The organism is Thioclava kandeliae (assembly GCF_040297545.1).
GTDB lineage: Bacteria > Pseudomonadota > Alphaproteobacteria > Rhodobacterales > Rhodobacteraceae > Thioclava > Thioclava kandeliae.
This window is the reverse complement of the sequence record NZ_JAYWLC010000009.1, coordinates 57,370-114,204: the sequence shown is the minus strand read 5'-3', so window position 1 is coordinate 114,204 and position 56,835 is coordinate 57,370. Positions and strand designations below refer to the sequence as shown.

The following is a 56,835-nucleotide window of genomic DNA, read 5'->3' as shown; positions in this document are numbered from 1 at the left end:
ATCCGGCCCCTGCGGATCGGGCTCCTGAACCTGATGCCCAAGAAGATCCAGACCGAGAACCAGTTCGCGCGTCTGATCGGTGCGACGCCCCTGCAGATCGATTTCCAGCTGATCCGCATGAGCGAGCACCAGACCAAGAATACGGCGGCCGAACATATGGAGGCCTTCTACCGCCCCTTCGCCGAGGTCGAGGCCGCGGACGAGCGCTTTGACGGGCTGTTGATCACCGGTGCCCCGATAGAACATCTGCCCTTCGAGGAGGTCACCTATTGGGACGAGCTCCGCCGCGTCTTCGACTGGGCGCGGACCCATGTGTTTTCCACCTTCGGCGTCTGCTGGGGCGGCATGGCGATGGCCTATCACAACAACGGTGTTCCCAAACATATCCTGCCCAAGAAACAGTTCGGACTCTACCGCCACGACAATTGTGACCCGACCTCGGTATTCCTGCGCGGATTTTCCGATGACTGTCTGGTGCCCGTCTCGCGCTGGACCGAGATGCGCCGATCGGAGATGGAGGCCGCGGGGCTCAAGATGCTGCTCGACAGCCATGAAACCGGCCCTTGTCTTGTCGAGGACAGCGCTTCGCGCGCACTCTATGTGTTCAACCACTTCGAATATGACAGCACAACGCTGAAAGAAGAATATGATCGTGATCTGGCATCGGGGAAACCGGTTGCCCTTCCCGTGAATTATTATCCTGAGAACGACCCCAGCCGGATGCCTAAAAACCGTTGGCGCAGCCATGCCCATCTTCTTTACGGCAACTGGATCAACCAGATTTATCAGGATACCCCTTATGACCTTCGCGATATCGGCGCTTAAATATCCGCTTTTACTGGCGCTTTGCGCGGGGGTGGTGTCGGGCTGCACCGTGCTGAGGGCTGAACATCGCGAGGCGCGCGCAGAGGCCCGCTATCCGCCTACCGGCACGATGGTGACGCTGGCGGATGGCCCGCATGCCGGCCAGATCGTGCATGTGAAGGTCGAAGGTCCGGAAGATGCGCCCCAGATCGTGCTGATCCACGGCGCATCGGGCAGCCTGCGCGACATGACCTTCCGGCTGGCTCCCGCGCTTGTCGAGGACCACCGTCTCTTCATCGTCGACCGCCCCGGTTTCGGTTATTCGCAGCCGATGGAAGATGACAGCATTTTCCAGCAAGCCGCCGTGCTGCGACAGGCAGTGGACCAACTGGGCGCAAAGACCCCGATGGTTCTGGGCCATTCCTATGGCGGGGCCGTGGCGCTGGCATGGGCCACGCAAGCGCCCGACAGCCTCAGCTCTCTGGTGCTTCTGTCAGCGGCGTCCCAGACATGGGAGGGCGATCTGCCATGGCTTTACAAGCTGACAGCGCCGCCATTGGGCCAGACGCTTGCCGTGCCGCTGATCACCGCCTGGGCCCCCGAGAGCGCTGTGACATCCGCAGTCGAAGAGGTCTTCGAGCCCGAAGCGATGCCCGAAGGCTATATCGCGCATTTCGGCCCCGATATGACCCTGCGCCGCGTCACGATGCGGGCCAATGCACGCCAGCGAGCGCATCTGAAGGCCGAGATTGCGCAGATGGTCCCCGATTATGGCAAGGTGAGCGTGCCGGTCGAGCTGTTGCATGGCGATCAGGACACCACCGTGGGGCTAGAGATCCATTCGCGCCCTACGGCCCGCGCCCTGCCCCATGCGCGTCTGACTGTGCTCAAAGGTGCGGGCCATATGATCGAGCAGACCCGCGTGCCTGATGTGCTAGAGGCCATCAAGCGGCTCGAAAATTGACCCGCTGCTGCGCGGGTCAGGAAAACCTCGAGTTTTCATGATCTTCTTTGCGGCCTCTTGCTCCGTCTGCGCCGCTTTTGCATAGTAGGGTAACCCAGAGGAGAGCCCATGAGCGAGATCCCGCAGCCCGGAACGCAGCCAGTGCCCTTTATCGGCCAGATTACCGATTATCTCGAGAATGGCGCACCGCAGGAGATCCGTGACGCGATACGGTGGTGTGGCCCCAAGGATATGCTCAGCCCTTCCTACCCCTATAGGGTGGCGATGAAGGGCAAGGACTATGACAGGCATATGCAGGCGCTGCAGATCGAGCTCGTGAAAATGCATTACGGGCTGAAAGCCTCGGGCAAGCGGATGATAGTGCTTTTCGAGGGCCGCGATGCCGCCGGAAAAGGCAGCACGATCAAACGGGTTCAGGAAAACCTCAACCCGCGCTCGGCCTATGTCGTGGCGCTGCCCAAAGCCAATGACCGCGAGGCCTCGCAATGGTATTTCCAGCGCTATGTCGAGCGCATTCCCGCCAAGGGCGAGATCGCGCTTTTCGACCGCAGCTGGTATAACCGTGGCGTAGTCGAGAAGGTTTTCGATTTCTGCACACAGGCACAGCGCGAACATTTCTTCTACCAGCTTCCCGAATTCGAGAAGATGCTGGTCGATGACGGGATCATCCTTGTGAAGCTCTGGCTCAACGTGGACCGCGCCGAGCAGCTGCGCCGGTTCCTCGACCGCGAGAAAGACCCGCTGAAACAGTGGAAACTGAGCTGGATCGATGTCGAGGGCCTGCGTAAATGGGAGGCCTACTCGCAAGCGATCACCGAAACCCTGACACGCTCGGACAATCTGCATGCGCCCTGGACGATCATCCGCTCCGACGACAAGAAACGCGCGCGTATTGCCGCGATCCAGACGATTCTCAACGCGATCAGCTATCCCGGCAAGGATCGCGATGCTATAGGCGGGATCGATCCAACAATTTGCGGCGGGCTCGACATCCTGAATGTCTAAACAAGGCTATCATCACGGCGATCTGCGCCGAGCACTGGTGGAGGCGGCCCTACGCCTGATCGAGGAAAAAGGCCCCACGGGCTTTACGCTTTCGGAGGCGGCAAAGACCGCAGGTGTGACGCCTGCCGCCGTCTATCGCCATTTCGCCGGACGCGAGGATTTGATCACCGAATGCGCCCGTCAGGGGTTCCTGATTTTCGGCGATCTACTGGAACATGCCTGGAATCGCGGCAAACCATCGGCGCTGACCGCCTTCAGCGCGGTCGGCCGCGCCTATCTGGCTTTCGCCAAGCGCTACCCCGGCCATTATATGGCAATGTTCGAGAGCGGGCTCTCGCCGCAAACCTCCGATGTCGTGGGGCAAGTGGCGCTGAAGGCGCGTCAGGTAATGGATCAGGCAACCGAAGCCCTTTTGGCGCATATACCTGCCGAGCGCCGCCCGCCGGTTGCAATGGTCTCGGCCCATATCGCAGCGATGTCACACGGGGTTATCGAGCTGCATGCCCGTCCGCCCGCTGGCTCTTCAAGCCCCTACAGCCCCGAGGATCTCTTGGAAAGCGGCGTGGGGATCTACCTGCGCGGCTTGGGAATTCTGCCTCCCGACCGCTAACTGCCTCACCGCAAGAGAAAAGGCGCGCCTATGGCGCGCCTCCCAAGTCCGATTTCCGGAAAAAATCAGAACTTGTAGGATGCTTTCAGAGCAACCGTGGTGTTGTTGAAGTCTTGATCGGTACCGTCGAAATCGTCGGTATCGGCGTAGGAGACTTCGCCACCCACAACCCAGTTGTCGTTATACATGTAGTCGACGCCTGCGCTGATGGACGGTGCCCAGTCAGAATTGTCGTCTGCGTCGTAATAGGCGCCACCCAGGGTGCCGTAGTACAGCCACTGGCCATTTTTCACACCGGCGAGGGCTTTGATATGGCCCATGTTGTCATAGGTGTTCGCGTCGAGCGCGGAATAGTCGACTTCGCCACCAACGACATATTTGCCGAGGTCGTATTTGTAGCCAGCTTGAACGCCGAGTGAACCGCCACGGTCATCCGAGAAGTCGCCTTCCATGTTATTGTAGCCAACTTGTGCACCAGCATAGAAGCCGGTCCAGTTTGCTGCCGGCACAACGACCGGAGCGGGGGCTGCAACCGGAGCTGCTTCCACGACGGGTTGCGAATAGCCGCCAGCCATTGCTGCGCCGGCGCCTGCGATAAGTGCGGTCGAAACCAGAACCAGAGTTTTCATCGTAACTCTCCTTTATTGTTATCCTGAGGGCTGTCCCTCTCAAGCTCACCCGCCTCACATATACCTGCTGTCCAGAATTGCGAGAGGGGTCGCGTTCACAAGAAACGGCGCAACACGTGAGCGTGAATAGTTCCCGAAGATTACGCAAGGTAAGGAAATATATAAGTATTTTCTTAGAGATCCAGAAGTGAACTCATTCGTTCAGATGCTATTTCAGCCTCTTGCTTGATCACAAACGGCATTTTCCGAACGCCGGAAAAAAATTTGGAAAAAGCTGAAAAAAGCTGTTGCGCTCCCTCCGGCTTCTGGGTACATCCCCGCTACCCGATCGAAAGATGATCCAGTGCGGAGAGGTGCCGGAGCGGTCGAACGGGGCGGTCTCGAAAACCGTTGTGGGTGAAAGCCTACCCAGGGTTCGAATCCCTGTCTCTCCGCCATTTATCTCTGTTTTCATTGTATAATTTTAATGAAAACAGAGTTGGCTCAATAACCGACACATCAAAAGCCGAAGTGCTAGACGTGCTTGCTGTTTCCTTGCTGAGACCTTTTCTCGATACGCATACCAAGGCGTGCGCTTGGCGAGGGCGATAACGGCTTCACCCTTCAGCGCCTTTCGTCCCGTAGCTAGCGCGCCGTGAGGCACCCAGCGGTTCTTTCACACGACCGCCAGAGTTTGCCACGGTTCGCCTTTCCGGGTCTTAGGCCACATGTGATGCGAGCTTTTTTGACCACCGTCTTTTCAAACGTTTCAGTCTTCCGCAGCATCACCCCCATGCCACGCGCTTACGGGGCATCGGCAATAGAGCAGAACGAGCCGCATCCGCCCTATTGCCCATGCCCTGCCATCTCTCACGGGCTTACATTTCAAATGGCTAACAGGGTGACACCCGATACCAGCCAATCGGACCAGCGCCGTTTGGCTTGGGCCTGTTAGCTTGCGCGGCGCGTCAGGCTAGGCGACCGTGTCCCAGCCAATGGTGTAGTTCCGTGTGATCATCGGATGCCCTGATAAGGTCGCCCTGCGCCTCAACCTTGCGCAAGATGACCGGCTTGGCCGCCGAGCAGCTGATGGGACCGGCGGCTGGTGTCAGGACCGGCACGGACCGTGGCGAGAAGAGAACCGAGTGACTGGCGCAGCGAAATGGCTTCAGGGAAGGCGCTGGCAGACACGCGCAGGCGCCGGTCAGTTGCGCATAGCCCCCCTCCATGGATCCCCTCGAGCTCGCGGCATGTTTCATTTGACATGAATGTGGCCGAAGCCGCGTCTCTTTAGACGGGTTGCGCTTTGCGGGATATCTTCGCGGCGTCCCAAGCTTAGGCATATGTCGGTTCCAAAAAGTGCAGACCAGCCTCAGGCTCGGCGCTAGCACTTCGAACGCGACAAGGTTCTGCTTGACCTCGTCTTCGCTCCCCCATCAGCAAACTGTCGCGCCCCAGCGTCCCCCTTCCGGCTCTCGTCTATCAACTGTCATCGCCTTCGCACGGCCACATCAGCTCCCTGACCCGTTCCGGCATTCCCACAGCCAGTCCTCTCTCTTCCGAAAAAGAAATCTGCCAGACGGCCAAGGTCACACGGTGCGTTTTACCCCATGCTCAAGAGCAGAAATCCAATAATCTCCCGCAAAACGTTTTGATTCCATGATGAATTTCATCAAGAGCCGAAAGCCCGGAACCGCAGTCCGGTTTTCTGGTCCTACGGGCTCGTATCTGCTTGCACAGCCGAGCTGGCCAGGTCTTTGGCGCGCGTATTGCTCCGTCCCAATCCACTGGAAAACATAACACCCGTAACTTTTCCAGTTTTCGGGATGCGCCCCGTTTCAGCCACAATTGCGCCGCCAAGTTTCCTTTGACGCTCCGTAAGCCATAACGGACACAGAGCCAGAACGGTCTCGCGAAAGCTGAAGAACTCAGCCCCTTTTCGAGCGGAGTCTGTCCCATGCGTCTTGCGTCCACCCTTATCGGCACCACTGCGACCACTCTGCTGGCCGCCCTGCCCTTCAGTCTTCTCGGCGCGCCGCAAGAATCCGCTGACCGCGCAGCGATCCTTCTCTATAGCGATCCCGCGCTACCGACTGTCTTCCGCGAGGCACTGGGATCGGCCCTGAGCCAGCTTGCCAAAGGCGAGAAGGTTCTTTCCGTTCCCATGCAGGACGCGCCGCTCGACGGCGGCCAGATCCTCGTGCGTTACTCCTCGACCACTTTCAACAGCACTGTGATCAGCGGCTTTCTCAGCTGGGAAGACGCAACCGGCCATGGGGCAACCGGCCCGACGATCGGGCTCTCGGCAATGGACCGCGAAATCGGCGATGATTTGCTGCGCGATTTCGCAGCGGATCTTACGCAGAATTTCGACCTGCCTCTCTGAGGTCCATCCCTGACAGGGCCATCACTGGTCCCGCATCATCATGATCGGCTCCCCTGCTGGAGCCCGACCCTTTCCAACCCAGATCCCGCCAGAACATTCGCCCGAGATCGCCAGACCCTGCCAGTGAGGACCAGCCGATGTGTCTCCTTTGCCAATCCCTCAATCCTGCCGTAACCGGATATGACAGCCACGGGCTGACCAATCTCGAGAGCGGCACCGGCAGCTCCATGACCTCAGCCTCGCTGCCGACCTATACGCTTGATCAGGCCGCCAAACAGCTGACCAATGATTTCTGGACCTCGGTGGGGGCGCAGCAGCGCAGCTTCAGTGTCACGACAGGCGGCCAGCTGACGGTCAACCTGACCAAGCTCAGCGGCTTGGCCAAGACGACCGCGCTCGAGGCGCTCGAGGCCTGGGAACAGGTGACGGGGCTGACGTTCGTGCAAACCACAGGCACGGCCAGCATCACCTTCCAGACCTCGGCCTCGGGCGCCTATGCCACCTCCTCGACCAGCGGCAACACGATCCTCAGCTCGGTCGTGAACGTCAATAACAGCTGGCAGAATTACGGCGATTACTACCTTCAGACCTATATCCACGAGATCGGCCACGCGCTGGGTCTGGGCCATGCGGGCAGCTATAACGGCTCGGCCAATTTCGGCACCGATGCGGTCTTTGCCAATGACAGCTGGGCGATCTCGGTGATGTCCTATTTCGACCAGCTCGAAAACCCCAACAGCACCTTCAGCTATGCTTTCGTAGCCACCCCGATGCTGGCCGATATCGTGGCCATCCAGACCCTTTACGGCAGCTCGACCACGGTCAATACCGGCAATACGGTCTATGGCGACAGCACCTCGCTCAGCCAGACGGGGATGGATCTGAAAGATGGCTGGGCGGTCTGCCTCTATGACAATGGTGGCACCGACACGATCAACCTCTCCTCGCGCAGCGCCAACCAGCGCATCGACCTCAATGCAGAGACCTATTCCGATATCGAGGGCAAGACCGGAAACCTGTCCATCGCGCGCGGCACCATCATCGAGAATGCGGTCACGGGTTCGGGCAATGACACGGTAACCGGAAATACGGCCGATAACCTGATCATCACCGGCGCGGGCAATGACGCGATCTATGCCGGAGCGGGCAATGATACGCTGGTAGGTGGCGCGGGCAGCGACACGCTGGTGGGCGGCAGCGGTGCCGATGTGTTTTCCTACACCGCGGTGACGGATGCAGGCGACCGGATCGCAGATTTCTCCGGCACGGATGGCGACCGGATCGATGTCTCCGCCCTTCTTGATTCCGTAGGCTATACCGGCAGCGATGCCGTGGCCGACGGTTTGCTCTATCTTAGCGCGACCTCCGGCGGCTCGAACCTGATCTTCGACCCTTATGGCACAGGCGCGGGCGGCACCGTGACCCTGGCGTTCCTCGCAGGCGTCTCGGCCAGCACCCCTGTTTCGGGCATTCTCGACGGCACTGCAGGCGGTGCGGGCGGCAGCGGGTCGGGGCTCGATACGGTCTATAGCTATACCAATGCCGATGTTCTGGGATGGGCGCGCACCGGCTACACGATCACCGATCTCGATGGCGGTTCCGACACGCTCGATTTCAGCGCCTATACCGGCATAATCAAACTCGACCTCGCCAGCGGTGCCGTCAGCAAGATCGGCGCACGCAGCCTGACGCTGGATGCCAGCGCCCAGATCGAGAATGCGGTTCTCGGCGCAGGACGCGATCAGGCCTATGGAAATGAGGCAGACAACACCATCGACGGGCGTGCGGGCAATGACAAGATCTACGGTATGAGCGGCGATGACAGCCTGCTTGGCGGGGCTGGCAATGACATGCTCTATGGCGGCGAGGGCACGGATTCGCTTCTGGGCGAGACGGGCAACGACCAGCTCTATGGCGAGGCCGGTGATGACCTGATCGATGGCGGCGAGGGCAACAACCGGCTTTATGCAGGGATCGGCAATGACGTGGTCTATGCCGGTGCAGGAAATGATCTCGCCTATGGCGATGCGGGCGACGACTATATCGACGCGGGCGACGGCACTAACCGCCTCTATGCGGGCGACGGCAATGATACCGTCTATGCCGGTGCTGGGGCCGACAAGATCTATGCCGATCTCGGTGATGACCTGATTGACGCAGGCGATGGCAATAACATGATCTATGCCGGTGCTGGCAATGACATCGTGACCGCAGGCGATGGCAATGACCGTATCGATGCCGGTGCGGGAGATGACGTGATCAATGCCGGTGACGGTCGTAACAACATTGCGGGTGGCGCAGGGATCGACATCATCTTCTCGGGCAGCGGCAAGGACCAGCTGAAAGGCGATGCCGGTGACGATCTCCTCGATAGCGGCGCGGAGAGCGATATGCTCAAGGGCGGCAATGGCAATGACATCCTTTTTGCCGGTGACGGCGATGACCGCGCCTATGGCGATAATGATGATGACCAGATCGATGGCGGCGCAGGGAATGACCTGCTCAGCGGCGGCAACGGGCATGACACATTGGCGGGCGGCGAAGGCGATGACCGTGTCAATGGCGATGCGGGCGATGACCTGATCTATGGCGGGGCGGGTGATGACCGCCTGTCCGGACTTGACGGGGCCGACACCATCCTTGGCGATGACGGCGCCGATATCCTGACCGGTCTGCAGGGCAATGACAGCCTCTCGGGTGGGGCGGGTGATGACCGTCTTGATGGCGGCACCGAGGATGATGTGCTTGATGGCGGAGACGGGATCGACAAGCTGGCCGGTGGCACCGGCAATGACACCCTGCTGGGCGGTGCCGGTGCGGATGATCTCAATGGCGGCGCGGGTGATGATATTCTGACCGGCGGTCTGGGGGCAGACATCCTGCGCGGGGGGGCGGGCGCCGATACCTTTGCCTTCACCGATCTCGGCGATGCCGGTGATCTGGTTGCAGATTTTTCGATCCGCTTGGGCGACAAGATCGATATCTCCTATATTCTCGCAGATCTCGGCTTCGGTCTGGACGATGCCGTGTCCGGCGGAGTGGTCTCGCTGACCGCGATCAATGCCAGCACCTGCTATCTCGATATCGACACCGATGGTGCAGCAGGCAGTGGCGATGCGATCCACCTGGCCACGCTGCGCGGTCTCTCGGCAGCAACCGAGATCGACAGCAGCTGGTTCGTCTGAAATCTGAAGTGACGAGGGCGCGCCACAGGAGTGGCCCGCCCCGCCTGCGCTCTTCCGGATGGAGACGCCCCGCGTATTCCGCCAAAGATGTCGCGTCTCGCCCTATCCATGCCGCACATGACTGCGACAGCATGGCGCAGGCTGACAGGCTCTCGGGATAGTCCGTCTGTCGCGAGAGGTGCATGATGTTTTCTGTGCTTGGTAGCATCTGGGCCCTCTTGCTCGGGACCCTTCTCATCATGCTCGGAAACGGCATGCAGTTTACCCTGATCGGCCTGCGCGGGGATCTCGAGGGGTTTACCGCAAGCGCGCTGGCGATCATTACCTCGGGCTATTATGTGGGCTTCCTTCTGGGTGCCTACCAGACACCGCAGCTGATCCGGCGCGTGGGCCATGTACGGGTCTTTGCCGCTTTGGGCAGCTTCATGTCAGCCGGTCTGATCGCGCTGCCGCTCATCCCCGAGACATGGGCATGGACCGGCCTGCGTCTGGTCATCGGCTTTTGCATGTCGGGGGTCTATGTCTCTGCGGAAAGCTGGCTTAATCACGCTTCTACCAACACCACGCGGGGCAAGGTGCTGTCGGCCTATATGATGGCCCAGACGCTCGGGATCATCGGCGCGCAATGGCTGCTGACCTTGGGCGATGCACAGCAGGCCACGTTGTTTATCGTCGCCTCGATCCTCGTCTCCCTCTCCTTCGGTCCGATCCTGCTCTCGGTCGCCCCGACCCCTGTCGTCACGGTCACGCGGCCGATGTCGCTCAAGGCGCTTTTCCGCCATGCGCCGCTCGCCACGATCGGGATCTTCCTGCTGGGCGGGATCTACGCCACGCAATCGGGGATGGGGGCCGTCTTCGGCGTCCAGATCGGGCTTTCAACCGAGCAGATCGCGCTCTTCGTGGCAATGATCTTTGCGGGCGCGTTGCTTCTGCAATATCCGATCGGCTGGCTCTCCGATATGATGGACCGGCGCAAGCTGATCCTTGGCACAGCCCTGCTCGGGGCGGTGGCCTGCGCGCTCGGATTCCTGAGTGGCGGCAGCCAGGCACTGCTGCTTCTGTCGGCTTTCCTTGGTGGCGGGGTGACGACCCCTCTCTACTCGCTGTTTCTTGCCTATACCAACGATGACCTGCCGCCAGATGACATGCCCGCAGCCTCGGGAGGGCTGGTCTTTGTCTTCGGGATCGGCGCGGTGGGCGGGCCGCTGATCAGCGGCTGGGCCATGCAGGCAATCGGCCCGCAAGGGTTCTGGCTCTTTCTGTCGGCGACTTTTGCCCTGATCGTGCTCTATGCGCTGTTCCGCATGACACAGCGTCCGCCGATCAGGGTCGAGAACACAGAGAGCTATCTCAACGTCCTGCCCTCCACCTCGCCCGTTGCCGTGGAAGCTGCAACGGCATGGGCAGTCGAGCAGGCCGAGGAGGACGCGCCCGACAAGGCCTAGCCAGACACTCCCCCCGAACCACGGCGCGAGGACGCACGTGCCTGCAGCCCGTCCAGCGCATCGCTGTTGCGCCGCCCCCAGTCATAGACGGTCTCGACCAGATCCACAAAACGGTGTCCCAGCGGCGTCAGGCTGTAGCTGACGGCGGGCGGCACGACAGCTTCGACATGACGCGCGATCAGGCCGCTCTCTTCCATGTCGCGCAGGGTCTGGATCATCATCTTCTTGGAAATCCCGGGCAGGCTACGCTGCAGCGCACCGCTACGCGCCTGACCGTCATGAACGGCGTGCAGCGTATGCAGGATCATGCTTGTCCATTTGGTCGAGAAGATCTCGAGCACCCTTCTGGGTGCGCAATCCTCACGCCATTCCCGATCTTTGCTGCCCGCCTGCATGGTTACCTCTTGGTGCCTACGTTCCAATTCGGTGCCGTCTAGCGGCGGCACGATCGCGTGTCTAGGTAGCACAAAGTCGAAAGAAAAGGAGAGCAAGACATGACCAGACGCGCCCTCGTCGTCGGAGTGACCGGCATCCAAGGCACTGCAATCGCCGAACAGCTCATGAGGGAGGGGTTCGAGGTGTTCGGCCTCGCCCGTCGCCCGAACACAACAACCGGCGTAACGCCGGTTGCCGCCGATCTGCTTGACCCCGAAGCACTTGCGCACGCACTCGACGGGATTGCCCCCACCCATGTCTTCCTGACCACATGGCTGCGAATGGAGAGCGAAGCCGAGAATATCCGCGTCAATGCTCAGATGCTGAACAATCTCTTTGCGGCTCTCCGGCCCCAGAAAAGTGTCGAGCATGTCGCCCTCGTGACCGGTCTCAAACATTATCTCGGCCCGTTCGAGGCCTATGGACAGGGTACGCTGCCCAAAACGCCCTTCCGCGAGGAACAGGGCCGGCCGGATGTGGAAAACTTTTACTACGCACAGGAAGACGCGCTATTCGAGGCCGCAGAGCGTGATGGGTTCACCTGGAGCGTCCATCGCCCGCATACCGTGATCGGTAAGGCCGTGGGCAATGCCATGAATATGGGCCAGACACTGGCGGTTTATGCCACGATCTGCCGCGAGACCGGGCGTCCGTTCCGCTTCCCCGGCTCGCAGGTCCAATGGGAGGGGCTCACCGATATGACCGATGCCCGCCAGCTTGCGGCTCAAACGATCTGGGCGGCAACGTCCCCGCAGGCGCATGACACGGCGTTCAACATCGTCAACGGAGATGTCTTCCGCTGGAACTGGATGTGGCACCGGATCGCCGAGTGGTTCGGCATCGAGGCGGTGGAGTTCGACGGCACATCCCGTCCGCTGGAAGAGCAGATGGCCGAAGACAGCGAGATCTGGGCAGGGATTGCCGAAAAATACGGTCTTGCGGAGCGCGATCTGGACCGACTCGCCTCGCCTTGGCACACCGATGCCGATCTCGGTCGACCGATCGAGGTCGTCACGGATATGTCCCGAAGCCGCAAACTGGGCTTCACGGGCTACATCGCCACGGATGACGCCTTCTTTGACCTCTTCGAGAGGCTCGTTGCGGAGCGGATCATCCCCGCCAAATAAGGTCGCAGGCGCTTGCGGAAGGGACTCCCTCTCCTGCAGGCGCCTGTCGCATCCAGAGAGTTTGCCGGGGCATGGGCCCGCACCCCGCCCCAGCCTGCCGATATCTCCAAGAAATATTTCACATTCTTCTGATTAAATATCAAATACTTATCACCTCCATGCGAGTCTGTGTGAGATTTTGTGAAACTAATTCTTATGGGGGTCGTGACTTCGGCACATTCAACGGAGGAGAAACCCGAAATGAAAACCCTGACCCTCGCAGCTCTCGCCATCGCAACTGCCGGTATCGCCCATGCCGACAACCACATGACGCCGATGGTCATGGCATCGGACCAGTCGGTCGCCAATGGCATCGCGAGCGCAGAGAAGATCATGGCACCCGAAAACGGCTGGCTCGTTGTGCACCGGACCGATGCCGACATGAAGCCCGGTCCCGTTGTCGGCTATGCACCGCTGCGCGCGGGCGAGAACATGGATGTTCCGGCCATCCTGACCGAAGCCGTGGAGCCGGGCGATATGCTGATGCTTATGGTCCATAGCGAAGCCGGTGGCATGCAGACCGGCGCCTTCGAATACACGCTCGGTGCCAAGGAAGACGGCCCGATCAAGGTCGATGACAAGCTGGTAATGCAAACTATCACGGCCCAGTAAGGCATCGCCGGTAACGGCTTTTGAGATGTAGCCAGTGAGCCGCCTTCCGCCATGTGCCGGAGGGCGGCATGTTTGCTATAGGCTAGGGACGGTTCAAGCGACAGGCCCGATACAACTCGGCACCGGAAACCATCATCAGCCCGAACGCCGCAACCCAAAAGACCCACATCCCTATTGCGGTAAAGAGCACCGCGCAGACGATACCCCCGAGCGTGAACGCGGCGAGCGTGACGCTGTGCAGACGGAGTTTGGGCAGCGCTGCCTTGCGCGCCTGTGCATCCCCCAATAACGCCGCCAGTTCGATCCCGATATCGGTTGCCATGCCCGAGACATGTGTGCTGCGCACCTTTGCTTTGGAGATCATCGTCGTCACCGCGTTCTGCAGGCCCATGACGAAGCTGAGCAGCAGGATCGTCGCCAGCTGGAGCGGCGTCTGGCCAAAGGCAAGCAAGGCGGCCCCGAGCGCCGCCACAATAATCCCTTCGACCCCGATCCCCAGCGCATAGATGGATCTCACACCGCGCTTTTCGCCCGCGGCGATCATCAATGCGGCCACCATCGCGCCCGCGATGAAGGCCGACACATAGACCGCCAGCAAGAGGCCGACCCCGGGATGCCCGGTCGCGATCTCGTCCGCCATAGCGGAGACATTGCCAGTCATATTTGCCGTAAACGAGCCCACGATAATGAACCCGACCGCATTCAATCCGCCCGCCACAAACGACAGCACCCCCGCCAGACTGATATCGATCGCTTCCGTGCGTTCCTCACCGACCCGAATAAGCATCGCCCCACCCGTCCTGACTGGCCGCAGCATAGCCGCCCTGTCACGAATGGCAAACCTCTCCCCAAGACTCTCCCCTCGGTGCCACCCCGCTCCAAAAAAGAGGGGCAGACCGCGCGGTCCGCCCCTCTCTTCCGCATCATGCGGCTATACAACTGATTTCAGAAAGAAATTACCTTATGCGTCCCGACATCGGGCAAATGCTCGTCCTTCATATTGGCCTTTGCGATCTCGATCCCGAATTTGAGCGCGCTACTGCTTGACCCCCAGAGTGCGGCCTCGCGCAGCGTCATCCGCAGCAGCGTGATATTCGGATCCTCCTTGCCCCCCTCGAACCAGGCCGCCGCAATCGGGCTCCACAGTTCTTCGAGTTTCTGCGGCGCATTCACTTCGGAGAGCATACCGCTCAGGCAGGCCTGAAAGTCCTGATCGCCGCCCATCAGACAGAAATGCGCCATCGCATCGGGCGGCAGCTGTTTCACCAGATCCGTTTCCTTCGAGGTGATAAACCAGATCTCGCCCGCATCCCAATCAGGATAATGGGTCATCGGCTGCATGTGCTGGGTGGATCCCTGAACCCCGAGCATCCCTGCCCGAAGCGCTTTGGCCTGTTTGATCAGGGTCTCTTTCGGGTCTTTCTCCAGATCTTTGTAAACGCTCATAACGATCCTCCTCGGTCTGATCTCTTGGTGCCACAACGCATCCTTGGCGGAAGCGTTCCTTGCCACATGATCCGGAAGAGAGATCGCAGCCGGTAGACGACGCAGAGATGCCATGCAAAAGGGGCAGACCTGTGGCCTGCCCCTCGTTTGCGAACGGATAGCGAACGGCGGCTGTCGCGCCTGTTCAATCGTCCTTCTTATCGACCGGATGATCGGTCTCGACCGGTTTCGTTTTGCTTGGACCGCTGCGGTAACCGAAGCTTTTCCTGCCAGTATTCTTCTTGCCGGGTTGGCTGAGGAATTCTTTCAGATCAAGCTGCTTTTTGGTGGGCGAATATCCCATCGCGATCCTCCTCGAGAGACCAGAGCGGAGCTGGCCGGTTGGAACAGCCCTGATAAGGACTATTCATTCCCGTCACGCGCCAATCGTGCGGCCTTGAGGCGCGCCGTTTTCTCGGCGCGCTCCTTGGCCTCAGCCTCCTGCATGAGCCTGAACTCGGGGGCGGTCTTTTCCGCGCGCTTTTCAGGCTTGAAAGCCTTCTGCGCCGAAAGTTTCTGCGTCCCGAGGCGCTTCGTCCCGGAGGCCGAATCCCGAGAGATCTGCGTTACGAAATCAGTCAGCAGACGGCTCAAGCAATCGCCAGATTGCTGGCCGATACGCGACCGTCACGACCCTGTTCGGTGTCGAAGGTCACTTTCTGACCATCATCAACGCGGTTGATACCGGCGCGCTCAAGCGCGGAGATATGAAGAAAGATATCGGTCCCGCCATTTTCGGGCTCGATAAAACCGAAACCCTTAGTTGCGTTGAACCATTTCACGGTGCCATTGGCCATATCCGTAAACTCCTGAATTATGCTGCCCGCGACATGCGACAACCCGGCAAAAATCGATCCAAGTCGATCACCGAGGCCGGACGAGCCGGCGGCAGAAATTCGAAGAGAAAAGCCTAAGCATGCCTTATATGGACCGCCTACAGGTAGATAGCAAGGAATTTCTGGAAAACGCGCGAAAATAAATTTCTATAAAATTGCGGATTTTATAATTTCATTATCGGATCGCTCGTCTAGCGTCCCTCTGCCCGCACGAAACCCTGCCCCTGTTCCCGATCCGTCATCATAGGAAAACGCCATAACCGCGCGTTCGCGGTTACAGCGCCTGTCCCGGCCATTGATGCGCGGGGCATCCTTTATCCGACCGCGACATCCATCCGCGCGAGGGCATTCGCGAAAGCCTGCATCTGGTCTTCGGCCCAGTAGCGGATATCTTGTTTCTCGACCATCATACGGTTGGCCTTCATCCGGCCACGGCGCTCCTCCTCGGGCATCTCGAGAGCAAAATGGATCGCGCTATCCATGGATTTATGCGAGAACGGGTTGGTCGGAACGGCGGCTGCCAGCTCGACGGCGGCGCCCGCGAATTCGGACAGGACCAGCACCCCGTCCCCATCGGTGCGGGCCGTGACATATTCCTTGCACACAAGGTTCATCCCGTCAGCCAGCGGCGTGATCCAAGCCACATCCGCCGCGCGGTAATAGGCCACGAGATCCCTGAACGGCACGGGGCGCGAGATCAGGGCGATGGGCTGCCACTCGAACGAGCCGTAGCGCCCGTTGATCCTGCCAGCAATGGCCTCGAGCTGTTCCTGTATCTCGAAATAGGCCGTCATATTGGCATTGGCGGCGACCGAGACATGCATAAGACGCACCTTGCCGCGCAGCTCGGGATGGGTTTCCAGCAGCCGCTCGTAGCTCTCCAGCTGCTCGATCCCGCCCTTGGTATAATCGGTGCGCCCGACCGAGAGCATCAGCTTGGCATCGCCCTTCTCGGCCCTGATCTCCTGAACCTTGGCCTCCGTTTCAGCACTCCGCGCCAGATCTTGGATATATCCGGTATCGACACCCACGGGGCTTGCCTGCAGACGGATACTGCGCCCCTCGTATTCGAGTTCGGTGACGACCGACTGCTCGGATAGCGCCGAGGTCTGCGCGTTCATCTCGGGCTTTACCTTCTCCCGTTTGACCGGCTCGACCTCCAGAAGCGAGCGCGCGGCGGAGACGAAATTATTCACATAGCGCGGGATATGGAAGCCCACCACATCACAGGCCAGAAGGCTCTCGAGGATTTCCTTGCGCCACGGCAGGACATTGAAAATATCGGCGCTGGGGAATGGCGTGTGATGGAAGAAGCTGATCTTCACATCGGGGCGGAGGGTGCGCAGATAGCCGGGCACGAGCCAGAGATTGTAATCATGCACCCAGACCACGGCACCAGGGGCCGCCTCGGCGGCAGCGGCCTCGGCAAAGGCCCAGTTCACCTCGCGGAATGTCGGCCAGTCGACAGGGTCGTAGCTGTAACGCTCCTTGAACCCGTGCAGGATCGGCCAGAACGCCTCTTTCGAGGAGACGTGGTAAAAGCTCGAGACCTGTTCCTTGGTCAGCGGAAGACGCGAGACGGTGTATTTGCCATGCGGATCATCGATCTCGATGATCCGCTCGAAATCGGGCCGCTCCGGATCGACGGCTTCCTTCCATGCAACCCATGCGCCCTTGTCGACACGCCCGAAGAAGCTTTTGAGCGTCGGCACGATCCCGTTGGGTGATTTGTTCTCGCGATATTCGATTTTGCCATCCACCTCGACTTCTTCATAGGGCTGGCGGTGATAGACGATAACAAGATCCGAGGACATATCAGGCTCCTTTCGGGGCGTCGTGAAGGTCGAGCGCGTTGATGGCTTCCATGATGCCACCCGCGCCATGGGCTTTGGCGGAATAAACGGTCTCGCAGCCGGTCACTCCAGCCATGAGCGCGGCCTCCGAATTGCCGACGGCAACCGCATTCAGGCCGCAGACCAGCATGGACAGGTCGTTGAGCGTATCGCCGGCGCAGAGCACGCGCGCGGGCGGAATGCCGAGATGCTCGACCAGCCGCCGGATCGATGGCCCTTTGGAGATGCCTTTTGGCAGGACGTCGAAATATCTATTGTCGGAAATCAGCCAGTCATGACCCATCCGGCTCACCTTGTCCTTGGCACTTTCGTCAAAGGTCTCAGGGGCGAGATCATAGCTCACACGGTAGCGGAAGGCCGTCGGCTGGAGCGTCAGACCGGGATGGCCCTCCAGCGCCGCACGCACATGCGGCCCCGCATCGTTCCAGATCGCGGCGATATCTTCCTCGAGCACCGGGATCGGCTCGACATGGCCATCCTCGTGCACCCGCGCGATCGTGGTGCCGACATCGCCCACGACATATTCGGGCCAGGGCAGACCGCGCTCGCGACACATCTCCATGATGAATTCCGGATCACGTCCGGTGACGAAAATCAGCCCGACACTGTCGCGGTTTTCCTCGATCCATCGGTAGAGCGTCGCGCGCTCCTGCTCGGCCCCACCCAGAAAGGTGCCATCCAGATCGGTGGCAAGGGTGAAGCGGCGTGCGGCAATGGACGGGCGGGGGGACATATGTACGTTCATCTCAAACGTCTCCGAATTGTAGCGGCATATCTGGCGAAGGATGGGCGAAGGACAGGTTGAGCGCATTCGGCTCGGCCTCGATCGGGCGGGCCCATAGCTCGGCAAAGGCCTCCCGCAGGTCGGCGCCCTTGTGCAGCACCGCATTCACGGTCTCACAGATCGGCATCGGCACCCCGATGCGATGTGCCAGATCGGTCACCGAGACGGCGTTCACCTCCCCCTCGACCACGATATCGCGTCCCTCAAAACAGGAAGGGCGCGGTGTGCCCTGCCCCAGCTGGAACCCGAGCGACATATTGCGCGAGGTGGTCGAGCTGCAGGTCAGCGTCAGATCGCCTGCGCCGGACAGCCCCGTCACGGTCTCGCGTTTGCCCCCAAGCGCCTCGGCCAGCGCCTTCATTTCGTAAATCCCGCGGGTGATGAGCGCGGCGCGTGTGTTCTCGGCAAAGCCCGCGCCCGACATCATGCCGCAGGCGATCGCAATCACGTTCTTGACCGCGCCGCCCACCTCGACGCCCACCAGATCATCCGAGACATAGGGCCGGAACCCGCCTCCCGAAAGCGACATGGCCAGCCGGACGGCAGGGCTTTTCTCGGGGTTCAGGCGGTCCGCATAGGAGAAGAGAAACGCCACAGTTGCGGCGGTCGGATGGTCGAGCGCGGTCTCCGCAGCAAAGGTCGGGCCGGAGACGGCGCCCACCGGATGGCCGGGAAGCTCCTCACTCACGACCTCGGACAACAGATAGCCACTGCGGCGCTCCACCCCCTTGCAGGCCAGCGCGATCGGCGCCCCCTCGGGCAGGTGCGGGCGCATCGCTTGACACATATTGCGCAGCGTCGAGGAGGGCGTGACCACCAGAACGGTCTCCGCGCCGTCAAGCGCCCGCTCCAGATCGCTTGTGGCCTCGATCCCGCTCGGAAGTATGATGCCCCTGAGATACTGCCTGTTTTCGGATGCGCCGTTGATTTCCTCGGTAAGCTCGGGGCGGCGGGCCCAGAGGCGAACCTGATGGCCGTTGCGGGCGAGGACGGAGGCAAGTGCGGTTCCCCAACTTCCCGCGCCCAGAACGGCAATCCGTTCATAGGGGCGCGAGGGAGGATGTGATGTGGACACCGGTTCGGAATCCTTCATGGACGGAGCTCCTTTCAGGGGGCTCTGGACTGGTTCATACATGGCCATGCGCGCCCACACGCCGAAACCGGCGACCGTGACATAGGGCGGAAGATACTGCAGACAGTATCGCGCTCACGCGGGTCCGCGCGAAAGGCAATCAGGAGAAACTCAACCGACGCCGGCGCGGAACAGGTCTGTCACCAACCCTGTCCTAAATGGTAGAAGCGCAGCGCAGCCTGTCAACCGCGATTGCCGCGCTGCAGAAGAACTTTTTGATCAGAAAGAACAGGAAAGCTCCGGTTTGCAAGGTCTGACAGCGCGTTACAGGAGATGGCCAAGGCGCTTAAAAAGAAGGCATAGCGGGCAAGCGTGAGCTGGAAGCTGCGCAGACGCCTTGATTACCCATAACCATGATACTTCGCCTAGAAAATTCTGGACGAAGACGCGATGCGCAGGTGAATCTTCCGGAATTGATCAAAGATAGCACCTCGGGCCATCGAGCCTGTCGGAACGCATCCCCATACCGCACGACCGGCAACGAATGGCAGAAAACGATCACGCCTCCAATTCGGCATCCCAGTAAAGGAAGTCCATCCAGCTCTTGTGAAGATGGCCCGGCGGGAAACGGCGCCCGACGCGAAGCATGTCCTCGGAGCTGGGTCGCTTTGGCAGGCGGCGCAACTTCAGCCCGCAGCGCGAGAGCGGCTTGTTGGCCTTTCTAAGATTACAGGGCGAACAGGCCGCCACCACGTTTTCCCAGCTGGTCACCCCGCCCCGCGAGCGCGGGATCACATGATCGAAGGTGAGGTGGTCCTTGCAACCGCAATACTGGCACTCGAACTCGTCCCTCAGAAAAAGATTAAAGCGCGTGAAGGCCACGCGCTTTCTGGGTTGGACGAATTCTTTCAGCACCACAACAGAGGGGAGACGTATCTCGGCACGCTGGCTTCGCACCACCTCTTCGTATTCGGCGAGTATGGTCACCCTATCGAGACAGACCGCCTTGATTGCCTCCTGCCACGGCCAGAGGGAAAGCGGATAGTAGCTCAGGGGCCGGAAGTCCGCATTGAGCACAAGCGCCGGATGACGGCGCAGCGACGCGGCCTCCCGTGTGAAATAATGCCTGAAATCCGTCCTGTCTGCGTGGTCCAGCATAAGTCACTCCATTCTCGCGCGGCGGGGCATGTCCGAAACATGTCCAGGGGCGCAGGGGAGCGCCCCAGCCGATATCCTGACTATATATGGCGTTCGGATTCTGACAAGCCTCTTGATCTGGTCGGAGTTTCACGATGCGCCTCGGTCGTAAGAACCGATAACAGGTCCGCACGACAGAGCCATGACAGCTCGCGACCTGCCTGTTATTTCGGCAGATGCGTGTTCAGGAAGCCCAGTGCGGCCGAAAGACCGTCCGGAGCGATTCCGTGACCGGTGCCTTTCTCGACATGGGCATAGACCTCGAACCCGTTCTCCACGAGCGCCTGCCCTGCCTCGGACATACACGAGAACGGCACGACCTCATCGGCATCGCCATGACACAACAGCACGGGCGGGCGCGAGACCACATCGGCCGCCAGCAGCTCGGGGCGGATCAGGCGGCCCGAAAAGCCCACCACCGCGCCCACCGGCACGGCGCGGCGCGGCGTGACCTGCAGCGTCATCATCGTGCCCTGGCTGAACCCGATGATCGCCATCGCGCTGGCCGGCAGGCCGGTCTCTTCCAGCACCCCGTCAAGGAAGGCGTTGAGGTCGGCCTCGGAGGCCTCCATACCTGCCATCGCCTGTGCCTCGGTCGAGCCATCAAAGCGCGGAATGGGGAACCATTGCCGGCCAAAGGGCGAGGCCGCGCAGCTCTCGGGCGCATCGGGCGCGATGAACAGCGTGTCGGGCAGATGCTCGCCCAAAGGGTCCGCGAGCCCCAGCAGATCGGCACCATCGGCGCCATAGCCATGCAGGAGCACCACCACCGATTTCGTCTCGCCAGATTTCGGACCCTTGCGGCCCTGTTTCAATTCGCGCGTCATGGTGACACCCCTTCCCGTTTTTTCTGATGGGCATAATAGGCCCAGAGCCCGCGGGCCGCCACCGCCCGCCACGGCGCCCAACGGGCGGCCATCTCGCGGAACGGGCGCGGCTTCGGGCGCTCCGGCAGATCAAACAGCATTCGGGCGGCTTCCGCCAGTGCCAGATCATCGGGCGCGAACACATCGGCGCGGCCCATTGCGAACATCAGATAGATCTCCACGGTCCAGCGCCCGATCCCAGGAACCGGCAGGAGCGTGTCGAAAATCGCCTCGTCGGACATGGCACCGAAGGCCTCGAAATCCACATCCGATTGCGCGAGCGCCTGCATGTAGCGGATCTTCGGGCGCGAGAAGCCGCAGGCGCGCAGATCCTCGGGCGCGGCCTGCGCAATCGCGCGGCGCCCGCCCAGCCCTGCCGCCTCGAGCTTTGCCCTGATCGCATTGGCCGAGGCCACCGAGACCTGCTGGCCCAGAATGGCATCGCGCAGCGCCTCGAAGCCCGCGAGGCGGCGGCGCAGCGGCCACGGGCCTGTCAGATCAAGCACATGGGCAAAACGCGGCTCGATACGGGCCAGATAGGCGGCCCCTTCGGCCACGTCCTCGGCGGTGGTGATGATCCTCATCTGCATGATCCGAGCTTGACCGAAATGAAGCCCGCTTGCCAGCCCCGAAAACCCGCCTTAACCATAGGCGCATGAACAGCACCCTTCCCCAAGCGCGCGACCGCCGCAACACGCTCATTCTGGTTCTGGCCCAAGCCATTCTTGGCGCGCAGATGCCGATGATCTTCACCATTGGCGGGTTGGCGGGGCAGATGCTCTCGCCCAATGCCTGTCTGGCCACCCTGCCCCTGTCCTTCATCATTCTGGGGTCGGTGCTCACAGCACAGCCGCTGTCACGTTTCATGGGGCGGCACGGGCGCAGGCGAGGCTTCATCCTTGCCAATATCGCGGGGGCTCTGGGCGCTGCGATCTGTGCGGGCGGGCTCTACTGGGGCAGTTTCACGCTCTTTACCTTTGGCGCGCTCTTCACCGGCATCTATATGTCCTCGCAGGGCTTCTACCGTTTTGCCGCAACCGATACCGCCTCGCCCGAATTTGCCCCAAAGGCGATTAGCTATGTGATGGCGGGCGGGCTGGTGGCGGCTCTTCTGGGGCCGCAACTGGTCAAGCTGACCGCGCAGGCTACGCTCGTGCCATTCATGGCAACCTATCTGGTGATCATCGCGCTCAACGCGATCGGACCGGTGCTGTTCAGCTTCCTCGATATTCCGCGCCCCGACCAGCACGCCCAAGCCACAGCCCCCAAGGGACGCGGCAAGATGGCACTCCTGCGCGACCCGACGATCACCGTCTCGATCATCTGCGCTATGGTCTCCTATGCGTTGATGAACCTCGTGATGACTTCCTCGCCGCTAGCGGTGGTGGGTTGTGGCTTTACCCCAAATAACGCCGCCGATATCGTTTCGGCGCATGTGCTGGCGATGTATATTCCCTCCTTCTTCACCGGCCATCTGATCGCGCGGTTCGGGGCGAAGATGATCGTGGGCACCGGGCTCGTGATCCTGATCGGCGCAGGGGCTGTAGCGCTGAGCGGAGTAGAGCTGATGAATTTCTTCGGCGCGCTGGTGCTCTTGGGGATCGGCTGGAATTTCGGCTTTATCGGTGGCACTGCGATGCTGGCCAAAAGCTACGCGCCCGAAGAGCGCGCCACCGTGCAGGGGCTCAATGATTCCATCGTCTTCGGCGGCGTGTTCCTCGCGTCGCTCAGCTCGGGCGGGTTGATGAACTGCCTCGAAGGCGGTGATCCGCAGGCAGGCTGGCAGGCGGTCAATCTGGCGATGGTTCCACTGGTCACGCTGGCGGGGGCGGCGCTGATCTGGCTGGCCCTGCGCCCGAAGGAGCGCCTCTGATGCTGGGCTATATCCAATCTCCGATCCGCGGCGAGACCGACCGAATTCTGGCTGAACTGGCACAGCATATGCGCCCTAATGTGGCCGCTCTGGTCAGCCCTGACCCCGAGGATCACCTGCTGGTCCATCTCTGGCCCGCCGATCTGCGCTGGCCGATCCGGCAGGATCTGGGCACGGGGGCAGCCTCATGCACGCTCGATGGTGGCGCGCTGGAAGAGGCGGTATTCCGCCTCTCGCAGGATGTAGCAAAGCTCCCCCCCGCGACCCCGCTGATTCTGAACAAATTCGGCAAGCAGGAAGCCGAAGGACGCGGCGTGCGCCCACTGATTGCGCAGGCAATCGAAGACGGACGCCCCGTGCTCTTGGGCGTCCCTGCCCAGACGGAAGCCGCCTTCCATGCGTTTGCGGCCCCCCTTGCACAGAAATTAGAACTGGATATTCATGCACTTGAAGCATTTCTTCGCGGTTGAAGGCAAAAACTTCCGCTCAGAATTTGCGCACATCCCGTTCGGGCACTAGACTTTTGAGTGCTGTTATGGCCAATTGCGGTCCGTTACCGCTAACATCGCCAAGGTAACAGTGATTTACGGAGGATATCATGGTTTCGCGCATCATCCCGGTGGACGCATTCGATCTGGTTATTTTCGGCGCGACCGGTGACCTTGCCAATCGCAAGATCTTTCCGGGTCTGTTCCGGCGCTTTCTTGCGGGCCAGATGCCCGACGAAGCGCGCCTTATCGGTGCGGCCCGGACCGAGCAATCGCGCGAGGAGTTCCAGACCCAGATCCGCGCCGCGATCAAGGAATTCGTGGCTCCTGCCAAACAGGACGCCACCCAGATCGACGCCTTCATCGAACGCCTGCATTATGTCTCGATCGATGCACGCGGCGAGGCGGGCTGGTCCGAGCTGAAATCGCTGATCCGTCCCGAGGTGATCAACGCCTTCTACTTCTCGGTCGCCCCCGCCCTCTTCGGCGATCTGGCCGAACGTCTCAAGACCCATGGCATTGCCGGCAATGACGCCCGTATCGTGGTGGAGAAGCCCTTCGGTCGCGATCTGGCCTCGGCGCGCAAACTCAACGCCGCGCTGGCCGAACATTTCGAAGAACACCAGATCTACCGGATCGACCATTATCTGGGCAAGGAAACCGTCCAGAACCTGATGGCCGTGCGCTTTGCCAATATCCTCTTCGAGCCGATCTGGAATTCGCAATATATCGACCATGTGCAGATCACCGTCGCCGAGACGGTCGGAGTGGGCGGTCGCGGCAGCTATTACGATAAATCGGGTGCGATGCGCGACATGGTGCAGAACCACCTGATGCAGCTTCTGTGCATGATCGCGATGGAACCGCCCTATCACTTCGACCCCAACGCCGTGCGCGACGAGAAACTGAAAGTGATCCGGGCCCTGCAACCGGTGCCGCCGCAGGATATCGTGCGCGGGCAATATCTGGGCTGGCATCGCGACGATCAGGAGAAGCCGATGCCGGGCTATCTCGAGGATTCCGAAGACCCGAACTCCAAGACCGAATCCTATATCGCGATGAAGGTGCATATCGCCAACTGGCGCTGGAAGAACACGCCCTTCTACCTGCGCACCGGCAAGCGCCTGCGCGCCCGCACCAGTGAAATCGCGATCACCTTCAAGGAGCCGCCGCATTCGATCTTTGACGAGGCGGAAGGCAGCTGGCAGCCCAACCAGCTTGTCATCAGATTGCAACCCAATGAGGGTATGAACCTCAAGATGATGATCAAGGAGCCCGGTCCGGGCGGCATGCGCCTCAAACAGGTGCCGCTGGACATGTCCTTCGCCCAGGCGCTTGGCGAGGAAGGCACCGATATGCCCGACGCCTACGAGCGACTCATCATGGATGTCATCCGTGGCAACCAGACGCTCTTCATGCGCGGAGACGAGGTCGAGGCCGCATGGGCATGGACCGATCCGATCATCCAAGGCTGGGAAGAGCGTGGTGACACGCCGAGCCCCTATGATAGCGGAACGACCGGCCCTGATGATGCGCTCATGCTGATGCATCGTGACGGGCGGCGCTGGAGACATATCAAATGATGGAATTCAAAACCTATCCCGACCGCGAGCTGCTGATGGTGTCGCTGGCCGACCAGATCGCTTCGCAGCTGCGTGCAGCACTGGCGCAGGAAGGCCGCGCGACGCTCTCGGTGCCGGGCGGCACCACGCCGGGGCCGATATTCGACATCCTCAGCGAGATCGATCTCGACTGGGCCAATGTTGCGGTGGTGCTCAATGACGAACGCTGGGTGCCGGTCTCCAGCCCGCGCTCGAACACCGCGCTGATCTCGCAGCGGCTCCTGATCAACAGGGCCGCCAAGGCCCGCTTGCTGCCGCTCTATATGAATGCCGACACCCCCGAGGAGCGCCTTGACGCGCTCTCGGACAACCTGCGCCCCAACCTGCCCATCTCGGTGCTGCTGTTGGGGATGGGGGCGGATATGCACACCGCCTCGCTCTTCCCCGGTGCCGACCGTCTGGAAGAGGCGCTCTCGGATGACGCACCCGAGCTGATGGCGCTCAGGGCCGAAGCTGCGGGCGAGCCGCGCATCACCATGACCGCCCGGGTGCTGAAAGATGCGATGCATACCCATGTGTTGATCACCGGCGAAGAAAAGAAGAAGGCTATCGAGGCGGCGCAGAACCTGCCCATCGAACAGGCCCCGATCAAATCCATCCTGCATAACGCCACCGTGCACTGGGCGGCCTGACCCGAGTCAGCGCCACAAAAAACACCAAGATCAGGTCAAATAAAGGAAGATCCATGAGCATTTGGAAGACCCTGCGCAGCCGTGCCGAGGATGTGCGCGATCGTAAGATTCTGGACCTGTTCGACGGGGATCGTGCCGAGAGATACAGCGCCGCGACCGGTCCTTTTGTCTTTGACTACTCGAAAACCAATATCGACACCCCGACCCGCCATCTGCTGATCCAGCTGGCCGAACAATCGGGTCTGGCCGAGAAGCGCGAGGCGATGTTCTCGGGGGCGAAGATCAACGATACCGAGGGTCGCGCGGTGCTGCATACCGCCCTGCGCCATCTGGATACGGATATCGAGATCGATGGCGAGAATGTCATGACCTGTGTCCGCGAGACCTATGACCGGATGGTGCGCTTTGCCGATGACGTGCGCGGCGGCAAATTCCGCGCGGCGGGCGGGCGGATCACAGATGTGGTCAATATCGGTATCGGCGGCTCGGATCTGGGTCCGGCCATGGCCTGTCTGGCGCTTGCCCCCTATCATGACGGGCCGCGCTGCCATTTCGTCTCCAATGTCGATGGCGCGCATATCCATGACACGCTGGCGGGGCTCGACCCCGAGACCACGCTCGTGATCGTAGCCTCCAAGACCTTCACCACCATCGAGACCATGACCAATGCCGAGACGGCCAAGGCATGGATGGCGGCCAAGGTCGAGGATCCGGCAGAGCAATTCGTGGCGCTTTCCACCTCGGCCGAGAAGACGGCAGCCTTCGGCATCACGCCCGAGCGTGTCTTCGGCTTTGCCGATTGGGTGGGTGGGCGTTATTCGATGTGGGGGCCAATCGGGCTCTCGCTGATGATCGCCATCGGCCCGAAGCATTTCCGCGATTTCCTGTCGGGCGCCGCCGCCATGGACGACCACTTCCGCACAGCCGAGCTATCCGAGAACCTGCCCGTGATGCTGGCGCTTGTGGGCATGTGGCACAACCAGTTCTGCGATTTCGCGACCCGCGCCGTGCTGCCCTATGACCAACGCCTGTCGCGGCTTCCGGCCTATCTGCAGCAGCTGGAGATGGAGAGCAACGGCAAGCGCGTCTCGATGGATGGCGAGGCCCTGCCCTATCATTCCGGTCCCGTGGTCTGGGGCGAGCCCGGCACGAATGGCCAGCATGCCTTCTACCAGCTGATCCATCAGGGCACGCGGATCATCCCGTGCGAATTCATGATCGCCACCAAGGGTCACGAGCCCGATCTGGCGCATCAGCACATCCTGCTCGCGGCCAACTGCCTCGCGCAGTCGGAGGCATTGATGCGGGGCCGCTCGATGGAGGAAGCCCGCGCGCTGATGGCGGCCAAGGGCTTCGAGGGTGCGGAACTGGAGCGTCAGGCGGCGCATCGCGTCTTCCCCGGCTCGCGCCCCTCGACCACGCTGATCTACCCGATGCTGACCCCCGAGGTCTTCGGAGGGATCGTGGCGCTTTACGAGCACCGCGTCTTTGTCGAGGGTGTGATCTTGGGCATCAACAGCTTCGATCAATGGGGGGTGGAGCTGGGCAAAGAGCTGGCGCTCGCGCTCCAGCCGGTGCTGACTGGCGAGGCCGATGGCGCGGGCAAGGATGGCTCGACGCTAAGGCTCGCGCAGATGGTGCGCGACGCCCAACACTGATCAGAAAGGGGGCCGAACGGCCCCCTTTTTCATGTCAGGCTTTCTGGATGGAAAGACTGGCTGCACGCTTCAGCCAGAGCACCATCACCAGTCCTGCACCCGCGGCACAGGCGCCAATCAGGAAGATCGGGCCATAGCCCGCACGGTCGGCCAGGATCCCCGCCAGTGGCCCCGTCAGCCCGTAGGCCAGATCCTGAAACGCCGCAAATCCGCCCAGAGCCATGCCGCGTTGCTGCGGCGCCACCAGCGCCACCACCTCGCGCCCCATCGACGGGTAGATCATCGAACACCCGAGCCCCGTCATGAACGCCCCCAAGAGCACCAGCGTCGGCATCAGTGCGCCCCAGATCAGAAGTTGCCCCACCACTTCGACCATCAGGGACACCATCGCCACCGGCAGCCCACCGATCCGGTCGGGCAAATGGCCGAACAGCACCCGCACCAGCACGAAGCCCGCGCCAAACGCCGAGAGGCCGAGCCCGGCTCCCTGCCAGCCCTGCGCGATGAAATAGAGCGAGAAGAACGCCCCGATCGCTGCAAAGCCGATGCCCTGCGCCATGATCACAAACCCATGTTTCCAGATCGTGCCGATGACATTCAGGAACGAGCGCCGCAAGGTTGAGGCATGTGGAGCCACGGCGGGCAGTTTGACGATGGCAATCAGGCTGAGCGCGGGCAGCACTGCGCTGAGACACATCACGAGGCTGAAGCCTCCCAGATGATAGAGGCCCAGCCCCAGCGGCGCCCCGACCCCGAGCGCGCCATAGATCGCAGCGCCCATGAAGGCGATCACCCTGCCCGAGCGATGCGTGCCCACAAGCCCGATCCCCCATGAGACCATGCTGACCGAGACATAGCTCTCGCCTATGCCCACCACCGCGCGTCCCAGCAGCAAGATGCCCAGCGCCAGCCACGGTTGTGCCGTCAGGAACCCCGCAGCGATACAGATGATGGCCCCCGCCAGATAGAACCACAGCCCGCGCGCCATGGCGGGCTTCGCCCCGATCCGGTCCCCAACCCCGCCCGCCCATGCGCGACTGAAGATGGTGGTGATAAAGGCCATACCGGCGGCCAGCCCGCCCCAGGCATTGCTCAGGCCCAGCGCCTGCACGACATGGACCGAGACCACCGGCAGCGGCATCGCGACACAGATATAGGCGAAGAACAGGATGGCACTGAGGACCAGCAGAAGCTGCGTGCCCTTGCGGTCATCATAGGGCGGGTCACTGATGGTTTCGGACAGTCTGTCAGACATATACTCACTCCGATGTTGGCCACATCGGCAGGAGGGGCGTTTGGTCATGCCAGCACCCTCCCCGACCGAGCGGGAAGAAGGTGCGTTGGTTGACGTTAAACGCTTACGACCGGAGATGTGCGATCACGGCTGATCCGTTCCGGTTATTATGAGCTATCTCAGGAAAGGCAAGCCGTCAAGCGGCTTACCCGGCTTCAAGGGCGCGACCCAGACGCGAGAGCCGGATGCGTTTGAGAAGCGCGCGCATCGGTTGGGGCTGGCCCGACAAACGCTCGGCCTCTTGGCGCACGGCCTCCACCACCTGGGCCACCTTCTCCGGATGATCCGACCAGAGCGCCCAGAGCACATCATCGGGGCTCCGGCGGTCGAGCCCCTCGGATTGCAGCACCCCGCGCGGGAAATCGGCGGCATTCATCGTGACAATCGCATCGGCATGTCCGGCAATCGCCGTGGCCAGAACATGGATGTCGTTCTCATCCGGCAGATGCAGACGGTTCTCCAACCCCTCGTGACGGGCAATCATCGCCTGAGGGAAGCGCGCCTTGAGCATCGCGACCTCTCCACGGGCGATTACCTCGTCAGCTTCGTTGCGGCGGGCGGCTGCGCGTGCCCATTCCTCCAGCAATCGTTCCGACCAGAGGGGCTGGTAAAGCCCCTTGGCCGCAATCCCGATCAGGATCTCCCGCAACACGGTCGGGTAGAGAACACAGGCATCAAGAACCAGCTTCATCAGTCAAGCCGGAAGAAAAGCGATTTCAGATAGCCGCTTTCCGCAAGTTGCGGCAGCATCGGGTGGTCAGCCCCCGCAAAGCCCGTATGGAGCAACTGGCTCGAACGCCCTGCCTTGCCGATCCCGCGGGTCGATGCACCACGGAAGCTTGAGAGATCGGCGGCATGCGAGCACGAGCACAGCACCAGATAGCCGCCCTTGGCCACCAGAGGGGCCGCCAGACGCGCGATCCGCTCATAGGCGCGCAGACCGGCCTGAAGCGCGGGCTTTGCGGGCGCAAAGGCGGGCGGGTCACAGATGACCACGTCATATTCCGCCCCTTCTGCCGCCAGAGCTTCGAGCGTGACAAAGGCATCGCCCTTACGGGTGGAGAACCTATCCCCCATCCCCATGGCCTTGGCACCTTGTTCGGCAAGATCCAGCGCCGAAGCCGAGCCATCGACCGACAGCGCCGAGGCCGCACCATTGGCCAGAGCGGCCAATGCAAACCCACCCACATGCGAGAACACATCGAGAACACGCGCATCTTTGGAGAGCTGCGCGGTGAAGGCATGGTTTGGACGCTGGTCATAGAAGAGACCCGTCTTCTGCCCGCCCATGATATCGGCCATATAGACCGCGCCATTCATCTGCACCGGCACCGGCGCATCGATCCCCCCTTGCAGCGTGACCATCTCTTCGGCCAGCCCTTCGAGGTTACGAGCACGGCCCGAACCGTTCTTGATAACAGTTCCCACGCCCGTCACCTCGACCAGCGCGGCGGAGAGATCTCCGATCATGGCTTCCGCCCATGCCGCATTGGGCTGGATCACCGCCACATCACCGAAGCGGTCGATGATCACGCCCGGAAGGCCATCGGCCTCGGCATGGATCAGACGGTAGAAGGGCGCGCCAAACAGACGGTCGCGCATCTGGGCTGCGCGGGCGATCTTTTCCACCAGCCACGCACGGTCGATGACGGCTTCGGCGTTGCGGTCCATCACACGGCAGATGATCTTGGATTTGGGATTCACCGTCACCAGCGCCAGCGGACGACGCGCGTCATCCTCCAATATGGCGAAGGTGCCGGGCGCGATCGCCTTGGTGCGGCGGTCCAGCACCAGCTCGTCCTCATAGACCCACGGGAAACCATGACGGATGGCGCGTGCCTCCCCTTTGGGGCGCAGACGGACGACGGGCAGATCGGTGGACATGGGAAGTCTCCTCGGACAGGCGCGGAATAGCGGTGTTGGGCCCCTCCTAGCGCCAAGTGCCCCCCTTGCAAAGCCCCTGACGACGGGGATCGCCTTGCCAAAGGGCCGCAAGAGTCCAAATATCGGACATATACCCGTCGGTTGCACTGTTAGCGCTAACCGACTAAAGTCGTCGCAAGCACGGTGCCCGAGTCATTTTCATCGCCTCGGGCTGCGCGTGTCAATTGATCAGGAAAGCCCATCATGACTGATACAGCCACCCCGTTGAACTCCACCATCGCCCGTGTCACCGACCGGATCCGCGAACGGTCGAAGGGTATGCGCGACGACTATCTTGCCCGCATTGGCGAGGCCGCCTCCAAAGGTGTTGCCCGCGCCCATCTGACCTGCGGCAATCAGGCCCATGCCTATGCGGCGATGGGCGATGCCAAGGAAGCACTGGCCGCCGGACGCGCCCCCAATATCGGTATCGTCACTGCCTATAACGATATGCTCTCGGCCCACCAGCCCTACGAGACCTTCCCGCAGCTGATCAAGAAAGCTGCCGCCGAAGCCGGTGCCACGGCGCAGGTCGCAGGCGGTGTGCCCGCCATGTGCGACGGTGTGACCCAGGGCCAGCCGGGGATGGAGCTGTCGCTCTTTTCCCGTGATGTGATCGCGCTCGCCTCGGGTGTGGCACTCTCGCACAACACCTTCGATGCCGCGATCTATCTGGGTGTCTGCGACAAGATCGTGCCGGGTCTCATCATGGCGGCCGCAACCTTCGGCCATATTCCGGCGATCTTCCTGCCCGCAGGGCCGATGACCTCCGGCCTGCCTAATGACGAGAAATCGCGTATCCGCAACCTCTATGCCACCGGCGAAGTGGGCCGTGAGGAACTGATGAAGGCCGAGATGGCCTCGTATCACGGTCCGGGCACCTGCACCTTCTACGGCACCGCCAATACCAACCAGATGCTTATGGAGTTCATGGGGTTGCACCTGCCGGGCGCGAGCTTCGTCAATCCCAACACGCCCCTGCGCGAGGCGCTGACCATTGCGGGCGCAAAACGCGCCGCCGAGATCACCGCACTGGGGAATGATTATCGCCCCGCGGGCGAAATCCTTGACGAACGGGCCTTTGTGAACGGTCTGGTGGGGCTGATGGCCACCGGTGGCTCCACCAACCTCGTGCTGCACCTTCCCGCAATGGCCAAGGCCGCAGGCATCGCGCTTGATCTCGAGGATTTCGACGATATCTCGGATGTCGTGCCGCTGATGGCCAAGGTCTATCCCAACGGTCTGGCCGATGTGAACCATTTCCACGCGGCGGGCGGCCTGCAGTTCATGATCCGCGAGCTGCTGAAAGAGGGGCTCATGCATGGCGACGCCAAGACCGTCGCGGGCGATGGCATGGCGCGCTATGCGCAGGAGCCCAAGCTAATCGACGGAAAGCTGACATGGGAGGACGGCGCGGAGGAAAGCCTTAACGACAAGATCCTGCGCCCCGCCTCTTCGGGCTTTGCCAAAACCGGTGGCCTCAAGCAGCTCAATGGCAATCTGGGCCGTGGCGTGATCAAGATCTCGGCGGTGGCCGAGGAACATCGCGTGGTCGAGGCCAAGGCGCGTATCTTCAAGGACCAGTCCGAGGTCAAGGACGCTTTCACCCGTGGCGAATTCACCGAAGATACGATCGTTGTCGTGCGCTTCCAGGGGCCCAAGGCCAATGGCATGCCCGAGCTGCATTCGCTGACGCCGGTGTTGTCCGTCCTGCAACAGCGCGGGCTGAAGGTTGCGCTGGTGACCGATGGCCGGATGTCGGGTGCCTCGGGCAAGGTGCCCGCCGCGATCCATGTCTCGCCCGAAGCCGCCAATGGTGGGCCGCTGGCCAAGCTGCGCGATGGCGATATCGTCCGGCTCGATGCACCCAAAGGCGAGCTGACCTGCCTCTCGGCGGATCTGGACACGCGCGAGGCCGTGGTCGAGGATCTTTCGGCAAATCATGTCGGTCTCGGGCGCGAGCTGTTCGAGGCCTTCCGCAATCAGGTCGGGCCTTCGACCAGCGGCGCAGCCGTTGTCGTCTGATCATCACGAAAGGAGTCTCACATGACCCCCGCAGAACAATCCGCCGCCTCCCGCAAGATTTGCGAACTGGCCCCCATCGTCCCCGTGATCGTCGTCAAGGAGGTCGCCCAGGCGGTGCCTCTGGCCAAAGCGCTCGTCAAGGGCGGGCTTCCCGCGCTGGAGGTCACCCTGCGCTCGGATTGCGCGCTGGAGGCGATCCGTGCGATGGCCGATGTGGAGGGTGGCGTGGTCGGCGCAGGCACGCTTCTGACGCCCGCCGATGTGAAGGCCGCAAAGGCGGCAGGCGCTAAATTCGGGGTGAGCCCCGGGATCACCGACACTCTCCTCAAGGCCTGCGCCGATGAGGGGCTGCCGCTCCTGCCCGGCACGGCGACCCCCTCGGATGTCATGAAGCTTCTGGAACTCGGCTATGACATGGTGAAGTTCTTCCCCGCCGAAACCAATGGTGGCGCGCCGGCGCTGAAAAACTTCGGCGGCCCGCTACCGCAGATGAGCTTCTGCCCCACCGGCGGCATCAATATGGGCAATGCCCGCGACTATCTGGCGCTGAAAAACGTGATCTGCTGTGGCGGATCCTGGGTTGCCCCCGACAAGCTGGTGCAATCGGGCGACTGGGCGGGGATCGAGACGCTGGCCCGTGAAGCCGCAGCGCTGCGCGCCTGAGCCCCCGCCCCAGAAGACCAACCGAAAAAGGCCGCGTCACACCGACGCGGCCTTGTTACCCCACCGGGCCCTTCACTGCCCTACGGATCCTTATGCTGGGGCGGCTCCTCGCTCTGGGCCGCCTGCGCCGGGGCCACGGGATCGGCCAGCACCTTCAGCAACAGCTGATACATCGGATGCGTATCATGCCCGTGATATTCGGCCAGAAGCACCCGCGCCGCCTCGGTCGGTTGCACATCCTGCGGCAAGCGTAACGCCCATTCCAGAATCAGCCTCCGGCAGGTTTCCGCCTCGATCGCCCCGCTCTCGAAGGCGGTCCGGATATAGGCGCGCGGATCGACACGCCCGAGCGGTAATACGGCACGCCCCATCAGGCGCTCAGCACAAGGTCTAAAATCATCGCGGCCTCTCTTGTCAGCGATGCAACCATAGCCTGCAAAGTCTTAATATCGGGTTGGCTTGTCTCGCGCAGAAGGAAGGCCCGGCCGCCCTCACCGATCGTATCGATATTGAACCCTGTCTCGCTCAGGAGGCGCTTGACCGATTGCAGCTGCCACAGGCTGCGATAAATCGAGGCCAGACGCGCCTCCTGCTCCCGGCTGATCATCCCTTCGCGCGCGCCCGCCCGCAGCTGCAGCTCGACGCGCCGCGCCGGCGCACCGGCCCGCAAGGCGAGGCTCTGCGCGAACAGCTCGATATCCTGCAACCGCCCCGGACCGGTCTTGACCTCCCACGGATCGTCGCTGGGTTTGGCCGCAAAGATCCGCGCCCGCATCTCCCTGAGATCGGGGATCACCCGCGCATCGCGGCCCCGCGCCCGCAGCACCTCGCGGCGCTGGTATTCCAGATCTGCCGCGAGCGAGGGATCGCCCGTGATGGGCCGTGCCCGCGTGAGCGCGAGATGCTCCCAGACCCAGGCCTCTTCCATCTGGTAGGTGGTGAACGCCTCGAGCGAGGTTGCCACCGGCCCGGACCGCCCCGACGGGCGCAGCCGCATATCGACCTCGTAGAGCCGTCCCTGCGGCAGCTGCGCCGAGACGGCGGTGATCAGCGCCTGCGTCAGACGGGCGAAATACTGGCGCGATGGCAGGGGTTTGGGTCCCTCCGACATCTCGACCCCCGCCGCATCATAGATCACGATCAGATCCAGATCGGAGGCAGCCGTCAGCCGTTCTGCCCCGAGCGATCCCATCGACATCACACAGGCCCCACGCCCGGGCTGCGGGCCGTATTTGCGGGCGAATTCATCGCACACCACAGGCCAGAGCCGCTCGATCGCCACACCTGCGATGTCGGCGAAATATTTCGACGCTTCGGAGGCCTCGATAAGACCGCGCAGATGGTGCACCCCGACATGGAAGCGCCACTCCTTGGCCCAGCGCCGCGCCTGATCGAGGGCATTCTCGTAATCGCTGGCCCGTGCCAGGGTGGCGTCCAGATCCGCCTCCAGCCGTGCGATACCGGGCCAGGCCTCGAAGAAACTACCGCCGATCACCGCATCCAGAACACCAGGATTCTGCGAGAGATAATTGGCCAGCATCGGCGAGGTGCCGCAGATATCGACCAGAAGATCGATCAGCTGCGGATTGGCCTCGAAAAGCGAGAAGAGCTGCACCCCCGCCGGCAGGCCCCGCAGGAACGTATCGAACTGGCCCAGCGCCTCCTCGAAATCGGCGGCCCTCTGCAGCTTGCGCAGGATCTCCGGCTCGATCCGAGCGAAAATGCCACGCGCCCGCGCCGAACGCAGGCAGGGATAGGAAGTCCAGCGCGAGACCGTCTGCTCGGCGCGCTCCGAGAGCGCAGGGCGCGGGCTTGCTTCCTGTGTAGGCGCGAAGAAATCGCTTGTCAGCGTCTCCACCTCTTCGAGCCGCTCTTTCAACTGCGTCATCCAGCGCACAGGGTCACCCTCGCCCATCATCGCGGCGATCCGTGCGATCCCTTCGGGGCTTTGCGGCAGGATCTGGGTCTGGGTGTCATTGACCATCTGCAACCGGTGCTCGATCTCGCGATGGGCGCGGTAATGCACCGTCAGCCTGGCGGCCACCTCCCGCGGGATCCAGCCTTTCTGCGCCAATGCCGCCAGCCCGCCCACCGTTGTGGGGTCGCGCAGGTCGGGGTCGCGCCCGCCCGCGATCAGCTGGCGGGTCTGGGTGAAGAACTCGATCTCGCGGATACCGCCGACACCGAGCTTGAGATTATGCCCCTCGACCTTGAGTGGCCCGTTCAGCCCCTTATGGTCGCGGATCTTCAGCCGCATGTCATGCGTGTCCTGAATGGTGGCGAAGTCCAGATGCCTGCGCCAGACGAAGGGCGAGAGACGCTCCAGATATGCAGCCCCCGCCGCCAGATCGCCTGCCGAGGGACGTGCCTTGATATGGGCCGCGCGTTCCCATGTCCGGCCTTCGGCGGCGTAATACAGCTCGGCCGACGCCATCGACAGGCAGACCGGCGTCGCCCCCGCATCGGGGCGCAGCCGCAGATCGGTGCGGAAGACATAGCCATCGGAGGTGATATCGGTGAGCATCTGCGCCATCTTGCGCGTGACCCGCACGAGCCCCGCGCGGATCTCGAGGATATCGTCGGGGTCGAACTGGGTCTGGTCGAAAAGGCAGATCAGATCGATATCGGAGGAATAATTCAGCTCTCCCGCCCCCATCTTGCCCATCGCCAGCGCCACCATCCCGCAGGCCGTCTCCAGCCTGTCGGGCGACACACCGGGCAGCTTGCCACGCCGGATTTCCTCGGACAGAAGCGATTTCAGCGCCAGATCCACCGCCAGATCGGCAAAGGCCGAGAGCGTGCGCGTCACCTCCTCGAGCCCCCAGATCCCCCCCAGATCGGCCAGTGCGATGATCAGTGCCACCCGACGTTTGGCGCGGCGCAGCTCGACGCCCATCTCGGGCGGCGCCACCTCCGGCAGACGGTCGAACTCGGCACGGATCGCATCCTCGGGATTGCGCTCCAGATAGGGCCCGAGCCAGTCGCGCTCGCGTTCGAGAAGCGTGGCAAGGAAGGGGCTTGTCCCCGACACCCCCTCGACCAATGCCATGACCTCGGGCGGAAGCCCCTGATAGAGCGCGACAACCGTATCGGCACGCTCCTGATCCACAACGATGGGAAGACGGGTTAATCTGGATGTAAAACTCATGGCTCGACAGTGGCTTGGCAACCCTCGGGGGTCAATGACAGCTTAGCGGATATTTGACGGGCGGAGGCCGCCAATTACCCTATCCGGTTAATATTTCCTGTGAGGTCCTCCAATGCGCCAAGACGACCCGATCTGCCCCCTCTGTCTGCGACCTATACCACGCGAGGCGCGCCAAAGTCTGCACCATTTGGTTCCCAAGCTGCGCGGCGGCAAGAACGGCCCGACTGTTCTGCTACACCAGATCTGCCATAACGAGATTCACAAGACTTTCAGCGAGACCGAACTGGCGCGCGATCTGAACACGCCCGAGGCGCTGCGTGCCCATCCTGCGATGGCGCCCTTCCTGAACTGGATCGTCAGGCGCCCGCCCACATTCCATGCACGCTCCAGCGGCGGACGGCGCAAGACGCGCTAGAGGCTTCCCTTTCCGGCCCTGCAGTGCAACCAAGAGCACAAGGAAAGGATATCCCATGAGCAAATCCCTGAAACGCGTGAAAGCCGCCCTCGAGACCGCGGGCCTCGAGATCGAGATCATCGAGACCGAGAATGCCCGCACCGCGCAGGACGCGGCAGAGGCGGTCGGCTGCGAGATCGACCAGATCGCGAAATCCATCATCTTCGAGGGGGCCGAGACGGGCGAGATCCTGCTGTTTCTAACGGCGGGCGGCAACCGCGTGGACCAGACCCGCGCCACCGGTCTGGCCGGACAGGCGCTGGCGCGCGCCGATGCCACCAAGGTGCGGGAGGTCACGGGCTTTGCCATTGGCGGTGTCTCGCCCGTGGGGCATCTGACGCCGGTCCGAGCCTATCTCGATCCGCGCCTCTCCGAGTTCGAGACGGTCTGGGCAGCAGCCGGCACTCCGCGCCATCTGTTCCGGATCACGCCTGCCGATCTGGTGCAGGCCACACAGGCGCAAACCGGTTTTTTCACCGAATAGTCCCTCAACCGAAAGGGTATGTAAAAAAGATTTACATGAGGACTTGAACGGCGGGTGGAGGTCTCTTACCTCTGTTCATGTGAAAAGCATTCACATGACCCCAACCCGCTTTCAGGAGCCAAATCCCGATGTCCTATCTCGATGCCTCTGCCGCCCCTCGCCTCGGACCGATCCGCCGTGCTGTCGCATGGATGGACGAGAACGGGCCGATCTCCTGGATCGCGTTGATGGTCGCGGCCTTCATCTTCACCGGCCCGTTCGGCCTTCTGGTGCTGGGTTTCATCCTGTTCACCGGACGGTTCGGAAAGGGCTGCCGCCGCAGGACCGAGGCGCGCCGTTTCGGAGGCGAGCGATTTGCAGGCTATGGCGTGCATATGTCGCGCCCCTCGGGGAATGCCGCCTTCGACAATTACAAAGCCGACACCATTGCCCGCCTCGAACGCGAGCAGAATGACTTCGAGGCCTTCCTCAAGCGCCTGCGTGACGCCCGCGACAAAGCCGAATTCGACCAGTATATGGACGAGCGCGCCCGTGCGGCTAGCGAGAGCGATGCACCAAACGACGCCGCGCTCGATCCAGCACATGCCGAAAAAGGTGACGCTAAGTAAGATACAACTCCATTCCGCCCAAGCTTAAGGCGAATTTAACAACTCCCGGCGTCAAAACGTCGGGAGTTTGCTTTTTCGCCGTCACAACCTCGTTCAGGGGCCTTGGCGCATGGGCGCAAGCTTGCTACCTTAGGGTAATAATTCAAAACCGCCGCGAGTTTCATGCGTCATTCCCTCCCGCTTGCACCGCAGTTCTATGTGACCGCTCCGCAGCCCTGTCCCTATCTGGACGGGCGGGCCGAGCGTAAGCTGTTCACCGCCCTTCAGGGTGAGGGAGCGGAAAAGCTGAACAACGCGCTCTCGCGGCAGGGCTTCCGGCGCTCGCAGAACGTGCTTTACCGTCCCTCCTGCGCCGAATGCACAGCCTGCCTGTCGGCGCGTATCCGTGTGGCCGATTTCGTCCCCACCCGCACCCAGAAACGCGTGCTGAAAAAGAACGACTGGCTCAAGCGTAACGCGACCAGCCCCTGGGCCACCGAGGAGCAATTCGCCCTCTTCCGGCGCTATCTCGACAGCCGTCACGCCGATGGCGGCATGGCCGATATGGATATTTTCGAATTCGCCGCGATGATCGAGGAGACGCCCATAAAATCGCGCGTGATCGAATATCGCGAATCCGCCGACCGTCCGGGCTCGACCCGCGATCTGATGGCCGTCTGTCTGACCGATGTGCTCGATGATGGGCTGTCGATGGTCTATTCCTTCTATGATCCGATGCTGCAGAAAAACAGCCTCGGCACCTATCTGATCCTTGATCATGTGGATATCGCGCTGAAGGCGGGGCTTCCTTACGTCTATCTGGGCTATTGGGTGCCCGGCTCGCGCAAGATGGGCTACAAGGCAAAATTCGGGGCTCTCGAAATCTTCAAGGGCGGCAAGTGGATCGATATCGGGGATCCGCAGGAGCATGAGGACCAGATCCACCCGCTCTCGGTCGATCCGATCGCCGAGCAGGTCGCACAGATCAACCTGCCGGACACAACCAAGAAATAACGCTTCGCCAAGATAAGCCTGATTACGTCCGAGGGCTAGCCCTTCCCATCCCGCGCCCGATGGGCCGAAACCGGCCTTTTGCGGCCTGTGCCCTTGTATAAAAGCTTTACAGATCCCTTGCGGCCTGACAGGAATGCGCCCGCAAGACTTAGTAAAACGCTCAGGACACGATCATCATGGACCGCCGCTCCTTCCTTTCCTCGGCCGCGATTGGCGCGACCGCATCCGCCATTGCCGCCCCTGCCATCGCGCAGGAAAAGCCGCAGATCACATGGCGTCTGGCTTCGGCCTTCCCGAACTCCCTGCCCGCACTCTATGGCAACAGCCAGGAGCTTGGTAAACGCGTGGCCGAGGCCACCGATGGCGCGTTCCAGATCCAGTCCTTCTCGGCGGGTGAAATCGTGGGCGGCCTGCAATCGGCAGATGCGGCAGCCGCCGGCACCGTCGAGGTCGCGCATTTCCCGACCTATTACAACTGGGGCAAAGACCCGGTCTGGGCGATCCCGACCGCGCTCCCCTTCGGCCTGTCGGCGCGCGGCATGAACGCATGGATGCGCATGGGTGGCGGCAATGACATGTTCAACGAGTTCCTTTCGGACAAAGGCCTGATCGGCTTCCCGGGTGGCAATACCGGTGCGCAGATGGGCGGCTGGTTCCGCAAGGAAATCAATACCGTCGATGACCTCAAGGGCCTCAAATTCCGCGTCGGCGGATTTGCGGGCAAGGTGCTCGAGCGTCTGGGCGTCGTGCCGCAGCAGCTGTCGGGCGGTGACATCTATGCCGCCCTCGAGAAAGGCACCATCGACGCGACCGAATTCGTCGGCCCCTATGACGACCAGAAGCTGGGCTTCGTGAAGGTCGCGCCCTATTACTACTATCCCGGCTGGTGGGAAGGTGGCGCGATGGTGCACTTCCTGTTCAACAAACCCGCCTATGACGCCCTGCCCGAGCAATATAAATCGCTTCTGCAGACCGTTTGCCAGAGCGTGAATGCCAATATGCTCGAGACCTATGACTACGAAAACTCGAAGGCGCTGCGCACCCTCCTGGCAGAAGGCGCCCAGCTGCGTCCGTTCAGCCAAGAGATCCTGCAGGCCTGCTTCGAGACCTCCAAGGCCGTCTATGCCGAGATCTCGGAAACCAACCCGACCTTCAAGAAGATGTATGACTCGATGGTTGCTTTCGAGAAGGAATACTATCTGTGGACGCAGGTCGCCGAGTATAATTACGACACGTTCATGATGGTCCAGCAACGTCAGGGCGCGCTCTAAGCCAGAGCATCCGCTTATAAACCAAGCAGAAAAGAACCCGGGCCGATGGCTCGGGTTTTTTCTTGCGCGAGACAGCCAGAAAGCGCAAGCTTGAAAGGAGGAAGTTCTTTACAAGTCGAATTGGTAAGGCAATATATCCAAACGAGGCGATAAGAGGAGTTATCGCCGAAAGATTTTCTGACGATTGGGAGGAAACATGGATCGTCGTTCGTTTATTCGCAAAGGTGCTTTGGGCGGCATGGCCGCAGCCGGTGCCTCGCTTGCAGCTCCGGCCATCGCGCAGGAAACCCCCGAACTCAACTGGCGTTTGACCTCGTCCTTCCCGAAATCGCTCGACACCATCTATGGCGGCGGTGCGACCATGGCGAAATATGTCGAGCAGATCACCGATGGCAAATTCAAGATCCAGGTCTTCGCCGCAGGCGAGATCGTAGGCGGCCTTCAGGCGGTCGATGCCGTCTCCAACGGCACCGTCGAGGCCTGCCATACCTGTTCCTATTATTTCTGGGGCAAGGATCCGACCTTCGCGCTCGGCACTGCCGTGCCGTTCAACCTCAATGCCCGCCAGCAGAATGCGTGGATGTATTATGGCGGCGGCATCGATCTGATGAACGAATTCTATGCCAATTATAACACGGTGGCCTTCCCCACCGGCAATACCGGCGCCCAGATGGGCGGGTGGTTCCGCAAGGAGATCAACTCGGTCGAGGATCTCAACGGGCTGAAGATGCGCCTGGGCGGCTTTGCCGGCAAGGTCATGGAGAAGCTCGGCGTCGTGCCGCAGCAGATCGCGGGTGGCGATATCTATGCAGCCCTCGAGAAAGGCACGATCGACGCGACCGAATGGGTCGGTCCCTATGATGACGAGAAGCTCGGCTTTGTAAAAGTGGCGCCCTATTATTACTATCCGGGGTGGTGGGAAGGTGGTGCCGTGCTGCATTCCTTCTTCAACAAAGAAAAATATGACGCGCTGCCCGAATCCTACAAGGACGCGATCAAGGTCGCCTGTCAGGCTGCCAATGCCGATGTGCTGGCCTCCTACGATCACAAGAACCCGGCGGCGCTGAAATCGCTGATCGGTCAGGGCGCGCAGTTGCGTCCGTTCTCGGCCGAGGTTCTCAACGCCTGCTTCAAGGCCGCGCAGGATGTCTATACCGAGCTCAACGGCTCCAACGAGAACTTCAAGAAGGTCTATGAGAGCCAGGCCGCCTTCAAGAAGGACGCCTATCTCTGGGCCCAGCTGGCCGAATACAACTACGACACCTTCATGATGATCAAACAGCGCGAAGGCGCGCTGTAACCGGTGTCTCGGCGATCAAAGGCCCCGCCCTCCGGCGGGGCCTTTTGCCATCTTAACGGCGTAAGGAAATTCTCAACCCTTTCGCGCGTAGCCTGAGGGGGAGTGTAACCTCGGAAGGGATGCCATGCGGCACCGCCCAGCGCCACGCCCCGCCTCATCGGAGAAAGCCCGATGATTCCCCCGCGCCTCACGGCGGACGGGCTGGCGAGCCTGTTGCGGCTGGCCGCCCAGACCGGCGTGAAGGCTGGCACGCAATCGGCGCAATTCGGCAAGCTCTTGCAGGAAATCGGCAAAACAGGCACGCAGGCCAATGCCGCCCAACAGGTCAGCGAAGCCGTCAAGGATGCCGCAACCCAGCTCGTCAAAACCGCCACCAGCGGCACGACGGCCAGCGCAACCACGAATTCCAGCACAACGACGCAGCAGAGCCTGCCCACCCCCACCAACCAGCCCGCATTGGTCCAGCCGCAAGCATCTGCAAATGCGGCGCAGAACGCGGCCCAGAATGCCGCGCAGAACCTTGGCCAGAATGTCTCGCAACAAGTGGCCCAGCCCGCCCGCGCCATGACGGACAGCCTGCAGCCCGCGCTGATACAGGCCGCACTTCTCGCTAGCCGCTCTGCCGCGACCCATTCGGAGAAACGCGCGCAGGACCGCACACCGCTTGCGGGACAGGTCGGGTTCGTATCGCAGGAAAAGCCGTTTTTGGGCGAGTTGGGGCTGCCGTTGAACACTGTCAAACAGGTCTACGGGCGGGATGCGGAATTCATCCGCCCGCTCACTGGCGATCCGGTCATGAATGAACAGGAGAACATCACCAGAACACCGCTCTGGATCGGAGCGATCCCCTCGTTCGCAGGCTGGCTTCTGCCCGAGATCCTGCGCGGGCTGCACGAGATCACGCCGCGGCTTTTGCGCGGAGATCAGCCGCGGCTTCTGCAGGCGCTGGCCGAGGGGCGCATCGAGGTGGCATTGGTCCATGACGCCAATCTCCCCGAGACGCTGGCGCGCGTGCCTCTGGTGCAGCTCTCGGCATGGGTTCTTCTTCCCAAGGATCATCCCCTGACGGCCTTCGAGCGCCTCACGCCGCAGGATCTGGAGGACGCGCCGATGATCGGCCTCTCGCTGCCACCGGCCCGCGATCTCTTTCCCAATATCCTGCGCGCAGAAGGGGTCGAGCCGAATCTTGTCGAGGAATTTCCCGACGAGGTGCAGATCCTCAATGCCGTGGCACAGGGTCAGGGATATTCGCTGCGCGCCGCAAGCCCGCTCAGCCCGCCCGATATTGCCGAACGCCGGATTACCACCCGCCCGCTCGATCTGCGCACCGGAGCCGTCGATCAGTCCGTTCTGGTCTATCGCCGCGATGCCGGCCATTCCGTGGCGGCAGAACATTTCATCCAGCGTGCGAAAACCCTCGCCGGAACGTAACATAATTCTAGTCTTTCCACCGTGGCCGGTTTCGCCATAGTGAAACCGTCGCATAATTTGCGGCCGGAGCCCCTCTCCGGCATAGTCCCTTTGGAAGGATCGGGAATGGCCCATCCGTTTTTACACCGGAAGTTCCGGCGGCTCGCCGGATCTGTCCTGCTGGCGCTCGGCACGGTTTGTGGTTCTGGGCTTCACGCACAGCCGCCTGTCGCGGTCGAGATTACCCATCCCCGCCCGCTGCCCGCTGCCCATACCGTGCATTTCATCGGGACGGTCGAAGCGCCAGAAACCTATCCCGCCAGTTTCCGCAGCGGCGGGCGCATAACGGCGCTCCCGGTGGAAACGGGCGACCGGATCGCCAAGGGCGATATCATCGCCGAGCTGGACCAGACGGCCGCCCGGGCCTCGCTCGATGCCGCCGAGGCCGGCGTCACAGCCGCGCAGGCGCAGCTCGATCAGGCGCGTCAGGCGCGCGACCGCGCACAGGGGCTTCTGGATCGCGGGACCGGTACGCAGGATGCTCTCGACGAGGCAATGCAGGCGTTTCTGCAGGCGCGGGCAAGCTCCGATCAGGCGCAGGCCCAGCTGGAGACCGCCCAACAGGGCATGGACGATACCGTGCTGCGCGCGATTGATGATGCCGTTGTCACCGAGCGCCCCGCCGAGATCGACGAGGTGGTCAGCGCCGGTCAGGAAGTGGTGATGCTGGCCAACCGCTCCGCGCGCGAGGCGGTATTTCAAGCCCCCGACATTGCAGGGCTATCCCGCCTTTCCGGACGGCAGATCAGCGTGGAAAGCCCCGATCAGCCGCAGAGCCTCTCCGCACGGATCACCGAGGTCTCGCCCCAGCTGTCCGAGACCGGCACGGTGACCATCAAGGCCCGTCTTGATGCTACGGGCGCGCCCTTGCGGATCGGCACGCTGATCACCGGCACAATCGACCTGTCCCATCCAGAGCGCCTGTCCCTCCCTTGGGATGCGCTGGTGAGCGGGCCACAGGGGCCAGCGATCTGGGTCGTCGATCCCGAGACGCAGTCGGTCTCACTGCTGGCGGTGAAGGTCGCGGCCTATAACACGGCGGGTATCGAGCTGGTCCCCTCGGACAGGATCGGCACCGGATTGCAGGTGGTCGGCAAAGGCGCTGCGGGGCTGTTTGACGGTCAGAAGGTCACCCCGATCGTGGAGGACACACCATGAGAGCCGCGCTCGCCTTCGTGGCGCTCCTTGCCACCCCCGCCCTTGCGCAGGACCTTCCGGCGGCGGATCCCCCCCGCCCCGTGATCACCGAAATCATCGGCGAGGTCACCCCGGGCCGACGCGTGTTTTCGGGTATGGTCGAGGCGCGTTACGAAACCTCGCTGGCCTTCCGCACCGGCGGGCGCATCGCGCGGCTCCATGTCGAGGCAGGCGATCGCGTGGAAAAAGGTGCGGTAATCGCCGAGCTGGACCAAATCACGCTGGAACAGGATCTGCGCGAGGCGCGCGCCAGCACCTCGCAGGCACAGGCCGCGCTCGATTATGCGCAGGCAAGTTTCGACCGTGCCGCGACCCTACGGCAGCGCGGTGTAATCGCACAATCCGAATTCGAGACGGCGCAGGCCAGTCTCGCTTCGGCCAAGGCCGATCTCGAGAGTGCGCGCGCGCAGGAACGCCAGAGCGCACAGGCCGCAAGCTATGGCAAACTTACCGCCCCCTCCGACGGGATCATCCTCTCGCGCTCGGTCGAGCCCGGCACGCTGGTCTCGGCGGGCACCGAGGTGGTGAGTTTCGCGCGAGGCGATGCACGGGAGGCGGTCATCGACCTGCCACGGGCGCTGGCCGCCAGCCTGCCCGCGGATCAGGGGTTTCTCATCAACCATCATGCCGATGATATCGCGCCGATCAGGGCGAAGCTGCGCCTGATCGAGCCAGTGACCAATTCCAGCCTCGACACGATGCGCGCCCACCTGACGCTGGAAGCCCCCGCTCCGGATTACCGGATCGGTTCGCTGGTGTCGGCGCGGCTCGATAACGGCGCGGCCGAATTGCTAAGCCTGCCCGAGGCCGCGCTGATGGACGGCCCCTCGGTCTGGATTGTCTCGGGCGATCCGCGCAAAGTGCACCGGCAGAGCGTGAGCACCGGCGCCCGGCTCGGCAACCGCATCACCATCACCGGAGGCCTGAAATCCGGTGACGAGGTGGTATTGCGCGGACGCGAGGTGCTCACCGAGGGCGAGACGGTCGGCGCGGGGCTGACCGTCGCGGGCAAAGCGCGCCCGACTACCCTAAACCAGACGACCCAGGAGAAAGCCCCGAAATGAAGTTCAACCTCTCGGACTGGGCCCTGCATAACCGCTCCGTCATCTGGTTCCTGATGGTCATGTCACTGCTCGCGGGGATCCTCGCCTTCAACTCGATGGGGCGCGAGGAAGACCCGAGCTTCACCATCCGCACGATGGTCGTCTCGGGCAGCCTGCCCGGTGCGACGGCCACCGAGACGATGGATCAGGTGACCGACCGGATCGAACGGAAACTCTCGGAGATCGATGCGCTCGATGTGACCCGCTCGATCACCTATCCCGGTCAGGCGGTGGTCTATGTCGATCTGCGCGACGATATTCCCGATGCGCAGATCCAGCCCACATGGACCCGTGTGCGCGAGCTGATGTCCGATATCCGCGGCGATTTCCCTAGCGAATTCCAGGGGTTTTCGTTCAATGACGATTTCGGGGATGTCTATGGCAATGTCTATGCCTTCACCGCCCCCGATTATAACCCCGACGAGCTACGGGCCTGGGTGCGGAAAATCCGCGATGATGTGGAACGCCTCGATCAGGCGGGCAAGGTCGATCTGATCGGCACCCGCGATCGCGTGGTCACGGTCGAGTTCTCGACCCGCCGTCTGGCCGCTCTGGGCCTAGATGCGCAAAGCGTGATCGACACGCTCTCGGCGCAGAACCAGATCACCCAGACCGGCACGATCCAGACCGCGCAGGAACAGATCGGGCTGCGCCTGACAGGCGCCTTCCCAGATGCCGATGCGCTGGCCCATACGCCCTTGCGCGTGGATGACACCTTCTTCACACTTTCGGATGTGGCGCAGGTCAAGGACGGCTATACCGATCCGCCCGCCTCGCTGATCCGCTATGAGGGCGAGCCCGCCATTGGCTTGATCATCGGCATGCGCGAGGGCGGCAATATCCTCGATTTCGGCAAGAACCTCGATGCGCTGATGGCGCATGAGGTCACGCAGCTGCCGGTGGGTATCTCGATCCACAAGATCGCCGACCAGCCGACGGTGGTGCAGGAGTCGGTCGGTCATTTTACCCGCGCACTGGCCGAGGCGCTGGTGATCGTGCTGGCAGTCAGTTTCGTGTCTTTGGGTGTGCGGGCGGGGTTTGTCGTGTCGCTCACCATCCCGCTGGTGCTGGCGGTGACCTTCCTGATCCTCGATCTGATGGGGATCACGCTGCAACGGATCTCGCTTGGGGCGCTCATCATCGCGCTGGGGCTTCTGGTCGATGATGCGATGATCGCCATCGAGACCATGATCTCGCGGCTGGAAAAGGGCGAGAGCCGCACCAAGGCCGCCTCCTATGCCTGGACCTCCATCGCATGGCCCATGCTGACCGGCACGCTGGTCACGGTGGCGGGCTTCATCCCGATCGGGCTCAATGCCAGCCAAGCAGGCGAATACACCCGCTCGCTCTTCTATGTCATCGCCATCTCGCTGGTGATCAGCTGGATCGTAGCGGTGCTCTTTGCGCCCGTGCTGGGCAAGACCTTCCTGCCCGCCAAATGGAAGCACCAGCATGCGCAGGCGGGCCGCCTGCGCCGTGGGTTCCACCGCGTGCTCGAACAGGCGATGCGCCATCGCTGGGTCACCATCCTCGCCACCATCTTCCTCTTCGCGATCTCGGTTGTGGGCCTCGGCCATGTGGAACAGCAGTTCTTCCCCTCTTCCGAGCGGACGGAACTCGTGACCGACGTCACCCTGCGCGACAGTGCGGGGATCGAGGCCACCGATGCCGAGATCGCCCGTTTCGAGACATGGCTGAAAGACCAGCCCGAGGTCTCGTTCTGGACCTCCTATATCGGCACGCCCGCGCCGCGTTTCGTGCTGACACTCGATGTGCAGCCCGCCGTGCCCAATGAGGGTCAGGTGGTGATCGAGACCCATTCTCTGGCAGATCGTGACAGCCTGCGCGCCAAGATCCGCCGCTATTCCGATACCCGCGCCGGTGTCGAGTTCTTCCCCAAACCCATCGAGCTGGGTCCGCCGGTGGGCAAGCCCGTGCAATACCGGATCTCCGGTCCCGATGATACGGTCCTGCTGACCGAGGCGCGCAAACTGGCGGCGCTTCTGGCTGGGGATGACAGGCTCTATGCCATCGATATGGATTGGGGCACGCCCGCGCGGGTGGTGAAACTGGATCTGGATCAGGCGCGGATGCGCCAGCTGGGGCTGACACAGTCTGATGTGGCGCAGGTGCTGAGCACGCTCTATTCCGGCACGACCATCACCAATCTGCGGCAGGGAATCGATCTGATCGAGGTCGAGCTGAAGGGCCGCAAATCCGACCGCGACACGATGGACGGGCTCCGCAGCCTGCAATTCGCCAATGCCAGCGGCGATCCCATCCCGCTGACCTCGATTGCGCGGTTCGAATATGTGACCGAGCCGCCCGTGATCCATGCGCGTGACCGCGTGCCCACCATCACCGTGCGCGGCGCGATTGACGGAGGCGACCAACCCGCGACTATCGTTGCGGAGCTCGCCCCGAAAATCGAGACCTTTACCAAGGCGCTACCTGCGGGCTACGGACTGGCCTTGGGCGGAGCGGTCGAGGAAAGCGGCAAATCACAGGCACCGATCATTGCCATTGTCCCCTTCATGGTGCTGATCCTACTGACGCTGATCATGTTCCAGCTGCGCAGCTTCCGCCTGATGGTGGTGGTGCTGGCAGCCGCCCCTCTGGGGCTGATCGGGGTGGTCGCCTCGATGCTGCCGCTGGGGGCGCCCATGGGCTTTGTGGCGCTTTTGGGGGTGCTGGCGCTGATCGGCATCCTGATCCGCAATTCGGTGATCCTGGTCCAGGCCACCGAGGATCTACGCGCCGAGGGCCATGACCGCTGGAGCGCCATCTGGCATGCCTCGGACCAGCGCGCCCGCCCGATCCTGCTGACGGCGGCGGCCGCCTCGCTGGCGCTGATCCCGATCGCCCGCCAGATCTTCTGGGGGCCGATGGCCATTGCCATGATGGGGGGCATCATCGCGGGCACGCTGATTACGCTTCTGTTTGTTCCTGCGCTCTATTGCGCCATTTTCCGTGTAAAGGCACCGCAGAAGGCGTGATCCCAAGCGAGGGCTTGGCGAAACAGGTTCCGTCACGCTATAGACATCTGATCGTGGAGGAGGAACCCGATGGCTGGTCCAGCGCTGGTAATCTTTGATTGTGATGGCGTCCTGATCGATTCCGAGGCGCTCTCTGCCAGTGTTTTCATCGCGGAACTGGCCCATCTGGGAATTACAATCGACCTCGACTATTTCACGCAGCACTGTCTTGGCCGTGCCTTCCCGACCGTGCGCGCAACGCTGGAACGTGATTTCTCGCGTTCTTTGCCCGACACCTTCGAGGCGACATTCCGCACCCGTCTGGTCGAGCGGTTCTCGACCGAACTGGTTGTAGTGCCGGGGGTCATCGGGGTGATCAAGGCGCTTGAGGTGCCCTACCACCTGGCCACCTCCTCCGCGCCGGCACGACTTGCACAATCGCTGGCCATTACAGGGCTTGATACACTCTTTGACGGGCGGGCCTCGACCGCCTCCGAGGTCATGCGCGGCAAACCCGCGCCCGATCTGTTCCTCCATGTAGCAGGTATCTATGGTGTGTCGCCCGAGAACTGTCTGGTGATCGAGGATTCCACGGTCGGGATCGCAGGGGCGAAAGCCGCCGGTATGCCGGTCTGGCGGTTTCTGGGTGGTGCGCATCTGGCCGGTCTGGCCCGTGCCCATGCCCTGGCCCCTGATGACCCTGTCCTGCGCGGCGGGGCCGATCTGGCCTTCCGTGATTTTGCACAATTCGACGCGCTTCTCGCGCAATGGCCGGCACCCCATTCCTGCACCGGAGAGGTCTCATGATCCAGCCCGACCGCCCCAACGAGGCCGAAGCCAATCTGCTGGATCTTGCCGCCCGCGCGGCATGGCTGTCTTTTGTAGGGGGCATGACGCAGGACCAGATCGCGCTCGAGCTGGGGATCTCGCGCCAGCGGGTTCAGCGGCTCGTGGCGCGCGCCTCTGCCGAAGGGCTGATCCGGGTGCGCATCGATCATCCCATTGCCGAATGTCTGGAGCTGGAGCAGATCCTGCGCAAGCGGTTCGGACTGCAATCGGTGCGCGTGGCCCCCTCGCTCTCGGAAACGGGCGACCCGAATGACACGATCGCGCCATTCGCGGCCCCGATCCTCGAGCGGTTTTTCACCGAGCCTGACGCCAAGCTGATCGCGCTCGGCACGGGACGGACCCTGCGGATGATCGTGGAGCGGATGCAGACCATCGCGGGCGATCATCACAGGCTGGTCTCGCTTATCGGCAACGTGGCGCCTGACGGCTCGGCCTCGCATTACGAGGTGATCGTGCGGCTGGCCGAGAAAGTCTCGGCGCCGCATTTTCCGATGTCGATCCCTGTGGTCGCGGCCACCGAGGCAGAGCGCGATCTGTATCGCTCGCTTCCGCATGTGAAAGCCTCGATCGAGCTGGCGTTACGGGCGGATTTCGCGGTGGTCGGCATGGGCCAGATGGGGCCTGACGCGCCGCTTCTGATGGACGGGTTCATCACGCCCGAAGAACATGCCGACTGGGTCGGGGCCGGCGCCATCGGCGAGATCGGCGGTCACGCGTTCAATGCCGATGGTCAGTTTCTCGACCATCCCATGTCGCGCCGGATCGTGGGCGCGCGCGTGCCGCATGGCAATATGCCGGTGCATTGCTTCGCGGCGGGCCAGAAAAAGCTGCCCGCCCTGCGCGCGGCTCTCCGGGGCGGTTTATTGAGCCATCTGGTCACGGATGAGCGCACCGCGAAAGCACTTCTTAACGCTTGATTCCCATTCTGCATTGATGCGCACTTTTTACGGCATTTTGCTGTATGATCTGCGCATCCCTGCATGATGGAGACGGGACATGTTACCGCTATCAACTATCTGCGCACAATCGCAGGGCGTTTTGCGCATAGCACCCATCTCCAAGACGCAATTCACACTTGACTCACGGGCCCGTTCATGAGCATTTGCCCATAGAGCGGATAATTGCTCGTTTGAATTTTGGGAGGAATTCATGACCAAGACAATCCGTGCCCTTCTGGGTGCTTGCGCCTTGGGCGCGCTTGCCACAGCCGCTGCAGCCGAAACCACCATTACTGTTGCCACCGTGAATAACGGCGACATGGTGCGCATGCAGGGCCTGATGGACGACTTCTACGCCAAACATCCCGACATCAAGGTCGAGTGGGTCACGCTGGAGGAAAACATCCTCCGTCAGCGCGTCACGCAGGATATCGCCACCAATGGCGGCCAGTTCGACGTGATGACCATCGGCAATTACGAGGTCCCGATCTGGGGCCAGCGTGACTGGCTGGTGCCGCTGAACGACCTTCCGGCAGATTACGATGCCGATGACCTGCTGCCCGCCATGCGCTCGGCGCTGTCGGTCGATGGCACGCTTTACGCGGTTCCCTTCTATGGCGAATCCGCGATGGTGATGTATCGCAAGGATCTGGCCGGGAAAGCCGGTGTGACCCTTGGTGACAATCCGACCTGGACGCAAGTCAAGGAAGCGGCCGAGAAGATGACCGATAAAGACAACGGCATCTATGGCATCTGCCTGCGCGGCAAGCCGGGCTGGGGCGAGAATATGGCCTTCATCTCGGCAATGGCCAATTCCTATGGCGCGCGCTGGTTCGACATGAACTGGGAGCCGGAATTCGACAGCGAACCGTGGAAGGCTGCCGTCACCGACTATCTCGACCTGATGACCAAATACGGTCCTCCGGGTGCCTCCTCGAACGGCTTCAACGAGAACCTGTCGCTCTTCCAGCAAGGCAAGTGCGGTATGTGGATCGATGCGACCGTGGCAGCAGGCTTCGTGACCGATCCCGAGGAATCCACCGTGGCCGACAAGGTCGGTTATGCGGTCTTCCCCAACAAGGACGGCATCGACAATCATGGCAACTGGCTGTGGTCGTGGAACCTCGCCATTCCGGAAAGCTCGGCACATAAAGACGCGGCAAAAGCCTTTGTCGAATGGGCGACCTCGAAAGAGTATACTCAGGTCGTGGCCGACAAGCAGGGCTGGCGCGCAGCTCCTCCCGGCACCCGGACCTCGCTCTACGAGAACCCCGACTATCTGGCCGCCGCGCCCTTCGCACAGCTGACCATCGACACGATCTCCAAGGCGACGCCCGAGAAACCGTCGGTGCAGGAAGTGCCCTATGTCGGTGCTCAATTCGTCTCGATCCCCGAATTCCAAGGGATCGGCACGGCTGTAGGCCAGATCTTCTCGGCAGCTCTTGCCGGGCAGATGGGTGCGGATCAGGCGCTGCAATCCGCGCAGGCACTGACCGAGCGTGAGATGAAAAAGGCCGGTTACATCAAGTAAACGCTGACGCCGTCACTCACGGTATGCGGGCAGGATCATCGGCCTGCCCGCATTTCCCGTTATCCGGCACTGATACCGCATCCAATGCGCATAACAAATCCGGCCCCGCATCCTGTGGGACCGTATTCACCACTATTGTCCCAACCAAGCGTGCCGAGGTAGCCCATGGCCACGAAGCATTCACGCGCCGCCGCGAGGTTGATGATCTCTCCTGCCGTAATTCTCCTTCTCGGCTGGATGATCGTCCCTCTGGCGATGACGCTCTACTTCTCGTTCCTGCGATACAATCTTCTCATGCCCGGCATGGAAGAGTGGACAGGCTTCCTCAATTACGAGTTCTTTCTGACCGACCCTGCCTTTACCACGGCCCTGATTAACACCCTGTTACTGGTCGTCGGTGTTCTGGTGATTACCATCGTGGGCGGCATCCTGCTGGCGCTGCTGCTGGACCAGCCCTTCTTCGGTCAGGGGATCGTGCGCATCCTCGTCATCGCGCCCTTCTTCGTGATGCCCACCGTCTCGGCACTGGTGTGGAAGAACATGTTCCTCAATCCGGTGAACGGGCTCTTCGCGCATATCGCGCATTTCTTCGGCCTGCCCGCCTATGATTTTCTGGCGCAGGCACCGCTTCTGTCGATTATCGGCATCGTCTCGTGGCAATGGCTGCCTTTTGCCACGCTGATCCTGCTGACCGCGCTGCAATCGCTCGATCAGGAACAGCTGGAGGCGGCCGAAATGGATGGCGCCTCGAAACTGGCGCGCTTCTTCCACATCATGCTGCCGCACCTGTCGCGGGCGATCACCGTAGTGATCCTGATCCAGACGATCTTCCTGCTGTCGATCTATGCCGAGATCCTCGTGACCACCAGCGGCGGTCCGGGCGTAGCCTCGACCAACCTGACCTATCTCATCTACATCCAGTCGCTTCTGCAATTCGATGTGGGTGGCGGGTCTGCCGGTGGCGTCATCGCGATCATCCTCGCCAATATCGTTGCGATCTTCCTGATGCGGATGATCGGCAAGAATCTGGAGGCCTGATATGGCGCGTGCTGTTACTCCCCGCCGCAAGGCGCTGACCACCGTGCTTGCATGGGCCGTGGGCATCGCGATCTTCTTCCCGATCCTTTGGATCTTCATCCTATCCTTCAAGACGGAAGGCAACGCGATCGCGACGCCGTTCAAGATGATCTTCTCGGGCTGGACGCTCGAGAGCTACCACACCGTGCTCGAACGCTCGAACTATCCGCTGTTCTTCATGAACTCGGTGATCATCTCGGTGGGCTCGACCCTGCTGGCGCTGGTCATCGCGGTGCCTGCCGCATGGGCCATGGCCTTTGTGCCGGGCAAGCGCACGAAGGATGTGCTGATGTGGATGCTGTCCACCAAGATGCTGCCGCCGGTGGGGGTTCTGGTGCCGATCTACCTGATCTTCCGGGATCTGGGTCTTCTGGACAGCCGCATCGGTCTGGTCTTCGTCCTGACCATGATCAACCTGCCGATCATCGTCTGGATGCTCTATACCTACTTCAAGGAGATCCCCGGCGAGATCCTCGAGGCCGCCCGTATGGATGGCGCAGGGCTCAAGGAAGAGGTGCTCTATGTGCTGACGCCGATGGCGATCCCCGGCATGGCCTCGACCGTCCTTCTCAACATCATCCTCGCCTGGAACGAGGCCTTCTGGACGCTGAACCTCACGACCGCCAAGGCCGCGCCGCTCACGCAGTTCATCGCCTCCTATTCCTCGCCCGAGGGTCTCTTCTACGCAAAACTCTCTGCCGCCTCGATCATGGCCATCGCGCCTATCCTGATCATGGGCTGGTTCAGCCAGAAACAACTTGTCCGCGGCCTGACCTTCGGCGCGGTGAAATAAGGAACCTAGTCATGGGACAAATCACTCTTAAGGGCGTGCGCAAGACCTTTGGCGAAGTCGAAGTCATTCCGCCGCTGGATCTCGATATCAAGGACGGCGAGTTCGTGGTCTTCGTGGGGCCGTCGGGCTGCGGGAAATCTACCCTTCTGCGCCTGATCGCGGGGCTCGAGGACCTCTCGGGCGGACAGATCATGATCGACGGCACCGACGCCACCGATGCGCCTCCCGCCAAACGCGGTCTGGCAATGGTGTTCCAGTCCTACGCCCTCTACCCGCATATGTCGGTCAAGAAAAACATCGCCTTCCCGATGAAAATGGCGGGTGTGGCGGCCGACGAGCAGGAACGCCGCATCAAAGCCGCAGCCGAGGCGCTCAACCTCACAGATTACCTGCACCGCAAGCCCGGCCAGCTCTCGGGCGGTCAGCGCCAGCGGGTGGCCATCGGGCGTGCCATCGTGCGCGAGCCTTCGGCGTTCCTCTTTGACGAGCCGCTGTCGAACCTCGACGCCGCGCTGCGCGTGAATATGCGCCTCGAGATCTCCGAGCTGCACCAGAAGCTCAAGACCACCATGATCTATGTGACCCATGATCAGGTCGAGGCGATGACCATGGCCGACAAGATCGTGGTGCTCCGCGCAGGCAAGATCGAGCAGGTGGGCTCCCCGCTCGATCTCTACCGCAGCCCCGATAACCGTTTTGTCGCGGGCTTCATCGGCAGCCCCAAGATGAACTTCATCGAAGGCGAGCGGGCCGCGTCGCGCGGCGCCCATGCGATCGGCATCCGCCCCGAGCATATCGATCTGTCGACCACGCCGGTCGAGGGCGCCATCGAGGGCCGCGTGGGCGTGTCCGAGCATCTAGGCTCCGATACCTTCGCGCATGTCCATGTGGACGGCATTGGCCAGTTCAATGTCCGCGTCTCGGGTGATGTCGAGGTTTATGCAGGCGACACCGTCTGGCTGACCCCGCAGGAACACAATATCCACCGCTTCGACCAGAACGGCCTGTCGATCCGCTGATGCTGTCGATCCGCTGAACCCTATCCGGCGGGGGGCCACGGCCCCTCGCCCCACAACGCCCCCCCTTTCAGATAGGTGCCACCATGGTACAGCTTTCCAACGCCACCCTGTCGCAACTGCCCGAGGCCGTGAAGCGCCCGGGCTATGACCGCAGCAAACTGACCCCCGGTATCGTGCATATCGGTCTGGGCAATTTCCACCGCGCGCACCAGTCGTGGTATCTGCACCGGCTGATGGAGGCGGGTCTGGCCCATGACTGGGCGATCCTCGGTGCGGGCGTGCGCGCGCCGGATGCGGCGATGCGCGAACGACTGCTGGCGCAGGACTGCCTGACGACGCTGATCGAGCTGGACCCCAAGGGCCAATCCGCAGAGGTTGTGGGCTCGATGATCGGTTACATCCCGATCGAGGAGGGCAATGGCGCGCTGATCGAGGCCATGGCCCGTCCCGAAATCCGCATCGTGGCCCTGACCGTGACTGAAGGCGGTTACTTCATCGACCCCGCCACCAAGGGCTTTGACGCGAGCCACCCCGATATCGTGCATGACGCCGCCAACCCCGAGAGCCCGAAGACCGCCTTCGGAGCCATCGTGGCCGCGCTGAAAATCCGCCGCGAAAATGGCACCGGCCCCTTCACCGGCCAGTGCTGCGACAACCTGCAGGGCAATGGCGCGATCCTGCGCCAGACCGTGGTCTCGCTCGCGCGCCTCTCCGACCCCGAACTGGCCGAGTGGATCGACGCCAATTGCACTTTCCCCAATGCGATGGTCGATTGCATCGTCCCCGCCACCGGCCCCAAGGAGCTGGAGTTGGTGCGGTCCTTGGGGATCGAGGACAATTGCCCCGTCACCCACGAGAATTTCCGCCAATGGGTGATCGAGGACAATTTCTGCGCAGGCCGCCCCGATTGGGACAAGGCTGGCGCGACCTTCTCCGATGATGTGCATAGCTTCGAGACGATGAAGATCCGCATCCTCAATGGCGGCCATCAGGTGATCTCCGATGTGGGCGAGATCCTCTCGGTAAAGCATATCTCGGAATGCATGGAGCATCCCAAGATCCACGCGCTCTACCGGAAGGTCGAGACCGAAGAGATCATGCCCCATGTCCACGCCGTCCCCGGTATGACGCCCGAGAGCTATGTCGATCTGATCGAGGAGCGGTTCTCGAACCCGATGATCGTCGACACCACCCGCCGCGTGGCCTTTGACGGCTCCTCCCGCCATCCGGGGTTCATCCTCCCTTCGGTGCGCGAATGTCTGGCGAAGGATATGCCGGTCGAGGGTCTGGCGCTGGTCTCGGCCGCTTGGGCACGCTATTGCACCGGCATCCGCGAGGATGGCACCACTGTCGAGCCCAACGACCCGTTCTGGGCCGATCTGCAGATCCGCGCCTTGGCCGCCAAGGACACGCCGCAGGCATGGCTCGACAACCGCCTGATCTATGGCGATCTGGCCGATGAGCCGCGCTTCGCCGGTCCCTTCTGCACCTGGCTCTCCATGATCCATACGCAGGGGCTCGATGCCGCGCTCGACGCCTATCTGGGGTAAGCCATGTATCTCGGAATTGATCTGGGCACCTCGGGCCTGCGCGCGCTTCTGATCGATGGTCAGGGGCGCAGCCTGGGCGCCGCCGAGGCCCATTATAAAGCCGTCCATCCCCATGCGGGCTGGTCCGAACAGGACCCTGCCGAATGGATCGCGGCCCTCGACAAGGCGGTGGCCACCCTGCGTGCCGCCCATCCCGAATTCACCGCCCTCAAAGGCATCGGCGTGGCGGGCCATATGCATGGCGCAACGCTTCTGGATGCCGGCAATCAGGTGCTGCGCCCCTGTATCCTGTGGAACGATACCCGCAGTCATATCGAGGCGGCAGAGCTGGATGCGCTGGCAGAGATGCGCGCGCTCTCGGCCAATATCGTCTTTCCGGGTTTCACCGCGCCCAAACTGGTCTGGGTAGCAAAAAACGAGCCGGAAATCTTTGAAAAGGTGAGTAAAGTCCTTCTGCCCGCCGCCTATCTCAACTGGTATCTGACGGGCGAGCATGTCGCGGATATGTCCGATAGCGCGGGCACGAGCTGGCTTGATGTGGGTGCGCGGGACTGGTCGGACACGTTGCTGGCCGCCAGCGGAAT

General features: G+C 62.0%; 52 protein-coding genes and 1 tRNA gene (2 of these 53 cut by a window edge). 35 read left to right on the top strand and 18 right to left on the bottom strand.

The genetic code is table 11. The annotated features are described in order from the left end of the window. The 4 genes from VSX56_RS12560 to VSX56_RS12545 form a co-directional block, all read left to right on the top strand. On the top strand, window positions 1-825 hold the 3' portion of the coding sequence (locus VSX56_RS12560; protein ID WP_350937527.1) for a homoserine O-succinyltransferase. Its footprint begins 96 nt before the window's first position; the window shows 825 of its 921 coding nt (coding positions 97-921); its start codon lies off the left edge, out of view; its stop codon occupies window positions 823-825. After that, window positions 800-1,768: an alpha/beta fold hydrolase gene (locus tag VSX56_RS12555; RefSeq protein WP_350937525.1), complete on the top strand. Its 969-nt coding sequence runs from the start codon at window positions 800-802 to the stop codon at window positions 1,766-1,768. Before VSX56_RS12560 ends, VSX56_RS12555 begins: the two co-directional genes overlap by 26 nt. A gap of 108 nt (window positions 1,769-1,876) precedes the next feature. Then, on the top strand, window positions 1,877-2,773 hold the full coding sequence (ppk2, locus tag VSX56_RS12550; RefSeq protein WP_350937523.1) for a polyphosphate kinase 2: 897 nt from the start codon (window positions 1,877-1,879) through the stop codon (window positions 2,771-2,773). Further along, the gene (locus VSX56_RS12545) at window positions 2,766-3,383 is read left to right on the top strand and encodes a TetR/AcrR family transcriptional regulator (protein WP_339112962.1); all 618 of its coding nucleotides are present in this window, start codon (window positions 2,766-2,768) and stop codon (window positions 3,381-3,383) included. The genes ppk2 and VSX56_RS12545 overlap by 8 nt, the downstream gene beginning before the upstream one ends. Before the next feature lie 65 nt (window positions 3,384-3,448). Here VSX56_RS12545 and VSX56_RS12540 read toward each other — a convergent pair whose 3' ends face one another. Next, the gene (locus VSX56_RS12540) at window positions 3,449-4,012 is read right to left on the bottom strand and encodes an outer membrane protein (RefSeq protein WP_339112963.1); all 564 of its coding nucleotides are present in this window, start codon (window positions 4,010-4,012) and stop codon (window positions 3,449-3,451) included. 347 nt (window positions 4,013-4,359) lie between these two features. Between VSX56_RS12540 and VSX56_RS12535 the strand changes: the two genes are divergently transcribed. The 4 genes from VSX56_RS12535 to VSX56_RS12520 all read left to right on the top strand — a co-directional run bounded on the left by VSX56_RS12535 (window position 4,360) and on the right by VSX56_RS12520 (window position 11,007). Further along, window positions 4,360-4,449 (top strand) — tRNA-Ser (locus VSX56_RS12535). Between the two features lie 1,499 nt (window positions 4,450-5,948). Continuing rightward, window positions 5,949-6,377, top strand: a complete 429-nt coding sequence (locus tag VSX56_RS12530; protein WP_350937519.1) for a hypothetical protein — start codon at window positions 5,949-5,951, stop codon at window positions 6,375-6,377. Between the two features lie 137 nt (window positions 6,378-6,514). Beyond that, window positions 6,515-9,562: a M10 family metallopeptidase gene (locus tag VSX56_RS12525; protein ID WP_350937517.1), complete on the top strand. Its 3,048-nt coding sequence runs from the start codon at window positions 6,515-6,517 to the stop codon at window positions 9,560-9,562. 185 nt (window positions 9,563-9,747) lie between these two features. Beyond that, window positions 9,748-11,007 (top strand): MFS transporter, encoded by a 1,260-nt coding sequence (locus tag VSX56_RS12520; protein WP_350937659.1) that lies wholly within the window; start codon window positions 9,748-9,750, stop codon window positions 11,005-11,007. Here VSX56_RS12520 and VSX56_RS12515 read toward each other — a convergent pair. Then, window positions 11,004-11,402 (bottom strand): winged helix-turn-helix transcriptional regulator, encoded by a 399-nt coding sequence (locus tag VSX56_RS12515; RefSeq protein WP_350937515.1) that lies wholly within the window; start codon window positions 11,400-11,402, stop codon window positions 11,004-11,006. The two genes, VSX56_RS12520 and VSX56_RS12515, sit on opposite strands and share 4 nt — an antisense overlap. A gap of 99 nt (window positions 11,403-11,501) precedes the next feature. On the opposite strand from VSX56_RS12515, the gene VSX56_RS12510 reads away from it, so the two are divergent. Together VSX56_RS12510 and VSX56_RS12505 are read left to right on the top strand one after the other, a co-directional pair. Continuing rightward, a complete protein-coding gene (locus VSX56_RS12510) occupies window positions 11,502-12,569 on the top strand; it encodes an SDR family oxidoreductase (protein ID WP_350937512.1) in 1,068 nt (355 codons plus the stop codon). Window positions 12,570-12,809: 240 nt separating this feature from the next. Continuing rightward, window positions 12,810-13,220: a DUF7282 domain-containing protein gene (locus VSX56_RS12505; RefSeq protein WP_350937510.1), complete on the top strand. Its 411-nt coding sequence runs from the start codon at window positions 12,810-12,812 to the stop codon at window positions 13,218-13,220. 82 nt (window positions 13,221-13,302) lie between these two features. Here the strand turns inward: VSX56_RS12505 and VSX56_RS12500 are convergent, their stop codons facing one another. The 11 genes from VSX56_RS12500 to VSX56_RS12450 all read right to left on the bottom strand — a co-directional run bounded on the left by VSX56_RS12500 (window position 13,303) and on the right by VSX56_RS12450 (window position 21,903). After that, window positions 13,303-14,007 carry a YoaK family protein gene (locus VSX56_RS12500; protein ID WP_339112970.1) on the bottom strand — a complete coding sequence of 235 codons (705 nt, stop codon included), beginning with the start codon at window positions 14,005-14,007 and terminating at the stop codon, window positions 13,303-13,305. Between the two features lie 158 nt (window positions 14,008-14,165). After that, entirely contained in the window at window positions 14,166-14,666 is a 501-nt protein-coding gene (locus VSX56_RS12495) for a pyridoxamine 5'-phosphate oxidase family protein (protein WP_350937507.1), read from the bottom strand. A gap of 184 nt (window positions 14,667-14,850) precedes the next feature. Beyond that, entirely contained in the window at window positions 14,851-15,009 is a 159-nt protein-coding gene (locus VSX56_RS12490; RefSeq protein ID WP_339112972.1) for a hypothetical protein, read from the bottom strand. Between the two features lie 59 nt (window positions 15,010-15,068). Next, complete coding sequence (locus tag VSX56_RS12485; protein WP_350937505.1) at window positions 15,069-15,299, bottom strand: hypothetical protein; 231 nt, start codon at window positions 15,297-15,299, stop codon at window positions 15,069-15,071. Then, the gene (locus tag VSX56_RS12480) at window positions 15,296-15,502 is read right to left on the bottom strand and encodes a cold-shock protein (protein ID WP_339112974.1); all 207 of its coding nucleotides are present in this window, start codon (window positions 15,500-15,502) and stop codon (window positions 15,296-15,298) included. The genes VSX56_RS12485 and VSX56_RS12480 overlap by 4 nt, the downstream gene beginning before the upstream one ends. Before the next feature lie 353 nt (window positions 15,503-15,855). After that, window positions 15,856-17,355 (bottom strand): glucosylglycerol-phosphate synthase, encoded by a 1,500-nt coding sequence (gene ggpS / locus VSX56_RS12475; protein ID WP_350937501.1) that lies wholly within the window; start codon window positions 17,353-17,355, stop codon window positions 15,856-15,858. Window position 17,356: 1 nt separating this feature from the next. Beyond that, complete coding sequence (locus VSX56_RS12470) at window positions 17,357-18,139, bottom strand: HAD-IIB family hydrolase (protein ID WP_350937499.1); 783 nt, start codon at window positions 18,137-18,139, stop codon at window positions 17,357-17,359. Between the two features lies 1 nt (window position 18,140). Beyond that, window positions 18,141-19,271, bottom strand: a complete 1,131-nt coding sequence (locus tag VSX56_RS12465; protein ID WP_350937496.1) for an NAD(P)H-dependent glycerol-3-phosphate dehydrogenase — start codon at window positions 19,269-19,271, stop codon at window positions 18,141-18,143. Between the two features lie 537 nt (window positions 19,272-19,808). Continuing rightward, window positions 19,809-20,408 (bottom strand): HNH endonuclease, encoded by a 600-nt coding sequence (locus tag VSX56_RS12460; protein ID WP_339112978.1) that lies wholly within the window; start codon window positions 20,406-20,408, stop codon window positions 19,809-19,811. A gap of 203 nt (window positions 20,409-20,611) precedes the next feature. Continuing rightward, entirely contained in the window at window positions 20,612-21,274 is a 663-nt protein-coding gene (locus VSX56_RS12455; RefSeq protein WP_350937494.1) for an alpha/beta hydrolase, read from the bottom strand. Next, the gene (locus VSX56_RS12450) at window positions 21,271-21,903 is read right to left on the bottom strand and encodes a DNA-3-methyladenine glycosylase family protein (protein WP_339112980.1); all 633 of its coding nucleotides are present in this window, start codon (window positions 21,901-21,903) and stop codon (window positions 21,271-21,273) included. Before VSX56_RS12450 ends, VSX56_RS12455 begins: the two co-directional genes overlap by 4 nt. Window positions 21,904-21,968: 65 nt before the next feature. Here VSX56_RS12450 and VSX56_RS12445 point away from each other — a divergent pair, with 65 nt between their 5' ends. The 5 genes from VSX56_RS12445 to pgi all read left to right on the top strand — a co-directional run bounded on the left by VSX56_RS12445 (window position 21,969) and on the right by pgi (window position 27,586). After that, entirely contained in the window at window positions 21,969-23,186 is a 1,218-nt protein-coding gene (locus tag VSX56_RS12445) for an MFS transporter (protein WP_350937492.1), read from the top strand. Then, window positions 23,186-23,656: a DUF2478 domain-containing protein gene (locus VSX56_RS12440; RefSeq protein WP_339112982.1), complete on the top strand. Its 471-nt coding sequence runs from the start codon at window positions 23,186-23,188 to the stop codon at window positions 23,654-23,656. Before VSX56_RS12445 ends, VSX56_RS12440 begins: the two co-directional genes overlap by 1 nt. 128 nt (window positions 23,657-23,784) lie before the next feature. After that, window positions 23,785-25,257, top strand: coding sequence for a glucose-6-phosphate dehydrogenase (zwf, locus tag VSX56_RS12435; protein WP_339112983.1), 1,473 nt, complete (start codon window positions 23,785-23,787; stop codon window positions 25,255-25,257). Then, complete coding sequence (gene pgl / locus VSX56_RS12430; protein WP_350937657.1) at window positions 25,257-25,928, top strand: 6-phosphogluconolactonase; 672 nt, start codon at window positions 25,257-25,259, stop codon at window positions 25,926-25,928. The genes zwf and pgl overlap by 1 nt, the downstream gene beginning before the upstream one ends. Before the next feature lie 53 nt (window positions 25,929-25,981). Continuing rightward, window positions 25,982-27,586 carry a glucose-6-phosphate isomerase gene (pgi, locus tag VSX56_RS12425; RefSeq protein ID WP_350937489.1) on the top strand — a complete coding sequence of 535 codons (1,605 nt, stop codon included), beginning with the start codon at window positions 25,982-25,984 and terminating at the stop codon, window positions 27,584-27,586. Window positions 27,587-27,620: 34 nt separating this feature from the next. Here pgi and VSX56_RS12420 read toward each other — a convergent pair whose 3' ends face one another. The 3 genes from VSX56_RS12420 to VSX56_RS12410 all read right to left on the bottom strand — a co-directional run bounded on the left by VSX56_RS12420 (window position 27,621) and on the right by VSX56_RS12410 (window position 30,764). After that, the gene (locus VSX56_RS12420) at window positions 27,621-28,841 is read right to left on the bottom strand and encodes an MFS transporter (protein WP_350937487.1); all 1,221 of its coding nucleotides are present in this window, start codon (window positions 28,839-28,841) and stop codon (window positions 27,621-27,623) included. Between the two features lie 184 nt (window positions 28,842-29,025). After that, window positions 29,026-29,571, bottom strand: a complete 546-nt coding sequence (locus tag VSX56_RS12415; RefSeq protein WP_350937485.1) for an RSP_2648 family PIN domain-containing protein — start codon at window positions 29,569-29,571, stop codon at window positions 29,026-29,028. Further along, window positions 29,571-30,764: an RSP_2647 family RNA methyltransferase gene (locus VSX56_RS12410; RefSeq protein WP_339112987.1), complete on the bottom strand. Its 1,194-nt coding sequence runs from the start codon at window positions 30,762-30,764 to the stop codon at window positions 29,571-29,573. Before VSX56_RS12410 ends, VSX56_RS12415 begins: the two co-directional genes overlap by 1 nt. Before the next feature lie 243 nt (window positions 30,765-31,007). On the opposite strand from VSX56_RS12410, the gene edd reads away from it, so the two are divergent. Both edd and eda read left to right on the top strand, forming a co-directional pair. Next, window positions 31,008-32,828 carry a phosphogluconate dehydratase gene (gene edd / locus VSX56_RS12405; protein WP_339112988.1) on the top strand — a complete coding sequence of 607 codons (1,821 nt, stop codon included), beginning with the start codon at window positions 31,008-31,010 and terminating at the stop codon, window positions 32,826-32,828. Window positions 32,829-32,849: 21 nt separating this feature from the next. Further along, window positions 32,850-33,491, top strand: a complete 642-nt coding sequence (gene eda / locus VSX56_RS12400; RefSeq protein ID WP_350937482.1) for a bifunctional 4-hydroxy-2-oxoglutarate aldolase/2-dehydro-3-deoxy-phosphogluconate aldolase — start codon at window positions 32,850-32,852, stop codon at window positions 33,489-33,491. A gap of 80 nt (window positions 33,492-33,571) precedes the next feature. Here the strand turns inward: eda and VSX56_RS12395 are convergent, their stop codons facing one another. Together VSX56_RS12395 and glnE are read right to left on the bottom strand one after the other, a co-directional pair. Further along, window positions 33,572-33,862, bottom strand: a complete 291-nt coding sequence (locus VSX56_RS12395) for a hypothetical protein (RefSeq protein WP_350937480.1) — start codon at window positions 33,860-33,862, stop codon at window positions 33,572-33,574. Beyond that, the gene (glnE, locus tag VSX56_RS12390; RefSeq protein ID WP_350937478.1) at window positions 33,862-36,639 is read right to left on the bottom strand and encodes a bifunctional [glutamate--ammonia ligase]-adenylyl-L-tyrosine phosphorylase/[glutamate--ammonia-ligase] adenylyltransferase; all 2,778 of its coding nucleotides are present in this window, start codon (window positions 36,637-36,639) and stop codon (window positions 33,862-33,864) included. The genes VSX56_RS12395 and glnE overlap by 1 nt, the downstream gene beginning before the upstream one ends. Before the next feature lie 112 nt (window positions 36,640-36,751). On the opposite strand from glnE, the gene VSX56_RS12385 reads away from it, so the two are divergent. The 18 genes from VSX56_RS12385 to xylB all read left to right on the top strand — a co-directional run. Next, window positions 36,752-37,054, top strand: coding sequence for an HNH endonuclease (locus tag VSX56_RS12385; RefSeq protein WP_339112992.1), 303 nt, complete (start codon window positions 36,752-36,754; stop codon window positions 37,052-37,054). 55 nt (window positions 37,055-37,109) lie between these two features. Beyond that, window positions 37,110-37,577 carry a YbaK/EbsC family protein gene (locus VSX56_RS12380; protein WP_339112993.1) on the top strand — a complete coding sequence of 156 codons (468 nt, stop codon included), beginning with the start codon at window positions 37,110-37,112 and terminating at the stop codon, window positions 37,575-37,577. A 128-nt stretch (window positions 37,578-37,705) separates the two neighbouring features. After that, entirely contained in the window at window positions 37,706-38,185 is a 480-nt protein-coding gene (locus tag VSX56_RS12375) for a DUF2852 domain-containing protein (protein WP_339112994.1), read from the top strand. A gap of 162 nt (window positions 38,186-38,347) precedes the next feature. Continuing rightward, window positions 38,348-39,178 carry an arginyltransferase gene (locus VSX56_RS12370; RefSeq protein WP_339112995.1) on the top strand — a complete coding sequence of 277 codons (831 nt, stop codon included), beginning with the start codon at window positions 38,348-38,350 and terminating at the stop codon, window positions 39,176-39,178. A gap of 176 nt (window positions 39,179-39,354) precedes the next feature. After that, a complete protein-coding gene (locus VSX56_RS12365) occupies window positions 39,355-40,449 on the top strand; it encodes a TRAP transporter substrate-binding protein (RefSeq protein ID WP_350937475.1) in 1,095 nt (364 codons plus the stop codon). Between the two features lie 196 nt (window positions 40,450-40,645). Further along, window positions 40,646-41,749 carry a TRAP transporter substrate-binding protein gene (locus VSX56_RS12360; RefSeq protein ID WP_350937473.1) on the top strand — a complete coding sequence of 368 codons (1,104 nt, stop codon included), beginning with the start codon at window positions 40,646-40,648 and terminating at the stop codon, window positions 41,747-41,749. 171 nt (window positions 41,750-41,920) lie between these two features. After that, on the top strand, window positions 41,921-43,180 hold the full coding sequence (locus VSX56_RS12355) for a LysR substrate-binding domain-containing protein (protein ID WP_350937471.1): 1,260 nt from the start codon (window positions 41,921-41,923) through the stop codon (window positions 43,178-43,180). A 105-nt stretch (window positions 43,181-43,285) separates the two neighbouring features. Continuing rightward, window positions 43,286-44,377 (top strand): efflux RND transporter periplasmic adaptor subunit, encoded by a 1,092-nt coding sequence (locus VSX56_RS12350; protein ID WP_339112999.1) that lies wholly within the window; start codon window positions 43,286-43,288, stop codon window positions 44,375-44,377. Beyond that, entirely contained in the window at window positions 44,374-45,480 is a 1,107-nt protein-coding gene (locus tag VSX56_RS12345; RefSeq protein ID WP_350937468.1) for an efflux RND transporter periplasmic adaptor subunit, read from the top strand. Before VSX56_RS12350 ends, VSX56_RS12345 begins: the two co-directional genes overlap by 4 nt. Next, entirely contained in the window at window positions 45,477-48,515 is a 3,039-nt protein-coding gene (locus VSX56_RS12340) for an efflux RND transporter permease subunit (protein WP_350937466.1), read from the top strand. Before VSX56_RS12345 ends, VSX56_RS12340 begins: the two co-directional genes overlap by 4 nt. 69 nt (window positions 48,516-48,584) lie before the next feature. Beyond that, window positions 48,585-49,301 (top strand): HAD family hydrolase, encoded by a 717-nt coding sequence (locus tag VSX56_RS12335; RefSeq protein ID WP_350937464.1) that lies wholly within the window; start codon window positions 48,585-48,587, stop codon window positions 49,299-49,301. Further along, window positions 49,298-50,260: a sugar-binding transcriptional regulator gene (locus VSX56_RS12330; RefSeq protein ID WP_339113003.1), complete on the top strand. Its 963-nt coding sequence runs from the start codon at window positions 49,298-49,300 to the stop codon at window positions 50,258-50,260. The genes VSX56_RS12335 and VSX56_RS12330 overlap by 4 nt, the downstream gene beginning before the upstream one ends. Window positions 50,261-50,492: 232 nt before the next feature. Continuing rightward, window positions 50,493-51,812, top strand: coding sequence for an ABC transporter substrate-binding protein (locus VSX56_RS12325; protein WP_350937461.1), 1,320 nt, complete (start codon window positions 50,493-50,495; stop codon window positions 51,810-51,812). A gap of 165 nt (window positions 51,813-51,977) precedes the next feature. Continuing rightward, the gene (locus VSX56_RS12320) at window positions 51,978-52,850 is read left to right on the top strand and encodes a carbohydrate ABC transporter permease (protein ID WP_339113005.1); all 873 of its coding nucleotides are present in this window, start codon (window positions 51,978-51,980) and stop codon (window positions 52,848-52,850) included. 1 nt (window position 52,851) lies between these two features. Then, window positions 52,852-53,682: a carbohydrate ABC transporter permease gene (locus VSX56_RS12315; RefSeq protein WP_339113006.1), complete on the top strand. Its 831-nt coding sequence runs from the start codon at window positions 52,852-52,854 to the stop codon at window positions 53,680-53,682. 11 nt (window positions 53,683-53,693) lie between these two features. Continuing rightward, the gene (locus VSX56_RS12310; RefSeq protein WP_350937458.1) at window positions 53,694-54,701 is read left to right on the top strand and encodes an ABC transporter ATP-binding protein; all 1,008 of its coding nucleotides are present in this window, start codon (window positions 53,694-53,696) and stop codon (window positions 54,699-54,701) included. Between the two features lie 83 nt (window positions 54,702-54,784). Further along, window positions 54,785-56,251 (top strand): mannitol dehydrogenase family protein, encoded by a 1,467-nt coding sequence (locus tag VSX56_RS12305; protein ID WP_350937455.1) that lies wholly within the window; start codon window positions 54,785-54,787, stop codon window positions 56,249-56,251. Window positions 56,252-56,254: 3 nt separating this feature from the next. Beyond that, window positions 56,255-56,835, top strand: the beginning of a protein-coding gene (xylB, locus tag VSX56_RS12300) for a xylulokinase (protein WP_350937453.1). Its footprint extends 877 nt past the window's final position; 581 of the gene's 1,458 nt are visible here — the first part of the coding sequence; its start codon is at window positions 56,255-56,257; its stop codon lies beyond the right edge, outside the window.

Excerpts from the sequence above, each read along its gene's own strand:
- VSX56_RS12320 (WP_339113005.1), top strand. The coding sequence starts at position 51,978 with ATGGCCACGAAGCATTCACGCGCCGCCGCGAGGTTGATGATCTCTCCT.
- VSX56_RS12490 (WP_339112972.1), bottom strand. The coding sequence starts at position 15,009 with ATGGGATATTCGCCCACCAAAAAGCAGCTTGATCTGAAAGAATTCCTC.
- VSX56_RS12410 (WP_339112987.1), bottom strand. The coding sequence starts at position 30,764 with ATGTCCACCGATCTGCCCGTCGTCCGTCTGCGCCCCAAAGGGGAGGCA.
- VSX56_RS12525 (WP_350937517.1), top strand. The coding sequence starts at position 6,515 with ATGTGTCTCCTTTGCCAATCCCTCAATCCTGCCGTAACCGGATATGAC.
- VSX56_RS12450 (WP_339112980.1), bottom strand. The coding sequence starts at position 21,903 with ATGCAGATGAGGATCATCACCACCGCCGAGGACGTGGCCGAAGGGGCC.
- ppk2 (WP_350937523.1), top strand. The coding sequence starts at position 1,877 with ATGAGCGAGATCCCGCAGCCCGGAACGCAGCCAGTGCCCTTTATCGGC.
- VSX56_RS12355 (WP_350937471.1), top strand. The coding sequence starts at position 41,921 with ATGATTCCCCCGCGCCTCACGGCGGACGGGCTGGCGAGCCTGTTGCGG.
- VSX56_RS12415 (WP_350937485.1), bottom strand. The coding sequence starts at position 29,571 with ATGAAGCTGGTTCTTGATGCCTGTGTTCTCTACCCGACCGTGTTGCGG.
- VSX56_RS12340 (WP_350937466.1), top strand. The coding sequence starts at position 45,477 with ATGAAGTTCAACCTCTCGGACTGGGCCCTGCATAACCGCTCCGTCATC.
- VSX56_RS12515 (WP_350937515.1), bottom strand. The coding sequence starts at position 11,402 with ATGCAGGCGGGCAGCAAAGATCGGGAATGGCGTGAGGATTGCGCACCC.
- VSX56_RS12455 (WP_350937494.1), bottom strand. The coding sequence starts at position 21,274 with ATGACGCGCGAATTGAAACAGGGCCGCAAGGGTCCGAAATCTGGCGAG.
- VSX56_RS12345 (WP_350937468.1), top strand. The coding sequence starts at position 44,374 with ATGAGAGCCGCGCTCGCCTTCGTGGCGCTCCTTGCCACCCCCGCCCTT.
- VSX56_RS12510 (WP_350937512.1), top strand. The coding sequence starts at position 11,502 with ATGACCAGACGCGCCCTCGTCGTCGGAGTGACCGGCATCCAAGGCACT.
- VSX56_RS12350 (WP_339112999.1), top strand. The coding sequence starts at position 43,286 with ATGGCCCATCCGTTTTTACACCGGAAGTTCCGGCGGCTCGCCGGATCT.
- VSX56_RS12380 (WP_339112993.1), top strand. The coding sequence starts at position 37,110 with ATGAGCAAATCCCTGAAACGCGTGAAAGCCGCCCTCGAGACCGCGGGC.
- edd (WP_339112988.1), top strand. The coding sequence starts at position 31,008 with ATGACTGATACAGCCACCCCGTTGAACTCCACCATCGCCCGTGTCACC.
- zwf (WP_339112983.1), top strand. The coding sequence starts at position 23,785 with ATGGTTTCGCGCATCATCCCGGTGGACGCATTCGATCTGGTTATTTTC.
- VSX56_RS12520 (WP_350937659.1), top strand. The coding sequence starts at position 9,748 with ATGTTTTCTGTGCTTGGTAGCATCTGGGCCCTCTTGCTCGGGACCCTT.
- VSX56_RS12465 (WP_350937496.1), bottom strand. The coding sequence starts at position 19,271 with ATGAAGGATTCCGAACCGGTGTCCACATCACATCCTCCCTCGCGCCCC.
- VSX56_RS12315 (WP_339113006.1), top strand. The coding sequence starts at position 52,852 with ATGGCGCGTGCTGTTACTCCCCGCCGCAAGGCGCTGACCACCGTGCTT.
- VSX56_RS12505 (WP_350937510.1), top strand. The coding sequence starts at position 12,810 with ATGAAAACCCTGACCCTCGCAGCTCTCGCCATCGCAACTGCCGGTATC.
- VSX56_RS12555 (WP_350937525.1), top strand. The coding sequence starts at position 800 with ATGACCTTCGCGATATCGGCGCTTAAATATCCGCTTTTACTGGCGCTT.
- VSX56_RS12445 (WP_350937492.1), top strand. The coding sequence starts at position 21,969 with ATGAACAGCACCCTTCCCCAAGCGCGCGACCGCCGCAACACGCTCATT.
- VSX56_RS12545 (WP_339112962.1), top strand. The coding sequence starts at position 2,766 with ATGTCTAAACAAGGCTATCATCACGGCGATCTGCGCCGAGCACTGGTG.
- VSX56_RS12330 (WP_339113003.1), top strand. The coding sequence starts at position 49,298 with ATGATCCAGCCCGACCGCCCCAACGAGGCCGAAGCCAATCTGCTGGAT.
- VSX56_RS12470 (WP_350937499.1), bottom strand. The coding sequence starts at position 18,139 with ATGAACGTACATATGTCCCCCCGCCCGTCCATTGCCGCACGCCGCTTC.
- pgl (WP_350937657.1), top strand. The coding sequence starts at position 25,257 with ATGGAATTCAAAACCTATCCCGACCGCGAGCTGCTGATGGTGTCGCTG.
- VSX56_RS12500 (WP_339112970.1), bottom strand. The coding sequence starts at position 14,007 with ATGCTTATTCGGGTCGGTGAGGAACGCACGGAAGCGATCGATATCAGT.
- pgi (WP_350937489.1), top strand. The coding sequence starts at position 25,982 with ATGAGCATTTGGAAGACCCTGCGCAGCCGTGCCGAGGATGTGCGCGAT.
- VSX56_RS12370 (WP_339112995.1), top strand. The coding sequence starts at position 38,348 with ATGCGTCATTCCCTCCCGCTTGCACCGCAGTTCTATGTGACCGCTCCG.
- VSX56_RS12495 (WP_350937507.1), bottom strand. The coding sequence starts at position 14,666 with ATGAGCGTTTACAAAGATCTGGAGAAAGACCCGAAAGAGACCCTGATC.
- ggpS (WP_350937501.1), bottom strand. The coding sequence starts at position 17,355 with ATGTCCTCGGATCTTGTTATCGTCTATCACCGCCAGCCCTATGAAGAA.
- VSX56_RS12305 (WP_350937455.1), top strand. The coding sequence starts at position 54,785 with ATGGTACAGCTTTCCAACGCCACCCTGTCGCAACTGCCCGAGGCCGTG.
- VSX56_RS12365 (WP_350937475.1), top strand. The coding sequence starts at position 39,355 with ATGGACCGCCGCTCCTTCCTTTCCTCGGCCGCGATTGGCGCGACCGCA.
- glnE (WP_350937478.1), bottom strand. The coding sequence starts at position 36,639 with ATGAGTTTTACATCCAGATTAACCCGTCTTCCCATCGTTGTGGATCAG.
- VSX56_RS12440 (WP_339112982.1), top strand. The coding sequence starts at position 23,186 with ATGCTGGGCTATATCCAATCTCCGATCCGCGGCGAGACCGACCGAATT.
- VSX56_RS12360 (WP_350937473.1), top strand. The coding sequence starts at position 40,646 with ATGGATCGTCGTTCGTTTATTCGCAAAGGTGCTTTGGGCGGCATGGCC.
- eda (WP_350937482.1), top strand. The coding sequence starts at position 32,850 with ATGACCCCCGCAGAACAATCCGCCGCCTCCCGCAAGATTTGCGAACTG.
- VSX56_RS12310 (WP_350937458.1), top strand. The coding sequence starts at position 53,694 with ATGGGACAAATCACTCTTAAGGGCGTGCGCAAGACCTTTGGCGAAGTC.
- VSX56_RS12385 (WP_339112992.1), top strand. The coding sequence starts at position 36,752 with ATGCGCCAAGACGACCCGATCTGCCCCCTCTGTCTGCGACCTATACCA.
- VSX56_RS12460 (WP_339112978.1), bottom strand. The coding sequence starts at position 20,408 with ATGCTGGACCACGCAGACAGGACGGATTTCAGGCATTATTTCACACGG.
- VSX56_RS12325 (WP_350937461.1), top strand. The coding sequence starts at position 50,493 with ATGACCAAGACAATCCGTGCCCTTCTGGGTGCTTGCGCCTTGGGCGCG.
- VSX56_RS12540 (WP_339112963.1), bottom strand. The coding sequence starts at position 4,012 with ATGAAAACTCTGGTTCTGGTTTCGACCGCACTTATCGCAGGCGCCGGC.
- VSX56_RS12395 (WP_350937480.1), bottom strand. The coding sequence starts at position 33,862 with ATGGGGCGTGCCGTATTACCGCTCGGGCGTGTCGATCCGCGCGCCTAT.
- VSX56_RS12420 (WP_350937487.1), bottom strand. The coding sequence starts at position 28,841 with ATGTCTGACAGACTGTCCGAAACCATCAGTGACCCGCCCTATGATGAC.
- VSX56_RS12335 (WP_350937464.1), top strand. The coding sequence starts at position 48,585 with ATGGCTGGTCCAGCGCTGGTAATCTTTGATTGTGATGGCGTCCTGATC.
- VSX56_RS12480 (WP_339112974.1), bottom strand. The coding sequence starts at position 15,502 with ATGGCCAATGGCACCGTGAAATGGTTCAACGCAACTAAGGGTTTCGGT.
- VSX56_RS12375 (WP_339112994.1), top strand. The coding sequence starts at position 37,706 with ATGTCCTATCTCGATGCCTCTGCCGCCCCTCGCCTCGGACCGATCCGC.
- VSX56_RS12530 (WP_350937519.1), top strand. The coding sequence starts at position 5,949 with ATGCGTCTTGCGTCCACCCTTATCGGCACCACTGCGACCACTCTGCTG.